The organism is bacterium SCSIO 12844, from assembly GCA_024397935.1.
Lineage (GTDB): Bacteria > Pseudomonadota > Gammaproteobacteria > Francisellales > Francisellaceae > M0027.
The window spans coordinates 1,670,075-1,727,745 of the sequence record CP073743.1; the positions used below are offsets into that span (position 1 = coordinate 1,670,075).

At 30.9% G+C, this 57,671-nt stretch carries 54 protein-coding genes (2 of these 54 running past the window's edge); 17 read left to right on the forward strand and 37 right to left on the reverse strand.

The genetic code is table 11. The features are described 5' to 3' along the window. The 3 genes from KFE69_07860 to KFE69_07870 all read right to left on the reverse strand — a co-directional run. Positions 1–944 carry the 5' portion of a hypothetical protein gene (locus KFE69_07860; protein UTW41429.1) on the reverse strand. 1,012 nt of this gene lie to the left of the window's left edge, so only the first 944 of its 1,956 coding nucleotides appear in the window; the start codon lies at positions 942–944; the stop codon falls past the left edge of the window. A gap of 603 nt (positions 945–1,547) precedes the next feature. Continuing rightward, positions 1,548–2,078, reverse strand: a complete 531-nt coding sequence (locus KFE69_07865; protein ID UTW41430.1) for a hypothetical protein — start codon at positions 2,076–2,078, stop codon at positions 1,548–1,550. Between the two features lie 104 nt (positions 2,079–2,182). After that, on the reverse strand, positions 2,183–3,619 hold the full coding sequence (locus KFE69_07870) for an MFS transporter (GenBank protein ID UTW41431.1): 1,437 nt from the start codon (positions 3,617–3,619) through the stop codon (positions 2,183–2,185). A 139-nt stretch (positions 3,620–3,758) separates the two neighbouring features. Between KFE69_07870 and dusA the strand changes: the two genes are divergently transcribed. The 3 genes from dusA to KFE69_07885 all read left to right on the forward strand — a co-directional run bounded on the left by dusA (position 3,759) and on the right by KFE69_07885 (position 6,390). After that, positions 3,759–4,757: a tRNA dihydrouridine(20/20a) synthase DusA gene (dusA, locus tag KFE69_07875; GenBank protein UTW41432.1), complete on the forward strand. Its 999-nt coding sequence runs from the start codon at positions 3,759–3,761 to the stop codon at positions 4,755–4,757. Beyond that, a complete protein-coding gene (locus tag KFE69_07880; protein ID UTW41433.1) occupies positions 4,754–5,050 on the forward strand; it encodes a hypothetical protein in 297 nt (98 codons plus the stop codon). Before dusA ends, KFE69_07880 begins: the two co-directional genes overlap by 4 nt. 185 nt (positions 5,051–5,235) lie before the next feature. After that, positions 5,236–6,390, forward strand: coding sequence for a hypothetical protein (locus KFE69_07885; GenBank protein UTW41434.1), 1,155 nt, complete (start codon positions 5,236–5,238; stop codon positions 6,388–6,390). 11 nt (positions 6,391–6,401) lie between these two features. Here the strand turns inward: KFE69_07885 and KFE69_07890 are convergent, their stop codons facing one another. The 3 genes from KFE69_07890 to KFE69_07900 form a co-directional block, all read right to left on the reverse strand. Next, a complete protein-coding gene (locus tag KFE69_07890) occupies positions 6,402–7,577 on the reverse strand; it encodes a dipeptidyl aminopeptidase (protein ID UTW41435.1) in 1,176 nt (391 codons plus the stop codon). A 54-nt stretch (positions 7,578–7,631) separates the two neighbouring features. Next, positions 7,632–8,768 carry an alanine dehydrogenase gene (ald, locus tag KFE69_07895; GenBank protein ID UTW44036.1) on the reverse strand — a complete coding sequence of 379 codons (1,137 nt, stop codon included), beginning with the start codon at positions 8,766–8,768 and terminating at the stop codon, positions 7,632–7,634. A 178-nt stretch (positions 8,769–8,946) separates the two neighbouring features. Continuing rightward, on the reverse strand, positions 8,947–9,567 hold the full coding sequence (locus KFE69_07900; protein ID UTW41436.1) for a threonylcarbamoyl-AMP synthase: 621 nt from the start codon (positions 9,565–9,567) through the stop codon (positions 8,947–8,949). A gap of 83 nt (positions 9,568–9,650) precedes the next feature. Here KFE69_07900 and KFE69_07905 point away from each other — a divergent pair, with 83 nt between their 5' ends. Together KFE69_07905 and KFE69_07910 are read left to right on the forward strand one after the other, a co-directional pair. Continuing rightward, positions 9,651–10,190, forward strand: a complete 540-nt coding sequence (locus KFE69_07905) for a septation protein A (protein ID UTW41437.1) — start codon at positions 9,651–9,653, stop codon at positions 10,188–10,190. 112 nt (positions 10,191–10,302) lie between these two features. Continuing rightward, entirely contained in the window at positions 10,303–11,946 is a 1,644-nt protein-coding gene (locus tag KFE69_07910) for an APC family permease (protein UTW41438.1), read from the forward strand. Between the two features lie 9 nt (positions 11,947–11,955). On the opposite strand, the gene KFE69_07915 is transcribed toward KFE69_07910, so the two are convergent. From KFE69_07915 to KFE69_07925, 3 genes are all read right to left on the reverse strand, one after another. Beyond that, positions 11,956–12,333 (reverse strand): VOC family protein, encoded by a 378-nt coding sequence (locus tag KFE69_07915; GenBank protein UTW41439.1) that lies wholly within the window; start codon positions 12,331–12,333, stop codon positions 11,956–11,958. Between the two features lie 92 nt (positions 12,334–12,425). Continuing rightward, positions 12,426–13,301, reverse strand: coding sequence for a hypothetical protein (locus KFE69_07920; GenBank protein UTW41440.1), 876 nt, complete (start codon positions 13,299–13,301; stop codon positions 12,426–12,428). A gap of 130 nt (positions 13,302–13,431) precedes the next feature. Further along, positions 13,432–14,289 carry a pirin family protein gene (locus KFE69_07925; GenBank protein UTW41441.1) on the reverse strand — a complete coding sequence of 286 codons (858 nt, stop codon included), beginning with the start codon at positions 14,287–14,289 and terminating at the stop codon, positions 13,432–13,434. Positions 14,290–14,465: 176 nt separating this feature from the next. Here KFE69_07925 and KFE69_07930 point away from each other — a divergent pair, with 176 nt between their 5' ends. Both KFE69_07930 and queG read left to right on the forward strand, forming a co-directional pair. Further along, the gene (locus KFE69_07930) at positions 14,466–14,843 is read left to right on the forward strand and encodes a hypothetical protein (GenBank protein UTW41442.1); all 378 of its coding nucleotides are present in this window, start codon (positions 14,466–14,468) and stop codon (positions 14,841–14,843) included. Positions 14,844–14,906: 63 nt separating this feature from the next. Continuing rightward, positions 14,907–15,977 carry a tRNA epoxyqueuosine(34) reductase QueG gene (queG, locus tag KFE69_07935; protein UTW41443.1) on the forward strand — a complete coding sequence of 357 codons (1,071 nt, stop codon included), beginning with the start codon at positions 14,907–14,909 and terminating at the stop codon, positions 15,975–15,977. 70 nt (positions 15,978–16,047) lie between these two features. Here the strand turns inward: queG and KFE69_07940 are convergent, their stop codons facing one another. Next, positions 16,048–17,160 (reverse strand): ATP-binding protein, encoded by a 1,113-nt coding sequence (locus KFE69_07940; protein ID UTW41444.1) that lies wholly within the window; start codon positions 17,158–17,160, stop codon positions 16,048–16,050. Positions 17,161–17,260: 100 nt separating this feature from the next. Beyond that, on the reverse strand, positions 17,261–18,076 hold the full coding sequence (locus tag KFE69_07945) for a hypothetical protein (protein ID UTW41445.1): 816 nt from the start codon (positions 18,074–18,076) through the stop codon (positions 17,261–17,263). A 77-nt stretch (positions 18,077–18,153) separates the two neighbouring features. Between KFE69_07945 and KFE69_07950 the strand changes: the two genes are divergently transcribed. The 4 genes from KFE69_07950 (at position 18,154) to KFE69_07965 (ending at position 20,802) form a co-directional block, all read left to right on the forward strand. Next, positions 18,154–18,891, forward strand: coding sequence for a hypothetical protein (locus tag KFE69_07950; protein UTW41446.1), 738 nt, complete (start codon positions 18,154–18,156; stop codon positions 18,889–18,891). 346 nt (positions 18,892–19,237) lie between these two features. Then, positions 19,238–19,531 carry a transposase gene (locus KFE69_07955; protein UTW41447.1) on the forward strand — a complete coding sequence of 98 codons (294 nt, stop codon included), beginning with the start codon at positions 19,238–19,240 and terminating at the stop codon, positions 19,529–19,531. Beyond that, entirely contained in the window at positions 19,492–20,442 is a 951-nt protein-coding gene (locus KFE69_07960; GenBank protein UTW44037.1) for an IS3 family transposase, read from the forward strand. Before KFE69_07955 ends, KFE69_07960 begins: the two co-directional genes overlap by 40 nt. A 90-nt stretch (positions 20,443–20,532) precedes the next feature. Continuing rightward, entirely contained in the window at positions 20,533–20,802 is a 270-nt protein-coding gene (locus tag KFE69_07965) for a hypothetical protein (protein ID UTW41448.1), read from the forward strand. Positions 20,803–20,830: 28 nt separating this feature from the next. Here KFE69_07965 and KFE69_07970 read toward each other — a convergent pair whose 3' ends face one another. From KFE69_07970 to KFE69_07980, 3 genes are read right to left on the reverse strand one after another with little or no spacing between them, the layout of a single operon-like run. After that, entirely contained in the window at positions 20,831–21,610 is a 780-nt protein-coding gene (locus KFE69_07970) for a 3-hydroxybutyrate dehydrogenase (GenBank protein UTW41449.1), read from the reverse strand. 58 nt (positions 21,611–21,668) lie between these two features. Then, complete coding sequence (gene gloA / locus KFE69_07975; GenBank protein ID UTW41450.1) at positions 21,669–22,061, reverse strand: lactoylglutathione lyase; 393 nt, start codon at positions 22,059–22,061, stop codon at positions 21,669–21,671. Between the two features lie 36 nt (positions 22,062–22,097). Further along, positions 22,098–23,441, reverse strand: coding sequence for an amino acid permease (locus KFE69_07980; GenBank protein UTW41451.1), 1,344 nt, complete (start codon positions 23,439–23,441; stop codon positions 22,098–22,100). A gap of 170 nt (positions 23,442–23,611) precedes the next feature. Between KFE69_07980 and KFE69_07985 the strand changes: the two genes are divergently transcribed. Continuing rightward, a complete protein-coding gene (locus KFE69_07985) occupies positions 23,612–24,238 on the forward strand; it encodes an NAD(P)H-dependent oxidoreductase (GenBank protein ID UTW41452.1) in 627 nt (208 codons plus the stop codon). A gap of 93 nt (positions 24,239–24,331) precedes the next feature. Here KFE69_07985 and KFE69_07990 read toward each other — a convergent pair whose 3' ends face one another. The 5 genes from KFE69_07990 to KFE69_08010 all read right to left on the reverse strand — a co-directional run bounded on the left by KFE69_07990 (position 24,332) and on the right by KFE69_08010 (position 31,873). Then, the gene (locus KFE69_07990) at positions 24,332–25,072 is read right to left on the reverse strand and encodes a BON domain-containing protein (protein UTW41453.1); all 741 of its coding nucleotides are present in this window, start codon (positions 25,070–25,072) and stop codon (positions 24,332–24,334) included. A gap of 84 nt (positions 25,073–25,156) precedes the next feature. Further along, a complete protein-coding gene (mnmC, locus tag KFE69_07995) occupies positions 25,157–27,094 on the reverse strand; it encodes a bifunctional tRNA (5-methylaminomethyl-2-thiouridine)(34)-methyltransferase MnmD/FAD-dependent 5-carboxymethylaminomethyl-2-thiouridine(34) oxidoreductase MnmC (protein UTW41454.1) in 1,938 nt (645 codons plus the stop codon). Between the two features lie 80 nt (positions 27,095–27,174). Next, positions 27,175–27,912 (reverse strand): hypothetical protein, encoded by a 738-nt coding sequence (locus tag KFE69_08000; GenBank protein UTW41455.1) that lies wholly within the window; start codon positions 27,910–27,912, stop codon positions 27,175–27,177. Between the two features lie 104 nt (positions 27,913–28,016). Continuing rightward, on the reverse strand, positions 28,017–28,784 hold the full coding sequence (locus KFE69_08005) for a hypothetical protein (GenBank protein UTW41456.1): 768 nt from the start codon (positions 28,782–28,784) through the stop codon (positions 28,017–28,019). 59 nt (positions 28,785–28,843) lie between these two features. Beyond that, positions 28,844–31,873 carry a glycoside hydrolase family 9 protein gene (locus tag KFE69_08010; protein UTW41457.1) on the reverse strand — a complete coding sequence of 1,010 codons (3,030 nt, stop codon included), beginning with the start codon at positions 31,871–31,873 and terminating at the stop codon, positions 28,844–28,846. 197 nt (positions 31,874–32,070) lie between these two features. Here KFE69_08010 and bla point away from each other — a divergent pair, with 197 nt between their 5' ends. Continuing rightward, on the forward strand, positions 32,071–32,961 hold the full coding sequence (gene bla, locus KFE69_08015) for a class A beta-lactamase (protein UTW41458.1): 891 nt from the start codon (positions 32,071–32,073) through the stop codon (positions 32,959–32,961). Between the two features lie 3 nt (positions 32,962–32,964). Here bla and KFE69_08020 read toward each other — a convergent pair whose 3' ends face one another. From KFE69_08020 to coaBC, 5 genes are all read right to left on the reverse strand, one after another. After that, on the reverse strand, positions 32,965–33,936 hold the full coding sequence (locus KFE69_08020) for a glycosyl hydrolase 53 family protein (protein UTW41459.1): 972 nt from the start codon (positions 33,934–33,936) through the stop codon (positions 32,965–32,967). Positions 33,937–34,174: 238 nt separating this feature from the next. Further along, a complete protein-coding gene (locus tag KFE69_08025) occupies positions 34,175–35,425 on the reverse strand; it encodes a Fic family protein (protein UTW41460.1) in 1,251 nt (416 codons plus the stop codon). 106 nt (positions 35,426–35,531) lie between these two features. Then, positions 35,532–36,506, reverse strand: a complete 975-nt coding sequence (locus KFE69_08030) for an NADP-dependent oxidoreductase (GenBank protein ID UTW41461.1) — start codon at positions 36,504–36,506, stop codon at positions 35,532–35,534. 36 nt (positions 36,507–36,542) lie between these two features. Then, entirely contained in the window at positions 36,543–37,850 is a 1,308-nt protein-coding gene (locus KFE69_08035; GenBank protein UTW41462.1) for a replication-associated recombination protein A, read from the reverse strand. 31 nt (positions 37,851–37,881) lie between these two features. Next, positions 37,882–39,153 carry a bifunctional phosphopantothenoylcysteine decarboxylase/phosphopantothenate--cysteine ligase CoaBC gene (coaBC, locus tag KFE69_08040; GenBank protein UTW41463.1) on the reverse strand — a complete coding sequence of 424 codons (1,272 nt, stop codon included), beginning with the start codon at positions 39,151–39,153 and terminating at the stop codon, positions 37,882–37,884. A 174-nt stretch (positions 39,154–39,327) separates the two neighbouring features. Between coaBC and KFE69_08045 the strand changes: the two genes are divergently transcribed. Beyond that, complete coding sequence (locus tag KFE69_08045; protein UTW41464.1) at positions 39,328–40,308, forward strand: hypothetical protein; 981 nt, start codon at positions 39,328–39,330, stop codon at positions 40,306–40,308. A gap of 113 nt (positions 40,309–40,421) precedes the next feature. Beyond that, positions 40,422–41,675 carry a hypothetical protein gene (locus KFE69_08050; GenBank protein UTW41465.1) on the forward strand — a complete coding sequence of 418 codons (1,254 nt, stop codon included), beginning with the start codon at positions 40,422–40,424 and terminating at the stop codon, positions 41,673–41,675. A gap of 48 nt (positions 41,676–41,723) precedes the next feature. Here KFE69_08050 and KFE69_08055 read toward each other — a convergent pair whose 3' ends face one another. Then, positions 41,724–44,696: a hypothetical protein gene (locus KFE69_08055; GenBank protein UTW41466.1), complete on the reverse strand. Its 2,973-nt coding sequence runs from the start codon at positions 44,694–44,696 to the stop codon at positions 41,724–41,726. A gap of 407 nt (positions 44,697–45,103) precedes the next feature. Here KFE69_08055 and KFE69_08060 point away from each other — a divergent pair, with 407 nt between their 5' ends. Continuing rightward, positions 45,104–45,274: a hypothetical protein gene (locus KFE69_08060; protein UTW41467.1), complete on the forward strand. Its 171-nt coding sequence runs from the start codon at positions 45,104–45,106 to the stop codon at positions 45,272–45,274. Here the strand turns inward: KFE69_08060 and KFE69_08065 are convergent. From KFE69_08065 to KFE69_08075, 3 genes are all read right to left on the reverse strand, one after another. Next, positions 45,271–45,573, reverse strand: coding sequence for a hypothetical protein (locus tag KFE69_08065; protein ID UTW41468.1), 303 nt, complete (start codon positions 45,571–45,573; stop codon positions 45,271–45,273). The two genes, KFE69_08060 and KFE69_08065, sit on opposite strands and share 4 nt — an antisense overlap. Positions 45,574–45,732: 159 nt before the next feature. Further along, on the reverse strand, positions 45,733–46,623 hold the full coding sequence (locus KFE69_08070; protein UTW41469.1) for a TIGR01777 family oxidoreductase: 891 nt from the start codon (positions 46,621–46,623) through the stop codon (positions 45,733–45,735). 12 nt (positions 46,624–46,635) lie between these two features. Next, positions 46,636–47,349, reverse strand: coding sequence for a zinc transporter (locus tag KFE69_08075; GenBank protein ID UTW41470.1), 714 nt, complete (start codon positions 47,347–47,349; stop codon positions 46,636–46,638). Positions 47,350–47,530: 181 nt separating this feature from the next. Here KFE69_08075 and KFE69_08080 point away from each other — a divergent pair, with 181 nt between their 5' ends. Next, the gene (locus tag KFE69_08080) at positions 47,531–48,841 is read left to right on the forward strand and encodes an NCS2 family permease (GenBank protein UTW44038.1); all 1,311 of its coding nucleotides are present in this window, start codon (positions 47,531–47,533) and stop codon (positions 48,839–48,841) included. Positions 48,842–48,846: 5 nt separating this feature from the next. On the opposite strand, the gene KFE69_08085 is transcribed toward KFE69_08080, so the two are convergent. The 9 genes from KFE69_08085 to tdh form a co-directional block, all read right to left on the reverse strand. Next, positions 48,847–50,286, reverse strand: coding sequence for a hypothetical protein (locus tag KFE69_08085; GenBank protein ID UTW41471.1), 1,440 nt, complete (start codon positions 50,284–50,286; stop codon positions 48,847–48,849). A gap of 121 nt (positions 50,287–50,407) precedes the next feature. Then, positions 50,408–50,683 (reverse strand): hypothetical protein, encoded by a 276-nt coding sequence (locus KFE69_08090; protein UTW41472.1) that lies wholly within the window; start codon positions 50,681–50,683, stop codon positions 50,408–50,410. 107 nt (positions 50,684–50,790) lie between these two features. Further along, positions 50,791–50,970 carry a rubredoxin gene (locus KFE69_08095; GenBank protein ID UTW41473.1) on the reverse strand — a complete coding sequence of 60 codons (180 nt, stop codon included), beginning with the start codon at positions 50,968–50,970 and terminating at the stop codon, positions 50,791–50,793. A 56-nt stretch (positions 50,971–51,026) separates the two neighbouring features. Continuing rightward, positions 51,027–52,109: a DNA polymerase IV gene (dinB, locus tag KFE69_08100; GenBank protein UTW41474.1), complete on the reverse strand. Its 1,083-nt coding sequence runs from the start codon at positions 52,107–52,109 to the stop codon at positions 51,027–51,029. A 43-nt stretch (positions 52,110–52,152) separates the two neighbouring features. Beyond that, on the reverse strand, positions 52,153–52,950 hold the full coding sequence (locus KFE69_08105) for a class II glutamine amidotransferase (protein ID UTW41475.1): 798 nt from the start codon (positions 52,948–52,950) through the stop codon (positions 52,153–52,155). A gap of 113 nt (positions 52,951–53,063) precedes the next feature. Further along, a complete protein-coding gene (locus KFE69_08110) occupies positions 53,064–54,671 on the reverse strand; it encodes a hypothetical protein (GenBank protein ID UTW41476.1) in 1,608 nt (535 codons plus the stop codon). A 35-nt stretch (positions 54,672–54,706) separates the two neighbouring features. After that, positions 54,707–55,633, reverse strand: a complete 927-nt coding sequence (locus KFE69_08115) for a hypothetical protein (GenBank protein UTW41477.1) — start codon at positions 55,631–55,633, stop codon at positions 54,707–54,709. 145 nt (positions 55,634–55,778) lie between these two features. Next, on the reverse strand, positions 55,779–56,963 hold the full coding sequence (gene purT, locus KFE69_08120; GenBank protein ID UTW41478.1) for a formate-dependent phosphoribosylglycinamide formyltransferase: 1,185 nt from the start codon (positions 56,961–56,963) through the stop codon (positions 55,779–55,781). A 38-nt stretch (positions 56,964–57,001) separates the two neighbouring features. Then, positions 57,002–57,671 carry the 3' portion of an L-threonine 3-dehydrogenase gene (gene tdh, locus KFE69_08125; protein UTW41479.1) on the reverse strand. 383 nt of this gene lie beyond the right edge of the window, so 670 of the gene's 1,053 nt are visible here — the last part of the coding sequence; the start codon falls outside the window, past its right edge — the gene reads right to left on this strand; the stop codon is at positions 57,002–57,004.

Genomic DNA, 57,671 nt, shown 5'->3' on the forward strand with positions numbered 1-57,671 from the left:
GCACTATGTAACGCTAATATCATACAACTACGTGAATACCCTGCTTCAGTACGGTAGCGATGATGCACTAAAGATCCTGCAGCAAATACTGTTGTTAGTGGTTTATCTGGATGTGTTACCTCAACTACTTGTGGATTAAGTGTATCTGTAACTTGACGTTGAATATCAAATACATTACCAACGGAATCCTCTGTAATAAAGATAGAGCCGTTTTCTGTCGACCAGGCTTGTCCATCTTTATCAACTAAACAATTTCTTGATGCATGATGCGTCCCTGGAATAACAACAAAATTCTGTCCCTTAGGCCCACTAACTTTACCTTTTTCCCAAGTAACAATAATTTTGTACTCATCATTAAAAGGTGTATTATCAATATGCAGCATATTATCTTGCGCTTTGATTGACATTGGTTCTGCATTTTTTGCTCTTGCATCAACAAGTCTAACAGGTGCACCAATTTGATAGGATACTAATGCAATTAATAAGGGATGCATAAAAGCATTATTAAAACCACTATTACCTAAATAATCTAAGTGATTGGCAAGATTAACATAAGAATGTATCCAGCTTTTATTACCATGCGTTTCTAATAAATGATCATAGTGATCTACAAGATCTTTAAAGGCATCTTGATTAATTAAGTCAGCAAAAATCATAGCTCCTTTTTGGTGTAGGCCATCAGCCATAATTAGAAAATTATCTAAATATTTTTCTGCTATCTCATCATCATATAATTCATTCCATTGATCATATAAACTATCAATTAATTTTTTTCTAAATTCATCTTTAGATTCCATATGCCTATATTTTTTATACGCTTGAGGTTTATTTATCTTATCAACGGTTACTAATTCAGGCGTAATTTTTCTAGAGAGATTTGCTCTTTGTAGCATTAGTTCATTTGCCTGACTATCTGTAATAGAAAGGTTCAATTTAAATTTCATAACTAAATAAACTCCAGTTTAATATCTGTTTATTAAGTCCATTATATTTGTAATCAGTCATATAAAAATTCATTTGATAGCAAATATACCTAAAAACTGAAACTTATAAGTCTAATCTATGATTATTTAAAATTACCAAATTGAGAGTTGATTTTAGTTTATATTGTTGAGTTATAGTTGTTTTATTTATGAATTAAATTATATTTGTGAAAACCATATTTTGAAATAAAATTGAATTAAGCAATACTTTCTAGAGTAGATGATTGATTAACAGTATAATGTCCTTGAGAGAATGGGGATGGGACTATACTTTTATCAGAAGATACCACTGAGCAAATAACTTTTCTGTATTTTTCAAATTCAACACAAATATCATTAAATGCCTCCTCATGATGATTTAATTGTTCATCTTTAGCTGCAAATAAGTAATGGTTAAATCAAGAAACTAAAAATATTCAAAAAACCAACCAAGCATTAACAGATAAATTTGCACAATTAAATCATCATGAAAAAGGCATTATTAAAAATATTTTAGAATTTAGTTCGCCATCACACCTTAAATTTTTTGAATATCAAACTAAATTAAATAAACAGAAAGAAAACTTAAAATTGCTCACTAACCTGTAATTCTTGAAGAATTGGTTTGCCAAGCTTTTTAGGTGTCATTTTATAAAATTTTATATTAGATGGTTCCATTTTAAGATCAATTTGAACATTACTTAAAGATTCTTGTGGTTGACAATAAATACGACTACCCTTCTCTTCAGTTAGAGGGTCACGCCATAGTATGCCAATACAACGTTTATTTTGTCGTGGTAAATCACGAACAACAATAACAGCTTTGTTTAATAGTTTGACTTTATATATGTTATTATGCATTTGGCTTTTGCTACACGTTGGCTTAAGCTGAACTTTTGTTATGTCATTACTAGCAATATTTAAGATATTCATTTCTTTATCATTTTTAATCTGCCAACACTCTGTTTTCTCAATTGCATAATATGATTGAGGATTATTATTATTAAAATAAAGTGTTAGCTCAGTATTATGATTTGATTGAGCAAAAACAACACTACTTGTTAACAAAAATGCACTCGAGACTGTTAATATCGTTTTACCAAGTATTTTTTTCATAAAAGCTTCTTTTTTTACCGCCTATATAAAGTATAGTATAAAGAAACATTATTAAATACAAATTTTTACAGCACAAAATAATCAGAATTATTGATAAAAATTCACTAACTTGCTGTCAATTGATGAATAACTTTCGGTGCACGAATCGTATAAGTAAGCATGCATAATACGCCTAAGCTACTAACTAGCATATAAATACAATAGGAATAATCTGGTAATGCGGTATTCCAATTAAGTTCAAAGTGACCGCTTGAAGCAATTAATACAGATGCAATAATAGCAACAGCAAAACTACTACCTAGTTGGATAATAGCACTATTAATTGTTGTTCCTGCAGATACACTTTCTTCATCTAAGCCTTTATAAACCCCGGTATTTGTGATTGTAATAAAACCACTGATTGCCCAACCTATGATAAATCCAAGAATAATAAAGGTAATTAAATTAAAATAAAGAAAGTTTAGTGCTAACAATAAATTAATACAAAATATCAAGGTTAATAAGATAATCATAAATCGCTTGTATAACCATCGAGTTAACAGTGGTTTAATCGTCCGTTTAGCAATCCAACTACCAATAACTACAGGAAACATAACCATACCTGAGTCAAAAGCTGAAAAGCCATGTTTTGTCTGTAAATATAATGGAAATAAGAAATTAAATCCCATTAAGAATAATCTAAGTAAAACATTCATATTTGCAAAAAATCTAAATAATGGATCTTTAAATAATCTGATATCAACAATAGGGTTTTCTTTTTTCAGTGCATAAAAAACATAGCTAGTCATTAATATAATACTAATAAATATAGCAATAACCTTTAGCTTCCAGCTAATACTTGGTTCAACTAATGTATCCATAACAAATAACATTAAAGCTAATGATATGCTTAGCATTAAGAAGCCGAATAAGTCAAATTTAGTTTTTAAAGGCTGCCTTAGTTTTGGAAAAAATCGATGTAAAGCCCAAATTGCAAATAGTCCAATTGGCACATTAATAAAAAATATAACTCGCCAATTTAACCATGTTGTAATTGCTCCCCCAACAATAGGGCCTAATAGTGGTCCGATAATAACAATTGTTGCAATAAAAGACAGTGCTGATACTAATTTATGTGGAAAGAGCCTAACCATAATTAATCGCCCTATTGGCATAGCAAATGCACCAAATACCCCTTGAAATGCTCTTGCAACAACAAGACTTACTTCTCCGTGAGCCATTCCACAAGCAACTGAAGATAAAACAAAGCCTAATGTTGCTAAAGATAAAACTCTAATAACACCAAAGCGATCAGCCATCCAGGCAGCACAAGGAATGAACATACCTAAAGTTAATAAATAAATTGTAATGGCAACTTTTAACTGAATCGGGTTAATTTTAAAATCAAATGCTATTTGGGGCAGTGCTGTATTTAGGACACTGGTATCAATTAACTCCATTATCATAATAAAGCAAATGGTTAATAAAATAAGCTTCTCTTTTGCATCAAAAGTTGGAATTTTATTATTTTTAGTTTTTTCATTTTTAATCGTTTCTGACATAAATACCCCCTGCTATTGGGAAAAGAATAAGAAAATTAGATCATTATTCTAAACTTTATATCGACTATTTTCAATTTGTGCGTATCATTCTTTATAGGTATTATGCTTATTAAAAATGAAGGTGTAATTAGAAATACTAATGGCTATTAATTCTAATGAACAAAATATAAGAAAGATTACTATAGCACCAATGATGGATTGGACAGATCGTCATTATCGCTATTTTATGCGTCTTATTTCAAAATATTGCATGCTTTATACTGAAATGGTCACAACTGGCGCAATATTAAATAATAAAGATGACAAACGTTTTTTAGCTTATGATACTTGTGAACACCCAATCACACTTCAATTAGGTGGCAATAATATAAACGATCTAGTTGAATGCACAAAAATAGCCGAAGATCATGGTTATGATGAAGTCAATTTAAATGTAGGCTGTCCTAGTGATCGAGTATCTTCAGGAGAATTTGGTTTATCGTTAATGGCTAAACCTCAACTCGTTGCAGAATGTATTGATGCGATGAAACAAGCTGTATCAATTCCAATTTCAGTTAAAATGCGCACAGGTTTTGATCATGAGGACAGCTTTGAGCAATTACATCATTTTGTTGATTTATTAAATCAAATAAATATTAACTATATCTGTATTCATGCACGCAAAGGCTGGCTGCGCGGATTAAGCCCTAAAGAAAATCGAACCGTTCCACCACTTAACTATGATACCGTTTATCAAATTAAACAACTCTACCCTCACCTACCAATTGGTATTAATGGTGGTATTACAACACTAACAGAAGCTGAAAATCACCTTCAATCCGTTGATAGTGTTATGATTGGTAGAGCTGCTTATAATACACCTTATTTATTTTCAGATGTTGATCAACGTTTTTATAATGAACATGCACATATACCTGAGCGTATGGAAATCATGGAAAACTTCTTTCCTTATGTTGAGAAAGAATTACAAAATGGTACAAGGTTGCACCATATTACCCGACATATTTTAGGCTTATTTCAGGGCATTCCTGGTGCAAGAGCATTTAGACGATACTTAAGTGAACATGCACCAACAGTTAGTGATATTGCAATTCTTAAAAATGCATTAAATTTAATTTCAGGGGAAGATGTTGCATGATTTTACATATACTTAACTCAACATCACAAAAAGCATTAAACAACTTAGAAAGTGTAATTAATCACAATGATGCACTTATTTTAATAGAAGATGCAATATACCTACCTTACTTTTACACTGATTTATTAAAGCCTTTTAAAGAATTTTCTATTTATCTTTTAGATAGTGATGCAAAAGCACGCGGAATTAATCAAGAGTTAAACTGTGATATTTTTTCTTTTGTACTGGCGGATTACGCCCAATTTGTAATACTTTGTTGTCAATATGATAAAACGATTAGCTGGTGTAAGTAACTACTTCTTTAAAAAGAATATCTAAAAATATCCTACTTACTTTTTAATTTTTTTAAAGTATTAATTTCATAAAACTTTTCAAGTTAAATCAATGAAATATTTCTAAGTTTTATTAATAGCTATATATTTAGTATCATAATTATATGACATTTTATAATCATACAAACTTTATAAAAAGGAAAATAATGAAAAAGGAATATTTTTTGTATGCACTAGCAGGAATAGCAGCATCTTTGACAACTATTTACCTATATAAAAAACTAAATAAAAAAGAAAAACCTATTGATAACTTACTGATTACTTGTACTGATACCTTGCAGTTATCAAACTTCAAACAATTAGTTCTACTTGTTGAAGATGAATCATTTCATAAAAAATATCATAATCTTTTAAAATTATTCGAAGAACATAATAAAAATGATGCTTTTTTAATTAAACTTGAGGCTGATAAAAGAAATTTAATCAATATCAAAAATAATCCTATATTTAGATACTCATCTATGTTTAGAAGACCATATTTAACTCAAATGATCCATAATTTTTCACAAGAAATAAAACAAAATTCAATTGAAATTATGGCTTATTTAGATGATAAAATGTTTATGAATGATTTGAAAAATGAATTAAAAAAACAAGGTGTTTTATTTATCCCTTACACAACCAAATATTCTGTAATGAAAGCCTACCAACATATTTCAGATGAACTACAAAAACATAAATTTAAAGACTTAAACTTCTTATGCTGGTCACACGGTCATGGCACACCTTTTTATCATTTTGCTAATTTATCAGCCATACTTGTAAAAGATATATTAAACCAATTAAATGATCGTGATATTACGGCTAAAGTAATCTTACTGGGAAGCTGTTTTAGTGCATCTTTTCTAACTAACTTTTCTCAAGTGCAATCAGAAAAAAGTATTGTGCTATCTCATTCTGGGCCAAGTACAAATGATTATTTATCAACACTCACTTATTTCCTACTTAGAAAAAATTGGCTTCACTCAACTAACATAAATGATCAATACCAGCATTTATTAAAACTAAACCCAATCAATTACTCCGATGAAGATGAGTCTCAGTGTATTACAATTGGTGATCAAACGTTTACAGGAGATGTAATACAAAGACAACCACATATGTGTAATGATGATTTACTGATGATTAAATTGATTAATCAATTTAATCAAGCGCAGATTATTAACTTAAGCCAAAAAGAATTTGTAAATTTAGCAAATATAATGGTTAGTCAATTGTTTGAAGATGAACTATCTAAAAATGAATTATTATTTTATCAGCAGCAATCTTCTTCTACCCCGCAAAACCAAATGACTTGTTAACTGATAAAAAACTAAATTACTTTTTTAATCCATTCGAACATTTTGGCATAAAATATTTTTGGCGCTAACGGTTGGCAATGCCCTCCAGTTGCCTCTTGTTGCTTAAATTGATAGTATTCTTTTTCAACTGTTAATTGATCATAAAATTTTATAGCTTGTCCTTTTGATAAATATTCCTCTTCATTATCAAATACCATTGTAGAGGATGTGATATTCTTAATTTCATCATAAACATCATAGTCTTTTAATATTGAACAAAAATCTTTATAGCCATCAACACCATAACGCCATAATCTGCTATTAAACATAAATTTTAAATCTTTATCTGATGTTTGACTTAAAGTATCTTCAATCGCTTTATATAAGGGGATGTTGCCTGCTTTCCCTTTTAAAAATGAATTTTCTACATTATCTAGCATACCGTATTGTGCTGGATCTAATACGATTGCTTTTAATCTTTTCTCTTTTGTTGCTGCCTTTGCCGCTAAATAGCCACCAAAACTTTTTCCATAATAAATAATATTATTCATATCAATAGAAGCATAATTACTGAGTTGGTCTATGACTGTTTTGATCACTTCATCCCAATTAGGTGTAAATGGCGTGCCTTGTAATCGCAATACACTACCTTGACCAGGCCCTTCAAATGTTAAACAGTGATAACCTCTAATATAAGCTTCATAAGCAGTTGTAAATGCTTCTTCTTTGGTACCATCACCACCTGCACAATTAATAATAATGGGACGTTGAGTATTTAAATCCGGCTGTAAATATAAATAAGCTGGTAGATTAATATTTTTATAAGGTATATTAATAATTTCATAGTTTAAATTAGAAAATTTTAAAGCTTTATTAAAAGCAGTAATACTGCTTTCAAGCAATGAATCTATACGCTTATCAGAAGGATTATCTTCAAGGAAAAAATATGCAGCTCTATAATAAGTAGAAGCTCTTAAATAAGCACCATAAGCACTATTACGCTCATTTCTATCATCATAGAATACTGCAAGTTTATGTGTATCTTCAGCTAAAGTAAACCATGCGTCATACCATGTATTAAAGTTAGCTGAATTAAGCTTCTCAGTTATAGAAAAGCAATCACTTAATTCAGCTGCTTGATAGTTAATTTGCCCCAGAACTCGCACAAACTGTGCATTAAAAAGTTTTCCTTTAACAAACTCTATCACTTATTATTCTTCCTTAAAAATAAAGATAATGTTCAAATAAAACACCAAGGTAGCCTAAACCTCACAAACATCCGTTTGTGAAATTGCTTCTTTTGCATCTACATATTGATAATCTAAAGCTTCAGCTACTGCTTGGCATGTAATTTGGCCATGGTGCACATTTAAACCATTTCTTAAGTGTTCATCATTTAATAATGCTTTTTTATATCCTTGATTTGCAAGTTTAAGCACAAATGGTAATGTTGCATTATTAAGTGCTAAAGTAGAAGTTCTCGCAACTGCGCCTGGCATATTTGCTACACAGTAATGCACAACATCTTCTTCTACAAATGTAGGATCATCATGTGTAGTTGCCTTAGATGTTTCAAAACAACCACCTTGGTCAATTGCTACATCAACTAACACTGCACCTTTTTTCATCTTTTTAAGCATATCTCTAGTCACTAATTTTGGAGCTGCTGCGCCTGGAATTAATACTGCACCAACAACAAGTTCAGCATTTGTAACATAATGTTCAAGATTTTCCTGAGTAGAGTAAATTGTATTTAATTTAGGGCCAAAGTAATCATCCAATTCTTTTAAGCGATCTAGTGAACGCTCAAGAACCGTTACACGAGCTTCCATACCAATAGCCATACGAATAGCATTTAAACCAACAATACCACCACCAATGACAACCACATGTGCAGGCTCAACACCAGGGACACCACCTAATAATACACCACAGCCTCCTTGAGCTCTTTCAAGACAATGTGCGCCTGCCTGAATAGATAAACGCCCTGCAACTTCACTCATAGGTGTTAATAGCGGTAAACGACCAAATCTATCCGTTACTGTCTCATAAGCAATTGCAACAGAATTTGATTGAATTAGCAGTTCAGTTTGTTGTGGATCTGGTGCTAAGTGAAGATAAGTAAATAATATTTGCCCCTCTCTTAACATTTTACACTCATTAGGCTGAGGCTCTTTAACTTTAACAATCATTTCAGCACGTGAAAAAATCTCTGCTGCTGTATCAATAATTTCAGCACCTGCATCACGGTATAAATGATCATGAAAGCCAATTGCTTCACCTGCATTTTTTTCTATCATTACTTTATGTCCATGATGAACTAATTCACGTACACTTCCAGGTGTAAGACCAACACGGTATTCACGATTCTTAATTTCTTTGGGTACACCAATAATCATTGACATTATGCTCCTTACTGTTTAGTTAATGCATCATTTAAAATTGACACCTATTGTGCGATGAAGTTTAAACTTTGAAAAGAAAAATATAAACATATAGAAAAATCTTTTTTAAAACAGATAGATCAATGCTATTTTTTTGTGCAGTAGCGTTAAAATTGAATAAAAATTAGTTTATTTATTCAAACACTGAAACATCACCACTGCCATAACGTAAAATTTCATAAGGAGAAACGGATAAATCAATTACAGTAGTTGGCTCATAACCACAATAACCACAGTCTAAAATATAGTTTAAATCATTATTCAAATGCTCAGTAACATCTTCTGCATATATTAACGGTTCTTTTCCACCAGGCAATATTAGAGTTGTACTTAAAATAGGTTCACCTAATGTTTCACTTAATGCTAAAGGTATTGGGTGATCTGGAATCCGAATACCTACCGTTTTCTTTGATTTATTTAACATCAAAGTTGGTACTTTTGATGTAGCAGCTAAAATAAATGTATAGCTTCCAGGCGTTGAGCGCTTTAATAATCGATAAGTTGGATTATCTACTCGAGCATAAACTGATATTTCAGATAAATCTCGACAAATTAATGTAAAATTATGTTTATCATCCAATTTGCGAATTTTTTTGATTCTTTGTAATGGTTTTTTTAGTCCCATTTTGCAGCCTAGTGCATAGCCCGAATCAGTTGGATATGCAATGACAGCCCCTTCTTTTAAAGAGTCGGCTATCTCATCTAGTAACCTTTGTTGAGGTTTATTTGCATTAATTTCTATAAATTGACTCATGCAACTATCCTGAAAATCATTTACAATGCTTAATTAAAGAAAATGCATTGTAGCATTATATGAATAAGAATTAGAGGTAATTTATGAAGAAAGTGCTGTTTGATTTTTTCCCAGTTATTATATTTTTCATTTTTTTTAAACTTAAGAATATTTTTATTGCAACAGGTGCTTTGATGATTGCATCATGCATCCAAATTGGCTATCTATATTATAAATATAAAAAAATTGAAGCAAAGCATATAATCACACTTGTTTTAGTACTTGTCTTTGGCGGTGCAACAATTTACTTCCATGATGCACGGTTTATCCAATGGAAAGTGTCAATTATTAATTGGCTTTTTGGGGTTATCCTATTAGTGTCCCCTTATTTATTTAAAAAATCAGCAATGGAATATCTACTTGCAGATGATTTATCACTACCCAAAAAAGTTTGGACAAAGTTAAATCATATGTGGGCTATCTTCTTTATTATCATAGGTTTTTTAAATTTATATGTAATGTTTAACTTCTCTGAAGATGCCTGGGTTAACTTTAAAACATTTGGTCTTATGATACTAATTATAATTTTCTGTATAATTCAAAGTTTATTTCTTTATAAGCATATTGAACATAACAAAAAGTAGCTTAAAATGTCTGGTTATTTGATTTTTGTCATATTACATCATGCAAAGGATTTGCTAGTTATCAAAATTTGCTATATAACTGATGCAAATAATTTTTTCAAGGATGTGTGATATGGCAAAACGCTCAGTTACATTTTATGGGTTGCTCTTCTCTTCGATAAGTGCAATTTTAGGTTCAGGCTGGTTATTTTCAGCTTACTATACTAGTCAGTTGGCAGGACCAGCTGCGATGGTATCATGGATTATTGGTGGTGCGCTTGTAATTATTATCGCCTTTGTATTTGCTGAATTATGTTCAATGATACCGATTACAGGTTCTAGCACTAGGATTCCCCACTTTACTCATGGTACTTTAGTCAGCTATACATTTGCTTGGTTAATATGGTTATCATATTTAACTTTAGTACCAACTGAAGTTCAGGCAATGATTCAATATTTAGCCTTTTATTATCCAACGCTGTTAAATTCAGATGCCTCTTTAACAACTTCAGGTTTTGAAATAGCCGCTGTTTTATTACTATTTGTTTCTATTATTAATGTCTATTCATTACGCTGGCTAGTTAGAGTAAATAGTTTTTTAACTGTGATTAAAATTATTATTCCATTGGCAATTAGTGCTGTTTTACTTTATTTCTTCTTCTCATTTGACCAAGTAACACACCCAGCTAATACAAATTTTGCGCCATTTGGTTTTACTGGTATTTTTGCTGCAATTTCTTCAGGGGGAATTGTTTTTGCATTTAATGGCTTTAAAGTTGCAGCTGAAATGGCAGGTGAAGCTAAGCGACCTAAAGTTACAGTACCTTTAGCTATTGTTGGTTCAGTAGTTGTTTGTGTTTTAGTTTATTTATTACTGCAATCAGCATTCTTATCAGCCTTACCCAATAATATTTTAAGTAATGGTTGGGAGCATTTAAATATTAAAGATCAATTTGGCCCCTTTGCAACCATTGCAAAAATAAATAACTTAAATCCATTATTAATCTTAATATTTATCGGCGCTATAATTGGCCCATTTGCTGCAGCTTTAATGTATGCAAATAGTGCAGCAAGATCATTATATGGCATGAGTAGCAATGGTTATTTGCCTTCTATCTTTATGAAAGTATCACCTGAAGGTAATCCAGTCTTTGCAATTATTGTTAACTTCTTTTTAGGACTTTTATTTTTTGCGCCATTACCTGGTTGGAATAGTATGGCTTCTTTTTTAACTTCTTTAATGGCGTTAACATACTCTATTGCACCAATTAGTCTTTATACACTAAGAAAGCGCTTACCTGATTACCCACGTCCATTTAAATTAATTATTGGCAGAATTTGGTCATTAGCAGCATTATATGCTTGTACAGTAATGGTTTATTGGAGTGGCTGGCATATTGTATCAAAGGCTGGCTTTGTTATCATAGCAGGCCTTGTCATACTATGCATTCATCAATTATTAAAACGAAACAATCATAAAAAATTAAAATGGAATGTATATGAATCAATTTGGTTGTGGATTTACTTTATTGGTATTACGCTAATCTCTTATTTAGGTAATTATGGTGAAGGTTCGTTACATTATTTAAGCCAAACACAAGTTTATTTAGTTACATTAGTTTTATGCATAGTTTCATTACATTTAGCATATAAAATGAGTTTAAAATCTAAAGTTATTCAAGAACAAATTGAAGCAAATATTGCATCACAAAAATCAGTTGATGAATATTTAGAAAAACATTTAAAAGTCGGCAAATTTAAAAAGTCACGGGCTTAAAAGTGATAATTATTCGGAGTGTAGAGCCATTTTATTTCCTTCACTATCTAAAATAACAGCTCGATATCCATACTCTCCTAACGCTTGAACTTCTTCTATTACTGTACCACCATATTCTTCAACTTGATCTAGTGCATCTTCAATTCTACCATTGACATTTAGATAAATTAAAACACCGTGTTCAGCACTAATTGCATTCTCTTGCGGCATTAGACACGCGCCATTACCTTTATCATGATAGAAAACTGCTAAATCATTGCCTTCAAAACTCATTATTTCAATATCAACATCTAAAACTCGTTGATAAAATTCACATGCTCGCTTTAAATCAGCAACGGGTATATCACACCAAACAACATAATTAGACGCTATGTTTGTTTCAGACATTAGATTCGCTCCTTTTTTACTCCATACTATGAAGCGTAGCGAATAATGTCGTATTTAACAATTTAATTATAACTGATACTTTAAATTTTAAATTACATCACTACACATATCTGTTTTTGATTTGGTTTAGGTTGATGATTATTAAACAGTTTTGGGGTATCTTGTTGTTGCTTTTCTTTTTCTATAAGCAGCTTGTTTTCTTCAATTTCTGGTAAACATGCTATTGGTTGCTGTATAGGAAAGGCTGAATTCCTCAATTTATCATGATCAATAAGATGGGCACATTCAGTAGGAAAATCTTGCCAACAACTAAATTGACTAGATATACTTTGAATGATTGTACGAACATTATCTGCTTGACCATTATTTCTAAGCTCGTCAATATGGCTTATTTTATCTGGTAGATTAACTACCAATTGTATATCTGCCCATGGGTCTGATAAAACAACATTACCTTCCTCATTCCTTGATACAACAAAATCATGTGAGCTACCTAATGAGAACACACGTGACTCTATACCTATTTCATTTAATCTATCAGCTAATAAAGAAGCTTGTACAGTACAGTTTGCATAACTTAAGCTTTTAATTTTTTCATGATAATCACTTACAGATACGCTACCTTTTCTATACTCAATTCCTGTATCATCATAATAATTAAATAATGTAAACATAAACATCTGTTTATCTTGATGTTCAGCAAAAATTTCAGGATCCATTCCTCTCTCAAGCACTTGAGTTAAGCATTGTTGATAGCGATCTATTTCCATAGTCATTTCATCTTGATTAAGTAAATCAATACTCTCTATAGCACTTTGCAGCAATTTATTAAAATTAGTTTTGTATTGTATTAATCTTTCATGGTTTGGGAAGTTACTAGTATCCATTTCAGCTCCAGTCCTACTCAAATTAAAAGATTTAACAATTTCTTTTCTTTGTTGATCGATTAAATCATAAATTTTTGGCATAGACGCAACCTCCGATTAAAAAATACTTGATTATTTTAAATTTACATAATTATATGCTAACGTCAACTCCTAATTTTTATAAAATTTAGAAAGCCTAAAATTTACTGTTAAAAATAACTGTGAATTTATACTATTCAGGCAAAGGAATAAATTCACTATTATCATTTGGTATTAGCGAAAATTTCATATTTTTCCAATCAGATTTAGCTTTTTCAATACGCTCTTTGCGACTTGAGATAAAGTTCCATTCGATATAACGATGACCTAGCTTATCACCACCAATTAATACAACTAATGCTGATGTTACTGCTAAAATATCATTGATGGTATTTTCTTTGAAAATAACCATTTCATTAGAACTAACTAATTGATTATCAATTTTAACTTCTCCGGATACCACATACACTGCTAACTCTTCTACTTGTGGAAGATATAAAATTTTATCTTCAGGAATTTGAGCTTCAGCATATAGCGTTTTAGAAAATGTCTTCACCGGTGATTTAGCGCCGTAGGCTTGACCAATCATAACACGTATCGGAATATCATTTTCTACTAATTTAGGTAATTCACTAGCTGAATAGTGATGAAATGAAGGATCAATTTCTTCAAAACTTTCTGGTAATGCATGCCAAAGTTGTAAACCATGTAACTTATGATTAGAGTTTTTTATAATCTCTCTTTCTCGCTCTGAATGAACAATTCCTTTACCTGCAATCATTAAGTTAATATCACCTGGGTAAATACTTTGTTGATTACCTAAAGAATCTTGATGAAAAATCTCACCTTCAAATAAATAAGTCACTGTTGCTAAATTTATATGAGGATGAGGCCTTACATTAATACCCTCACCAGGAGAAAAATTTACTGGTCCAAAATGATCAAAGAAAATCCATGGGCCAATCATTAATTGATTACGACTTGGTAATAGCCTTTTAACGCTGAACCCTCCTAGGTTCTTTTCTTTTGGTTTAATAATTTGTTTGATCATAGAAGTACACTTTTAAATTAACAATTTTAATTTTTATTATAGATATAATTTTTAATCATTTATCTAAATGGTATAAATAATTTTATTTCAAGATCAAGGATAGAAAGCATTGCTTTTTATATTTAAATATTGATAATAGCAATCTTGTTGATATTAACATATAAGAGCTATTTGCCATGAAATATAATATTAGAATTACAAATTATATCTATTTGAATGAGTTATTAAAAAAAAATCAAGAAGCTAATAAAAATAGTCTAGATAAATTATATGAAATTAGTTTTTGTGACAAAAATTTTTTAATTTCACTTAATCTGCTAAATATACTTAAAAGCGTAGCACTCACGATAGAATTAAATGGTAAAATATTTATTAATCAAGCGGATATAAACTATAAATGTTTTAGTATAAACATTGGAGATGCACTTGAAAGCCATGGTTATTTTCATTCATATGGTGATACACCTGAACATTTATTTCATCAAAATGACTTAAGACAATCACAAGAAAGTTTGCTTACTCATTGCCAAACAGAAATGAATTCAGTATATTAAAATTTGACTCTAAGTTATTATTTAGCTATATTTCTTTTCAAATAATTAAATATTACTGCTCTAGTGACAGAAACAGAACTTATTCAGCTTTGGCAACTAATCAAAGAAAAATCGCGATCACTTGGATTTTCAAATATTAGTATAACTGATTGTGATTTAAGCCGATATGTAATTCATTTTAATAACTGGTTGAGTCAAAACTACCATGGTAGTATGAATTATATGACCAACCACTATGAAAAACGCATTCACCCAGAGCAACTAGTTGAAGGAACTCAACGTGTTATTGTTGTTACTGTCCCCTATTTAACAGAAAAATATGATCTTAAAGAAACAATAACTAATTTAAATAGTCCATCAGAACAAGCAATGATTTCACGTTATGCTTGGGGGCGAGATTATCACAAAGTGATACGTAAACGTTTAGGAAAATTAGCTGAATATATTAGTTCTTTCTTTCCTAATCACCATTATCGAGCATTTACTGATAGTGCGCCGGTATTAGAAAAACCATTAGCTGAAAAAGCTGGCTTAGGTTCCACCGGCAAGCATAGTAATATTTTAAATAAACAAGGTTCATGGTTTTTTTTAGGGGAATTATATACCAATATCCCATTTAAAGCAGAGAATGTAACTGAGCCTGAAGACTTATGTGGTAAATGCAAAGCATGTATTAGTATCTGCCCAACCAATGCAATCGTTGCACCTAAAGTAGTTAATGCCAGTCGTTGTATTTCATATTTAACGATTGAAAATAAAGGCCCTATTCCTATTGAATTTAGGAAAGCAATTGGAAATAGAGTTTATGGCTGTGATGATTGTCAATTAGCCTGTCCTTGGAACCGCTATGCTAAATTAACAACCATTGAAGATTTTAAAATGCGTCATAACTTTAACCAAATTAGCTTATTAGAAGTCTTTCAATGGGATGAGAAAACATTTTTGAAAAAGACAGAAGGCTCAGCAATGCGCAGAGTTGGTTATTTATCTTGGTTGAGAAATGTCGCAGTTGCACTAGGTAATGCATCTTATAACCCTGAAATTATTAAAGCTTTAGAAAGTAAAAAGACGTTAATTTCAGATAAAATGGTACTTGAACATATTAATTGGGCAATAAAGCAGCAAAATATATAAAATTTATATTTTATGGTTTGTATATAACTTTTCCTATTAAAAATTCACCATAGAGTCCTAATATTATTTTTTATGAATTTTCACGTATAAAATATGCAACACATGGATCTAAAACACGATAGTGCTGATTTTCATCCCGATAAATTAAATCTATCTTCATTAGCGCATCTAATGATTTTTGCACCGTTGATGTACCTAGTTTAGTTTTTTGTACAAAACTTTGCCCTAGCGGCTCAGAAGTTGGATTTAAAGCTAATGCAAATAATAGTTTACGACGTGTTAAAGACAGTTGACTTAAATCTTGTGCAATCCATGAACTTTGCTTTTCTGTAAAATCAATCCATGCTTTTTGAATGGATGATAGTGTTGGTGCTTTATCTTCACACCATACTTTTCTGCATAATGCATTAACATAATAAGGATGATGCTCCGTTAAATCTAATATTTCATCAATAACATCATTATCTAAAGTTACACCCCACTCTGAAATAGCTGCATTTTGTAAAAACTGAAAATAAGAATCTTTTGAAATTCGATATATTTCCATTAAATCACATAAATGATATAACGGCCTATTTTTACTGCTAAACATCTCATTAAGCAAATGCCTTATACTACCACAGAAAATGTAACTGACATGATTACTACGCTCAACAGCATGACGTATTGCCGCTTCAACAGCATGGTTTTCTGTTAACTGACCAATTTGTTGAAACTCATCAAAGATTAAAACACAAGACTTATCTGTTTCTCTAGCTAAATGATCTAAAGATAACAACATCTCAGAAATGCTTTTATCACTTGACTGTTTAGAGCTAATTTCAATCTTTGTACCAAAAACATTAAACATCAGTTTAGGCTGATATTCTCTTAATTTATTAATAATTTTAATTAGCTTACTTTCAGCAGTTGAGACCAGTTCTGAAGCAATTTTTGAAACGCCTTCACTAATCACTTTTGTCACATCATCTTGACTTAAAACGAAGAAAAAATCTAAATGTGCACCAGCAATTTTAGATTCATGTAATACTTGAGTTACTAATGACGTTTTTCCATATCTTCTAGGTGCAACCAAAACGATATTTTCATGAGCTTCAATATTTTTTTTCAACATTGAACGTTCGTTCAGTCTATTGCAGAATGCTTTTCCTGTTGCAATTCCTTGAGGAAACCATTGAACCATATATTATTACCTTCTTTGTATTATACTAGTAGTGTAATACAAACTATATAATTAAGCGACTTATTTATTAATTATATCCATATTTAAGGCAAGTTACCTATTATAAAAAATCTTCTAAATGATTACGAGCAAAATTAATTAAATCTGACTTTGTTGTTAACGATAATTTATCTTTAATATGATTTAAATGTGTCTCTATTGTTCTAGGAGAAATATTAAAGTTTTTAGCAATTTCCTTCATAGTAAAACCTTTACCAATTTCATACAAACAATCTAATTCTCTTGCTGTCAAACGAATACCATGATACTGCCCTTCTAAATTAAAAGCTTTAATTTTTGTTTGATTGAGAAACTGATTAAAACGTTGATTATCATTATCAATTTGGTGTTTAACATTTTCTTGAATCAAATAAGGGGTAATCAGTAACTTTTCTTTTTCTAACTGGAGGTTTGGTACTAATTCATTTTTAAAATAAGTAATAAAGCGCCTAAGTAATTTTAAATGGTTGATATAAAAATTCATCATATGACAGTTACTTTCTATCACCCCAAATTGAAACATTTCAAGGTAATGATCATTACTTGAATTAATCCAAGCAATAATATGATCAATATTAAATTCAGTAGATCTTAATTCATTAATCTTCTTAGTCTCAAAATAGTCAAATAAATAAAATGCATTATCTTTTATCTGATCCCATCTAGTTGCGTAAATAACACTATCTTCATAGAGGTCGTGTTTTGTATAGTAATTTATCCAATCATAGCGGTTACTACATTTCAATTCATTACCATTATCATAACGCACATAATAAAGAAAATAATCGGCATCTATTAACTGAAGCAATTGAGTTGTTTTAACAATCACTTCACTATTTTGTGCACTTAAATGTACATCAATTGAATCTGTAGCCATCCGTAATTTTTACTGATTTATTTAATCCATTTTACGGCTATATTACATCTAAATAATTAATATGAGGAGTAAAAATCATGAATAACATAAAAATAACAACATCTCATCCCACTATTGTACCTCAGTATGAATTTTGGGGATTAGGTAAATTATTAACTAAACCTAAGTGTGAGCCACTCAATACAATATCAGACGATTTTTTAAATATTGCTAATCAATTTGTTAATGATGATAACTTTAAGTTATCAACAATAAAGTTTGTTTCTTTTAACACTGATTGTCAAAAGCTAAATGCTATATTAATAAGATATTCCAAACAACCTGAGCATTTAAATGCGGAACATATCAGCATTTTAATTAATCAGTCAACCCATCAACTACTTGGTTTAACTAAACAAATAAAACAATCTCAAAATAAATTACCAACACATAAGCTAGCTTATGAAAAAGCTATCGTTTTTTTAAATCAATATGCTCATGACTTAGTTGCCGAAAAGCCTATATTAAATTTACCAAGTTGCAATTCTGATCAAAGACTAGAATTTAACCCTGTGATTGTAATTGATAATATTCAATTACATTGGATAGACCAACATCAAGAAATAATTACCATTGATAATAAAAAATGCATTATTAATGGTTTAAAAATAAAATGCTATATACCTAAGATTGATCGCTGGGCATGGGTTATTGTAGATTACTATGGTAATATCATAACCTTTGAACGAAATATACATTGGGATTTTAATAAGCATCAACGTTTAACACCCATGTGGCTACATGACCAATGGTTAGTTAATCATAAGCTAGGTTAAATTTTATCATAATTTTACATTTAAAGCATTTTCAAGATAAATATAAAATTCTATCATATTGCTTCTTATTTCAGTTTAACCATGATGAGATATTATGAAAATAAATGTTGAGAATTTAAATATATCTAAACTTGAGAAAAGCCTAAAAAACTTAAAGTTTTTAATTGAACATAATCGCTACAGTCGCGTAAATACAATTTATACAGATCAAAGTATAGAAAGCATAAAGGAAATTTTAAGCGAACTTAATCATTATCGCTTTCCAGACAAAATGATCTGGTTACCATTAGGTAGACACTTTGTTATGGGATGAATTATCATCTTATCAACAAACCAGGAGAACTTTATGACAACTAGAAAACGTCATTCTTATGATGCTGAATTTAAACGTAATGCAGCATCGTTATATGTTAATGGTAAAAAAAGCTTATCAGAATTAACAAAGCAATTAGGAGTAGCAGAATCTACTTTATACAACTGGGTTAGTGAGTATCGTCAACGAGGAGATGAAAGCTTTAAACCCAAAGAACTCTCGGCACAAGAAAAAGAATTACTTGCGCTTAAAAAGCAATTAGCTGATGTTAGCATGGAGCGTGATATATTAAAAAAGGCGTTAACCATTTTCTCAAAGAAAAAGTAAAAAGAGCCGAGCTTTATGAATTTATTAATTTGTATCGGCGAGATTTCTCAATTGAGAGAATGGCAAAGATTTTTGGTGTTAGTCGTAGCGCTTACTATCAGTACAGTCGTGGTAACTTGTCTAAGAAAGAGATAATAAATAGCCAGTTACGCCCTCTGTTAATCAAAGCATTCATAAACTCAAAGGGAGAATATGGCACAAGGCGGTTACAGCTTTTACTTAGACGACTAGATATCTATGTCGGTCGTAAACGTATTGCTAAGCTAATGAAAGAATTGGGGCTTTATGCTAAAGCAAGAAGAAAGTTTAAGGTAACCACCAATCAAAGTAAAAGACCTTATTATGTTGCACCTAATTTGTTAAAACAAAAATTCATGGTAGAAGCTCCTAATGAGGTATGGGTGAGTGATATCACTTATGTGCCAACTAATGAAGGATGGTTATATGTAGCAACTGTTGTTGACTTATTTTCAAGGAAAGTTGTTGGCTTGGCTATGAGTCAGCGTATTACAGCTGATTTAGTTTTAAGGGCAGTTAATCAAGCAGTTAAAAGGCGACAGCCTGATTCAGGGTTGATATTACACTCTGATAGGGGATCTCAATATACAAGCCGAGTTTATCATCAATTAACTAAAAAGCATCGAATTAGATTAAGCATGAGTAGTACGGTTAACTGCTATGACAATGCTGTAGCTGAAAGTTTTTTCCATACTTTGAAATTAGCAGTTGTACATGATCAGAAATACCAAACTAGGAATCAAGCAATGCGCTGTATCTTTGAATATGTTGAAGTTTTTTATAACCGCCAAAGGATGCACTCAACGTTAAACTATTTATCACCAGAGGAGTTTGAAAGAAATTATTTTAATCAACCACAATATCCCATAGCCAAGTGTCTAGTAAAAGGTTGACAGATCAAAACAATAGAAATTAAAAACCCACAAAACTTTGTAAATTTTTATCAGTTATTTAATCTACTAGAAACAAAACAATGCCCTGATATGATTGAAATGTTTATGTTTCGACAGTATATAGATAGTAAAAAAGATCTCATACCTATAATAAACTTAACCAATCAAAGTCACCTTATAAATAAATCAAGTATAGATAACTTATCAAATAATCCATATATTAATAGTAATAGAGAAGCAGGATATATAGCTATTAGAGAGAAAATTTATAAAGAAATGAAGGAAAGTTCATATGGGCAACCTCCTCAGTTAATGAGCTTTCCAAAACAGGAAGAAGAAAGCTCAGGTCTTGATTATTAATACTTACAAAAGTCTATTTTTTATCTTTCTACTCAATAAACCAACCATGACTTGCAATAATTGACTGCCCCGTCAGTGCATTACTATTAAAACTTCCAAAGAAAATAGCACATTCAGCAATATCTTTTACAGATGTAAACTCACCATCAACTGTATTTTTTAACATCACATCTTTAATAACTTCATCTTCAGTAATAGTTAATTCACTTGCTAATTGAGGAATTTGTTTTTCTACTAATGGGGTTCTAACAAAACCTGGACAAATAACATTAGCACGAACATTGTATTTTGCACCCTCTTTAGCAACGACGCGACATAAGCCAAGTAATCCATGTTTAGCAGTTACATAAGGGGCTTTAAATTCAGAAGCTTCTTTAGAATGGACTGATCCCATATAAATAATACTACCGTTATTATTTTGATACATATACTTCAAACATGCTTTAGTTATTAAAAATGCTCCATCTAAGTGAAGAGATAGCATTAATTTCCATTTTTCATAAGTAAGTTGCTCAATAGGTGAAATATATTGAATACCTGCATTGCTAATTAAGATATCAATATGTTTATATTGATTAATTACTTCTTCAACAGCATTATGAACTTGTTCTTCATTTGTAACATCCATTGCAACTGCATGTGCTTGACCACCAGATGTTTTAATTTCAGATACAACAGTGTTTGCTGTTTTAAAATCTATATCAGCAATAATAACAATAGCCCCTTCTTTAGCATATGCAAATGCAATTTCTTTGCCTATCCCACTAGCAGCACCTGTAATAATAGATACTTTATCCTTCAAACGCATTTTTCTAATTTCCTAAAGTTAATATTGCTAACGTGTTAAATTGAAAAAGAAAAAAACGCTATCTAACCTTTTTCTCAATTAGTTCAATTTGATAACCATTAGGATCTTTGACAAATGCAATAATACTACTACCTCCCTTAACTGGGCCAGCTTCTCTTGTAACAACACCACCTTGATGTTTTATCCTTTCACAGCTTTCATAAACATCATCAACCTCCACACATAAATGGCCAAAGGCATCACCATGATTATACTCTGATTTATCCCAATTATATGTTAATTCAATTGCTGTAACTGAATTAACATCATCTCCATAACCAATAAAAGCTAATGTATAGCGGTACGCTTGATTATCAGTCTTCTTTAACAATTGCATACCGAATATATTTTGATAAAAATCAATTGATTCATCTAAATTATTAACTCTAATCATAATATGTGCTAATCGCATGGTATTTCCTTATTTTTATGGTTTATATATAACTTATTATTTAACTCTTAGCCGATAAATTAGCCAACCAATTACAAGAAAGATTGTAGGGCCTAATATTAACTCTAATTCATAAATAAAAATATCATAGGTTGTTGTTAAACTATGTGGTGGCTGAAAGCTAAAAATAATCCCAAGTGTAGTTGATAAGAAAACTAATATGCCATAGATATATCTGCGCTTACTACTATTTAGTTTAATATATGCAATTACAAGATATAGATAAGGTATAAAATACAATACCGTTGCCATTAAAATTAATGCTTGGTACATCGCATTCACTGTCGGTAAAAAATTAGTTAATAAAACTATAATTGTTACTAAAATCCCCATAAAAATCAGTGCGTTTCTTGGTGCATTATATTTGTTAGTTTTGTGCAACCAGTCTGGCAAAACATCTTTAGGTGTGCATTTAAAAAACATAATTACAGGCGCTAAAAGCCAAATACTAACAGCAGCAAATTCAGCAAAAGTTAATAAAAAGGACATTAATTTTGCAAACCACTCAATATTAAATTCATGACCAACAATATTAAATGCTTGCATTAACCCTGCAGCACTTTCTATATGAGATGGAGATGCAACTAAATTTAATGCAACTGTTCCTAAAATATATAAGCCAAATAAGATAAAAGCTGATAGCATTAGTCCATAATAAAGTGTTTTTTTAGCATCTTTTACTGAGTTAGCAAATGTTGGAATAATCTCAATACCCGCCATAGCAAACATAATAATCGTTAGTGTTGATAGGTTTTCAAAAATACTACCATGCGGTGCTAGGTTAGCTACTGAAAAGTCAGTTGCACTCTTACCACTAATAAAATAAGCGGCAAAGCCTAAAATAATAATTGCAATTGCAGGAATAAACGAACCAACAATACCACCAATATCAACTAAATATTTATTTGCTCGTATACCATAAAAGCTAATAATCGTAATCAACCAAAACGCCCCTAATACCATAAAGGTAATGTAATAATGATTACTAATTAAATTAGGTTTTCCAATAAAATAAGCAAAATTCGTTGCTAAAAAAATTAACACTGCTGGATAATAAAAAATTGTGTTAATCCAGTATAACCAAGCAACCATAAACCCTGCTTGATCACCTAATGCCCTTTTAGTCCAAGCATACATACCACCTTCATCTGGGTGACTCTTTGATAGTTGAACAGCAATAATAACTAAAGGAACAAAAAACACAATCGCACCTAAAATCCAAAAAAATATAGCTGAAGCACCTAAGCCTGCGGCAACTGGTATCCATCGAATACCAAAATTGGCAGTAACAGCCATAATGGTTACATCTTTAAAATCAAGTACTTTGTTGCTTGCTTGCATGGTATATCCAAAATATAAATATTGATTTAAATTACATTGTAAAATTTGAAGTTAGCATAACATAAAGCAGTATCAGTTAATATCAGATGATTTAAGTTTGAGGCTTGACATAATAACTATTTCAACCGTATGATCATTTTTTAATTTGATTTATTTTAAAGGATTATTAAATGAGTTATCTTGATTTATTACATAACCGTTATGCTTGTAAAAAGTTTGATGAAACAAAGATAATCACTCCAGAAGATGAAAATATCATATTAGAGGCTGCTAGACTATCACCTTCTTCTTTTGGGCTTGAGCCATGGAAATTAGTCGTTGTACACAATAAAGAATTAAGAAAAAAATTATTACCAGCATGCTGGAACCAACCTCAGATAACTACTAGTAACTTTCTTGTTGTCATCTTAAGTCGTGCATCTCATAACTTCAGAGGACCAACTGATTATATTAAACAAAAAGTAGCTGCTAAAGGTTTTCCTGATGAAATGCAAGAAGGCTATATTGATGTTATAGGTAACTTTATTATGGGTGTAGAAACCAATGAATGGGCAAAACGCCAATGCTATATTGCACTTTCTAATATGATCAATGCTGCAACATCACTTGGTATTAATAGTTGCCCGCTTGAAGGCTTTGAGCCTGAAAATGTCACTAAAATTTTAGAAAATGAAAAAAATCTTAATCTTGATGATTTTAATGTTTGTGTTTTATGTGCATTTGGCTATAGTGCTATGGAAAAACCACAACAACAATTTAGATCTAATCAAGAAGATGTAATTGAAAAGATTATTTAATAATTACTTTATCGTAGATATTTTTATGGTTTATATATAACTTATTTAAAACAATAATCATTCAAATCAATCACAAACTTTCTCTATTAATGATTACACAGGCCCTGCTGGCCCAATCGCTGTATTACTTTTTGCTTTATTAGCATCCATCGATTGTTCATTAGAAGATAAATCATTATTATCATTAGCAACCGAAGTTTGCTTCATTGAGGAATCACTAGCATACTGATCATCCTTATTTGAAGGTACAATTGAATATGCTTCTATAACTTTATGAACACCAGATACCTGACTCGCTACAGTTGATGCTTCTTTAGCTTCTGATTTTGTTACCGCCCCCATCATATAAACAATGCCTTGTTCAGTAACTACTTTATATTTAAAACTATTTATTCCATTTGCAATTAAGCTTGATATAACAGAAGTTGTAATTAAACTATCTGATGCGTAGGTACCAACACTCACAGACGGACCTACAGTTAATTGATTATAAACAATTTGAACACCAGCTAAATTAGCAATTTTATTTGCTAAAGAAGTTTGAATCGCCTCTGTTGGTACCTGTCCTAGTAATAAAACAATTCTATTAAATACAATAATTTCAACATTGGAATTATTCTTGAGTGCTGGATAGTCTTTTAATAAATCAATTGCATTGATTTTAATTTGCATATCTGATGCTTGTGTTTTAACAGGTACACTATTAGCACCAGCTGCTGTACCAATTGCAGCACCTGAAGCACCCGCAACAACTGCAGGAGCGCAGCCACTAATTGCAGTTAAAGCCACACTACCAATTACTGTTAGAATAATAAATTGAGTCTTATTAAACATATTCACATAAACTACCTTTTAATTGATTTCCGTATTAACTGAATATATAGATTATTCTCTTATGATCAGCCCTGTGAATCAAGTTTATTGTTTTGATTTTAACATCCTTATTAAAAAACGTGCTGGATGAGTTGATTCAATTAAATTATAAGGAAATATACAAGATGAATCAGTTAGTATATTCGTTAAGATTTTTGCACTAATTAAGGATGATGCTAAACCTTTTGAACCAAAGCCGCTGGCAATATACAATCCATCGTTTAACTGAGGTTGATCTAATTGCCACCATGGGGTGCCTTTTGCTAAATGATATTGATATAAACTGTTATATTCTCCATAATCTGGCACTCGCCCTACTAAAGGCATATGATCAGATGTTACACAGCGCATAGATACTCTTGAACTTAAAATATCAACCATGCGCTTATCAATACCAAGCTTATCTAGTAAAGAAAGGTTTAACTGATCATCATGCTCTCTTACTTCTAATGCGTAATCTCCATTATCACGATAAGTTGCACCTAATACATAGAGACCATTAACACAATCTTTTACTATATAACCACCATTAGAAATCATAGTTTGACTATTTAAATCACCTTTTATACAAGTTATTTGTCCAACTGAAGCAAATACAGGTATATCTTTAGTTTGTTCAAAGTGTTTAATTGCGCCATAACCACCAGCAATAATAACTGCATCATATTTATAACTGCTATTTTGTGTTGCAACTTGCCAACTATTATCAATTTTATTTAAATTTACTACATCATGTTTCATCTTTATATCAACGTAATGATCCGCTAATTGTATCCATAACTGACATAATGATTTTGGATAAATTGAAAAACACTTTGGATAATAAAATGCTTTATGATTCATAGCTAAATTTGTTAAGCTCGCTACCTTATTTGAATCAGCTAATTGTATAATATCTGTATTTAATTGACGTTTATTGATTAATTTTTGATACCAGACTTCATCTATTTGTTGAATAACTTCTATTAGACCAGTCTGATTAAATTGAATCTGATCTTTATGCTGATTTAAAAACTGCTCTAAAAGAATAAAGCCTGTACTATGAAACTGATCTGAAGCATTATAATCAAGTGTTAAATAAGGTCTTACCATCCCTACTGGATTACCTGATGCACCTGATGCAATATCATCACTTTTTTCATAAATGCTAGACTTAATCTTTACTTTCGATAACTCATAAGCTAGTGCACATCCAGCTAAACCACCACCAATAATTGCAACATGATTTATTGTTTGTTTTTTCTGTTTTGGCATAAACCAAGGTTTAGTTTTAGGTAAAGGTTTTTTCTCTAGGTTATAACTGCCATAAAGCATTTCGCGTTTAAAGCCAAAGCCTTTATCTTTTAATACACTAAAACCACAAGTTTCTAACCCTTTGCGAACGATACTTGCTGCAGTAAAAGTAGCAAATGTTGTATTATTTTTACTTAATTTAGCAATCTCTTTAAATAACGAGTCTTTCCACATAGATTCATTTTTTGAAGGTGCAAAGCCATCTAAAAACCAAGCATCAACTTTTATATCCATTCGCTTAAATACATCTAAAGCATCACCTAACAATAAAACTAAGGTAATATTATCAGCTATTTGTATTGTGAAGTTACCTTCATAAAGGGTATTTGGATAACCTTTAATTAATTGATTTGATAGTTTATTTAATTGGAGCCAAAGTGATAATGCTTGCTCCAAGTCTTTTTTAGTCAGTGGATATTTTTCTACTGAGTAATAAATTAATTTTGATGTTTTAGCTACTGTTTGTTGCCATAATTTAGCTGTAGCTAGAAAATTTAAACCTGTGCCAAACCCAGTTTCAGCTATTACAAATTGATCATCGCACGCTAGAAAACGCGCTTTTAAAAAGTTATGCTGTATAAATACATATTCAGTTTCTTCTATACCACCTGATTTAGAGAAATAAATATCATCAAATTGTTGCGAAATTGGCTCACCTGATGCTTGCCAATTAATTTTTGCTGGTTTCAAGTTCTACTCATATAAACATAAAAGTTAATTTTGATAAATTATAATATAAATAAGCAATATTGATAAGGTTTTGGGTATATTTAACAGATTACGCAACCATTAGATTCTTTATTACTAGATTGACTAGCTTTTGGTTTTTCAGCTTCAATTGCTTTTATTGTAAAGTGGTGTGGTGGAGATTGTATATTTAAATTTGTAGGGTTTTCATATTTAAATTTGGCTTCAGATATAACTTGTTTTGCTTTATCTACTTCTTCTAATGAAAATGTATCAAGAAACTTTTGGGCCTTATGAACCTCTTCATTATATGAAACAAACATATTTTTATTGCTATCCCATAATTTTAAATTCTCTTTCATTTTATCCATTGGATATACATAGCCATGCTGAGTATCAAAAATATAAGATTTACCTTTTGATTCAAAAGTTAATACGACATGCTGTTGAGACCCATCTTCATTTGCTAATGATAAAATATTGGTATCCAAACCTTTTTCTTTACAGCGGTAATGTGCATCCAAAGCAATACCACCACAGTTTTCTGCCCCAGTTACCTCCATTGCTAATAACCATCTGGCTGTCACATATAAATCACCAACTTCACCAAATTTATTTAATGAGTAAACTTCTTTTAGAGTGCTTTCAACTTTAAGGTGACTATCTGAGTCTTTTTCAGATGTTGAAGAGTAAGGTATTACATCTATTGACTCATCTAGAACGTTATCTAAAGTAGTATTAACTGTACTTTGAATTTTAATATTAGGAGCAAACATTGATTCATAAAAATTTCTTTTTTGAACTTCTTGAGATCTTGGCATCTGTACAACCCATATTAATTATTCTTATAAATGTAATTTTATTAATATATCATAAATTGAAAGAACGAACAAATATTAGTCAAAAATAGCAAAACTTTTAACTACTATGAAATTATGCAGATTGATCCTTTTGATGGTTTTTGATTTTGGTAGCTTTTTTGTTCTGATTTAAATATACCTAACGGTCTTGAAGGTCTAGGCTTTGAAGATAATTCTTTCTTAGCATTTTCCATAATAGCATTATACTTTAATAAATCATTCTGAATATCGTATTTTGCTGTATCAATTTGTTCTAATGAATATGATGTCGATAAAAATGGTTGAGATTTATGCTTTGCAGAATTATACGGAACAAAATGATCTTCATCACTATCCCATAATTTTAGTTTTTCTGTCATTGCATTAAAAGGATAAACATCACCATGCTGAACATCAAAGATATAAGATTTGCCTTTTGATTTAAAAGTTAATACAACATGTTGCTGAGACCCATCTTCATTTGCTAATGATAAAATATTTGTATTCAAACCTTTTTTCTTACAACGATAATGTGCATCTAATGCAATACCACCACAATTTTCTGCTTGAGTCTTTTCAATTGCTAATAACCATCTAGCTGTTGCATATATATCGCCTTCTGAACCAAATTTATTAAAAAAATGAATTTGCTTAACTGTTGCAGCAGCTCGACTATGTTCATACTCTCGATCAAATTGTTCTGTATATGATCGCCTTTTTAAAGTCGATGAATAAGGAATTGCTATAATCGACTCATTTAATACAGATAATAAAATATCTCTAACATCTTCCATGTCTTCTAGTTTAAGAATAGAGTCAATTAAATTATTTATATGAGTTTTACTTCGAGGCATGTTTGCAACCTATGTGACGCCAAATATTATATGTGATTATATTATCACTGATTTAATTATTAGTCAAAATCACATAAATGCTCATTAACTTTAACTTGCAATAATTCATCACTAAATTGAGACCCTTGTGGAAAAGACATCACAAAACCAATATCACCAAAGCTTGAACTTTGTGGAATTGATGCGTTCCATGCTTTAGGTCTAATCGTTAAAGTATTACCTTCTAAACTATACTGACCTCCCCACCCATTTGATAAAGTAGCTTGATCAGGTAAATTTGTTTTTATTGTCCAATTATTTATTTTTGAGTTGGATTGATTGGTTATATTTAATCGAATCGTTGCGCCTGTGGACCATTGATCTTTTTCAATTGATATAGCACAAATGGCACTATCATTATCTGAGTTATTATCATTACTGTTATCATTGGTTTCTCCTGTATTATTGTCTGTTTGGTCATTATTTTGACTATCATCAGTTATATTATCTTGTGAGTCATTACCGGTATTATCATCATTTGAATTTGTACCAGAGTTTGATGACTGGCCATTAATGCTACACAAATGATTAACTGAACCATTAATTAAAGTAACTTCTGATGGCAGAATAAAGCTACCAGAACCTTGATATCCAAAGTTAACAGATTCTTGATTGGATATATTTCGATTATAATTCATTGCTTCAACTAATGTTGATTGACCATTTTGAGTAAAAATAGCGTTCCAACTGTTTACCACCGAGGTAAGATTATTAGCCTGTAATACCCAATCAGTTAATGTTGAACCAGAAAAGTTAGTTAATTTAACTTGAATAACATGACCACCATTCCACTGACTATCAATAGTAAAATCAACATTACACACTACATTAGAATGATTAGTTGTATCACTATCTGAAGTATTATTATTATCTGTATCAGACTGTGTATCATCATTTTGATTCGCATTATCTTCTTGATTTTGGTCATCAGTAGTATCAGATGAGTCTGAAGAACTAGAAGCGTCATCTGTATTAGAATTATCATTATTATCTTCTTGTGAGTTATCATTTGTATTAGTCTCTTGTTCATTTGGTAATAAACCATAAACAAGCTGAGCATTTTCAAAGATAGTAATATGATTAACTTCAACTCGATTATTAGACTGATTAGCTAAATCAATACCAAAAGCTGACCAATCACTTGAAAAATCATGTCCAACATAACCTTCTGGCATCGTGATTCTAAATTGAATTTCACGACGATGCTCACTCTGCCCACCTGGTCTTAATAACCCATGATTACTTGAAGACAAAACTTTTAACTCAACATAATAAATACCTTCAGATTCATTATACGTTCTTAATCCAGGCATGATTGCACTGCCATCTAAATTGTTAATTCGTAATTGAACATCACTTGGATTAACACCACTTTGTATGTCATCTTTTAAATTAACATAATATCGCACTGTTAATTCTTCTGTTGCTCGTGCTGGATAAGCTGTTTTATTTTTAATAAATAATGAGTATTCTCTAAAATCTGCTCCCTGAGCATTAACTTTTGCTTCAACTGAGAACTCTAGACGCTTTTGCTCATCTGTTAGTGTTGGTGGAAAGTTATTTAGTGGCTGGCAACTAGTCATATTAAAGCATGCTTGATACATTCGCGCTAATGCACCTGTAAAGCCTGCATTATAATCCAATGCAACTTCATTTTTGATATAATCATCGCGGTTATCTTGATAACTTCCATCTTGTGAAGGGCCACCAACTAATGCACCATAAAGTGTATGTAAATTATCAACTGGATCGTGATTGATATTATTTGTATAAACACCAGAAGCTCCACGATGGTGAGGACGTAATGGCGGATTATTACCAAAACCGACAACATAGCTTCGACTCTGCTCATTATCACCTAACATATAATTAATTTGTGATTGTGCAAAATTTTCATATTTTGCTGCACTTGAATCATTTGCTTGTTGTAAGTAATCTGCAAAAATAAACGCTAATAAAGATGTGTTAGCACTATAACGTAAAGCCCCCCACTCTGAAAGCCACGCTAAACCTTGTGGTGTTTTATGTAAGCTATCAACCCAATAATCTAACCATTCTTTAGACTTATTAATATAAAATGATTTATTAGATGAGTTGCTGTACATAGCCAATAATATCAATGAACCATAGCTTGCATCATCCCAATTATGTGTCCATCTAAAATTAGCATATTTTAAGTCATCAAAATAAGTTTCTGCTTTTATCAGATAAGTATTATCTGATGTTGCAAGATATAACCATAAAGCACCCCATACTAATTCATCTTGATAACCACTCCATGAATTATAAAACGGTTGAATTAATGGAATACTATCAGAATATTTACCTCGATATTGATCTGCAAAATTATAAAGTGATATTGCATGACCTAAATAGTCTTTAGTTAGTGCATGCTGATAATATAATTGATATTTTTGAGGATTGAGTTGAGCTGCTAATTGAAATAAATGATGCATTGATGCTAAAGCTGCTGCCGTTGCTGCAGTCACATCAGAGCCTGGGTTATTTTCATCAACAATAAATGACTCTCTAATACTTGCTGACCCTGCAAGATGGACAATTTCAGGTGCACCCCAAAATGTATGATCTAAATTACCATCACCAACCCCTGCAACAAATGTTGTATCATTAATATGAGTAGCTACAAAATAATCACCCGCCCATTTCATATTTTCTAATAAATATACAAGCTGATTACTTTTATCATAAGCATCTAAATATTCAATTGCACCTAATGCTAAAAATGAAAATGTTGCAGCCATTGGTAAACCAAATTTACCATGATCACCAGCATCAAAAAAACCGCCAGATAAATCAACATTGATATCATCTCCATCGTTTAAAACAGAACCAGAACGCCAAAATACTCTATTTTTACCTGGCTCACTACCATACTCTGGCAAATTACCTGCTCGTTGCACATCATAAAAATAAATTGATTTTTGTAATGCCTCACCATAATTATATGGCTCACTTTGAACCGTTTGAAATAATGTAGTTCCTATGAATATAGAAAAACCTAAAACTAAATTTAATGTAAAATATTTCATCTATCACCTCCAATATGCAACCTTCCCTTAAATTTAAATATAGTTTAATATATTATTAATTCAATATATTTGATTATTTTTTACTTAATAGCTTTAAATTCAGGTTAAATTAAGCCATATAAAATGATTAAATATTTGACTTACAATGTAATTAGTTTTAAAGTATATAAAACACTTAATATCAAATTTCATTACTTATGAATAAACTAATAAAATTTATTTCTTGTATTATACTTTTTGCTATTCCATTTATATCAACTGCCAATCAAATTAAGCAATTAGCTTTTAAGAAAAAAATGCAACAAATTGAATCTCAATATGGTGGTAGAGTTGGTATTACAGTAATTGATACCTCAGATAACTCAAATTTGAACTACCATGCAAATGATCGATTTGCTTATTGCAGTACATTTAAATTTCTTGTTGTTGGTGCAATATTAAATCAAAATAATAACAATCCAAAATTATTAACGGAGCAAATTCACTATAGCTCTAATGATTTAGTTAATGCTTATTCGCCTTATACAATTGCCAATTTAAAACAAGGTAAACCAAGTATGAGTGTTAAAGCACTTTCACAAGCTGCAATGTATAGTGATACAACTGCAACTAACTTATTAATTAAAAAGCTCGGTGGCAATGATAAGATCATTCAATTTGCACACAGTATTGGTAATATACCATTTAGACTTGATCGTTGGGAGCCAAATATTAATACTGCAATTCCAGGTGATAATAGAGATACATCAACGCCATATGCAATGGCTTATAGTATGCAACAAATAGCACTTGGTAATGTACTCAATCAAATGCAAAAAAATTATTTTCAACAATGGTTAAAATCAAATAATACAGGTGATTATCGTATACGAGCTGCCGTACCAAACAATTGGGTTACAGGCGATAAAACGGGTACTGGTGATTATGGTACAACGAATGATGTTGCAGTGCTTTGGCCACCTAATCATAAACCAATTATTATTAGTATTTATTATACTCAAGATAAAAAAGATGCAAAACCTAATAATAAAGTGATTGAATTAAGTGCTAAAGCTGCAATTGAAAGTTTAGATATAACAGAGATATAAATGCTATTTACAATGAATACTACTTGCCGGTTTTGTTTGTCCTAAATTATCACAAATGCCAAAATAATTATTTGCATCACCATTTGCGCAATTAGAATATCCTTGTTTATCATAAAATGAAAAATACATGCTATCAAAATTGTCTGTTCTACTTTTCCAAGAATTATAATAATCATTCATACTAGAAACATTTTTATCTTGAGTATTTGGATTATTACCACAACTTGGCCATCCCTCCTCAGTTACCATAACTGGTTTACCTAATGTTGTTGATAAATCTGAAACTTGCTGTGGTATTTTCAAAGCAACACTTTGACCACCATCTTTTTCAGGTGAATTTCCCCAAAACGGATAGAAGTTACCACCAATTACATCTGAAGCTGTAATAATTCCATGCGGGTCACTACTATGAAGTCGCTGCCAATCAGGCTGTCTTTGTGCAGTTAAAACAGGGATACTTAACCCTGCACTTTTTAATTGACCTTTTATATTATTCATATCATCTGCAATTCTTTTCTGCATCGCATCTACAGGATGACCTTGCCAATCAAATGCATCTTCATTTCCAACTACAATACCTAAAACAGTTTTTGGGTAAGTTTTTGCTGCATCAACCGCTGCTTTTATTTGAGCCTGCGTCCAATTTGCACCTTGTGAGCCATCAAACTCATAAACCCCTAAATAGATTTTTAGACCTGCATCATCGGCAAGCTTAGTAATATTAATACAATTTTGCCCATTATATGGGCAGTAAGTTGAATAAAATGATTTAATTACACTAAATCCTTGGTTTTTAATTTCAACTAAATCATTTTGTACAGATGATTTCATACTACCTGAATCATTGCTTTTTTGCCAATTAACCCAGCTAGGGTTATGATCAGGTGAGTAATTAATACCTTTAACAAAGGTAGTAGCATAAGACATATTAATACTAAAAATTAGTACTATAGCTATATAAATAAGTCTATTCATAATGGTTATTACCTCATTTAATTAATTTATAACCTGTTTTAAGATAATTCATTAACTAAGTATAGATGATAACTAAATAGCTATTATCAATAAAAAAATTTAATTAAGATTAATGCAAAGAAACAATAAAATTTTACTCTTTTCAATTAAAGCTAAATAATCTCGCATTACTTGATTCTGATTTGGTTTTAAAAAACCTGAAATAATTCAGCGAAATGACTCTTTCAAAAATTAAATACTAGCCATAGGTAGATAATGAGGTAGTATTACTTGTACTAGCCTGCTGATGACTCTGTTGTTGCTGAACTAGCATAAAAGGTGTTTCTGGTATGTCAGTATGACCAATGCTACTAATAACAGTATCCTTATGATCTTCACTATGTGCATTATTTATTTTAGTTGCAATTTCTGCTGATCTTTTATAATAATTATTAACCTGATCACCTAAATGATATATTTCTTCAAAAGAATCACCCCAATTATCTTGTATAATATGCCTTGCTTGAGACTCTACTTTATCTTTGAAAAATGGCTGACTATCTTCATAAGTATCTTCGATTTCTACTCTATTTTCATGACTTTTTAATAACCTTTCTATTGCTAAAACACCATCTCGTCCCTGATAATATTTAATTAAATTATTTACTGATACATTATCTATCCGATTTGGATCAAAAAAAGCAGTTGGCATAAACCCATTTTGCACTAATAATCTCTGCAACAAAATAACTGAAGTTCTCAAGTTTGCATCATAAAATGGATGTGTTAATTCGACACCTTTAACAGTTTTAAAAATTAATTCTAAGCGCTCTGTATCACTCTGACAAAGTGGTAGTTGTGTATTATAAGTATTAATGACTCTATCTAAATTAGCTAATATCTCTTCTTTAGTTAAAGGTGGAATGACATAATATGAATATCCTGGTTTTGATCTACCTAGTTTAAAATCATATTTTTTTGCATGACTATAATATTGATAACATAGTTTATTATAACTTTCTTTTGAGTCTGCTGCTTCTAATTTTTGTTCCAATTGATTTGCTTTTGTGCATATCAATTTTGCTTTATTAGTTTGAATACTTTCTAAATCTACTTCTAAATCAGACTCACAAATTGGCTCAGCTTCATTAATCTCAAAATAAACAGGTGTTGTTCGTATGCCTTGTTTAATATGATTAACTTCATTATCATCTTGTTTTTTATGTCTTAACTGAGCGCTATATAATGGATGCGGATTAACATCTTCTGTAACTTTTTGATGTATTGATGTGACTAAATCAAGTGAAATAGATTTATCATCCCAATTTTCAGTAAATGCATATTCAAGTGCATTTAACCCCGCTGTTACTGAATTAGTTTCCCTTTTTGCATATCCCAAAAAACCATATTCTTCATAGCCAAACCAATATTGTTTATCTACCAATAAACTAAAAGCTAAACCCTTTTCAAATAAATCAACTACACGTTGCATTTCTTGAGTGCAAGGCATATACCAATCCTTAAGTAAAACAATAAAATGTTCAATTATTTTATCAAAGATTATTTGACCATATTAATTAATAAATTATTTCAATTAAATCAGGATGAAATATCGACTAAACCGTTAAAACTATTTTACCTTGAGTCTGTTTTTTATCTAATAAATAATGTGCTTCTTTTGCAGAGGCAAGTGGAAAGTCAGCTGCTATATTAATTTTTAACTTTCCTTCAATAACTAACTTTGCAAGAGTTAATAAATTTGAGCGACTATTTTCAATTAATAATGTTACTGCCTGTTTATGTTGTTTTTTTGCTGCTTCTATGACATCAGAATGTGTAATCGTTGGTACAGTGACCAATAAGCCATTTTGATTTAAAACAGTTAATGATTCAATACCAGTATTACCACCAACTAAATCAATAACAAGATCTATATCATGGATAACTTGATTAAATTTTACTTCTGAATAATCGATTATTTCATCTACTTTTAAAGATTTTAGAAATTGATGATGTTTTTTTGTTGCAGTGGTAATCACATAAGCACCAGCATATTTTGCCAATTGTACTGCAATATGTCCTACCCCTCCAGCACCTGCATGAATTAATACACGCTGACCCTTTTTTAAGTTAATATTATCTTTACGAAATAATGACTGCCATGCTGTTAATCCGGCAATTGGAATTGCTGCAGCATCAATATTAGATAAGCCTTGAGGTTTTAATGCCATATCAGTGGCTTTAACAATACAATACTCACTATAGGCACAAGGGTTTAAATTTCGATCAATAGCGCCAAAAACAATATCTCCTATTTTAAAATCACTAATATCATCACTACATTTAATGACTTTACCACAAACATCAAAACCTAGCCCGGCTGGCAAATTCAAACGCTTTGCAACAAAGCTAGTACCCTCTCTTATTTTTGCATCAATTGGATTAACACCTGCAGCTAATACTTTAATTAATAATTTATTTTGATCATCATCAGATAAATTAACTAAAGGGGTTTCAGATAGTTTCAATACTTCAGGATTACCAAATGCCTCAATTTGAATTCTTTTTGTTAAATGTCCAAGATCTTGCATTATCATTTCCCTTATTTTTATATGGTTTATATATAACTAATCTTTTTTAGTTTGTCTTAATTTTAATAGTTTCTCTTTAATTGATGCTTCTAAGCCTCGACCTACTGGATGATAAAAAATTTCAGCTTTTACCGCTTCTGGGAAATAATGTACACCTTCAACAAAGGCATCTTTATAATCATGCGGATATTGATAGCCTTTATTATAACCCATTTCTTTCATTAACTTTGTTGGCGCATTTCGTAAATACATAGGTACTAAAGGATTATGATGTTTTCTAGCCATTGCTTGTGCTTGTGAAAAAGCTTTATATACCGCATTACTTTTTGGTGCAACTGCCATGTAAATTATTGCTTGAGCTAATGTTAATTCTCCTTCTGGCGAACCCAAACGCTCAACAACTTGCCAAGCATCTAATGCAATCTGTAATGCTCTTGGATCAGCATTACCAATATCTTCTGATGCCATTCTAACTACTCGCCTTGCAATATATAAAGGATCAGCCCCACCTTCTAACATAGCTGAAAACCAAAAAAGCGCAGCATCTGGATCTGAACCTCGAACTGATTTATGCAAAGCAGAGATTAAATCATAAAAATACTCACCCCCTTTATCAAATGTCATGAGACTTTGACCTAAAACCATTTTAATTGACTCAAGATTAATTTTTTTTGTACCATCAACTTCAGGCGCCATCTCTAAAATTGATTCCAACCAATTTAATAATTTTCGTGCATCACCATTACAAGACTCAATTAATAATTTCTGATGTTCATCTGTAAATTCTACATGCTCATTTTTTATGACACCTTCTAAGATGTTTACCAAGTCATTTTCTTCTAATGCTTTTAAAACATGTACTCTAACACGAGATAATAATGCATTATTTAACTCAAAAGATGGATTTTCAGTTGTCGCACCTATAAAAATAAACGTCCCATTTTCTATATGTGGTAAAAAAGCATCTTGTTGTGATTTTGAAAAGCGATGCACTTCATCAACAAATAATACTGTATTTTCTCCAGTTAATTGCCTTGTTTTAGCTCGTTCAACTACTGCACGAATATCTTTTACACCCGATGTTACAGCAGATAATTCTTCAATTTTTGCATCAACTGATTGTGTTAAGATTCTTGCTAACGTTGTTTTACCAGTGCCAGGAGGCCCCCAAAAAATCATTGAATATAATTGAGCTAATTCTATACAGCGTCGTAATGCTTTGCCCTCACCAACTAAATGTGCTTGGCCATAAAAGCTTTCTAAAGAGTCAGGACGCATCCGTGCTGCTAACGGCTGATTCAGTTGATTAGTTTTTTCGCCTGTATCCGATATATTTTCAAACATTAAAACTCTCTAATTCGCTAAAACTATTCTTTTAAAAAACCTGTGCTAAATCTAAACACTCTTGATGCTCTATTAACTTTCTGCTTAAGTCACCCTGATTCGGATTAAAACATACTTCTGTAATTAAATTAACAATATGGTGTGCTAGTTTAGCTTTTGTTGTTGAATCAAATTTATAAACTTTACCGCTTGATGTAATCATACTAACTTGGTTGTATTCACTATGAAAAGGCTCACCTGTCGATTTTATTTCATTTGCTATGATCATATCTAAATTTTTATTGATTAATTTTTCTTTAGCATAAGTTAGAAGATTTTGTGTTTCTGCTGCAAAGCCAATAACTTTTGGTCTTAAATCTTTATCCAATTTACCAACTGAAGCTAGTATATCAACATTTTTAGTTAACTCTAATGCTAATAAATCTTGATCATTTTGTTTCTTGATTTTTTGTTGGCTTGGCTGAATTATTCGATAATCACTAACTGCCGCTGCTCCAATAAATACATCACACTGATTAATATGATCAAATACTGCATGATACATTTCTTCTGCTGTATTAACTTTGATTAAGCATTTAACTTTGGGTTTTGGAATCGATGTTGGTCCACTGATTAATATAACTTCTGCACCTGCTTGTGTTAATACTTCAGCAATTGCATAACCCATTTTTCCAGAACTATGATTACTAATATATCGAACTGGGTCAATTGCTTCTTGTGTTGGACCCGCTGTAATCACAAATTGTTTAGCAACTAACTCAGGGATAATCTGTGACGGCTTTTGACTATTATTCACTATTTCAAAAATTCTCTCAGGTTCAGCCATTCTACCCGTGCCTACATCACCACAAGCTTGTTCACCACTTTCAGGTTGAATAATTTCATAATCTAATGTAATAACCTTTTCTATATTTTCTTGGGTAATTGGTTTATGCCACATAATCTTATTCATTGATGGTGCAATAAACACTTTAGCTTCTGTTGCAAGTATAACTGTTGATAATAGATCATCACAAATGCCATGAGCTAATTTTGCAATACTATTTGCTGTTGCTGGCGCAATAATAATTAAGTTAGCCCACTTTGCTAATTCAATATGTGCCATTGGATTAAAGTCATTTTCATAACATTGATCATAAACTTTATGACCGGTAATGGCATGAAAGGTATTTGGGTGAATAAAGTTTTTTGCATGCTCAGTCATTACAACTTTCACATCATAGCCTGACTGGATAAATAATCTTGCAAGTATAACTGATTTATATGCAGCAATACCGCCTGTAATACCAAGTATAATATTCATTATCTTTTTAAATGTTTTAAATTTACTGATAAGTACTATTATATACTTGCAATTGACTAAGTTATAGATGATTTAGCTAAATACCTTAAGTCTATATAAGATTTACGGTAGTAATTAACCAACAAAAATGCAATACTATATAACCAGACATATATAAAATACAGGGGTTGATTAATGAAGCATCTTTCTAAAGTATTCTTTATATTATCTTTATTTGCATACAACTATAGTTTTGCTAATACAGATAGTGATACAACAAATTGGATGAACCAACTATCTGATAGTACTAAAATTAGTCAATTGGTAATACCTGGTAGTCATGATGCTGGGATGTATTTAACGAAACACTGCACGTTTTTTGTCGCACCTCAATGGACACAAGCTCAAGGTGCTAATATCTATGATCAATTATCTTATGGTTCACGATATTTTGATATCCGTGTTAGTGATGACTTTGATGATCACAGATTGACAACATACCATCGAACTGACGGCATTGGTTGTGATGGTGATTTTTTAGATAATATACTTGATCAAACCACAGAGTACTTACGTCAGCATCCAAGTGAATTTGTCATTTTAAAATTTTCACATACGCGCAGCGATGGAGATTATGATCCTAAAAAAGAAACCCAAGAAGTGATTAATTTATTAAAAGAGAAATACAAACAATATTTATATGTTACAGTTAATAAAGATGTAAATTTATCAAACTTACAACTTGGACAAGTCAGAGGAAAAATTATTGCAGTTTTTGATTCAGAATATAATCATGATAATTTAATTAATCCTAATGAAGGAACGTTTAGCTATAGCGATTATCATCCTGAAACTAAAACAATCAATTCTAATATTTCTGTATATGATGAGTATTCAGATAAATCAGATTATGATCAAATGAAAACAGATCAAACTAGTAAGTTAAAACAATATGGTGGGCTAAACCAAAACTATCTATTTTTACTATCATGGACTCTGACTGGTTCAATCACTCAATTAGATATTAAAAAATTAGCAGATACTGCAAATGGTCATCTAAAAACAGAATTAAATAATTTAATTATTGATCAACATTACCCAAAACCTAATATTGTTTATATTGATTTTATCAATCAAGATTTAGGTAAAACTATAATTCAATATAATGATATCTAACGTTATCCTATATCAAACTTTGTATTATATAAATCAACCATTGATTGATCATAAAAATTTGATTACTTTAGTTATCAACGTAAAAAAATTTAATAAAATATACTGGATGATTTATGCTTAAACGATGCAATTACTTTTTACTACTTCTTCTATTCGTTTTACCTTCATTTTTACTAGCTCAAAAATCTGATCAGATTAAAACATTACCCGGTATTGGTAAGCTTAATCAAATTCAATATGCTGGTTATGCTAAAAATATCTATTACTGGTATATTCAATCGAAAGAAAATAATGATAATACTCCCATTATTATTTGGACTTCTGGCGGACCAGGTACCAGCAGTTTATATGGATTATTTAAAGAAAATGGCCCATATAGCTGTCATTTAAATAAACAAAACCAACCTATTTTCCAAACAGCGACTGATCATGCTGACTGGTCAAAATTTTCTAACTATTTAGTTTTTGATCAACCACTTGGCATTGGCTTGTCATTTACAACAAAGAAAAATTTACCTACCTCACCTAAGTCTGGCAATTTACAATACTATAGTGCAGTTAAAGCTTTTTTTAATAAGCATCCTAATTTGAAAAGTCACGATATCTATCTTGCTGGCGAATCTTATGCTGGAACTTATATGGCTTTATTAGCTAATAGTATTTTAAATGACCCAGCCAATCAATTAAAACTCAAAGGCATTATTATTATCAGTGGTTGGGTTGCCCCTAAAACACAATATAAAAGTATGCCAATGTTTGCGTACAGCCATGGATTAATAGACTTTAAACAACTAAAGCAATCACAAGCTTTATACCAACAATGTGCCGTATGTAACAATCAATCAACTGATTGCAATCAAACTTGCTTAAAGCTTGATGATTATATTACTCAATCAAGTGGTTTAAATTCACATAATATAGCTGATACCAACCAAGACTCTAACTGGCAAAAAGGTGGTTGGGTTAATTGTTTAAACTCTCCAATAACCCGCCAAGCAATTCATGCAAAGCTAAAGCAAACCTATCAACCAATGACTAATATCTGGGATTTATATGGTAGATTACAACTTGACTCAGTCTTACCTATTTATCAAAAACTATTAAAAAATAAGATTAAATTACTTGTTATTTCAGGTTTGAATGATGGTTCTCCTAGTGGATATTGGGGAACCAGACTTTGGCTAACAAACTTAGGTTTGAATGATAAGCAGCTTAATCAAACTAAATGGTATCATAAGAATAAATTATTAGGTTATAAAGTACAATTATCACCAAAGCTATTATGGGTTAAAGTCTTAAATGCAGGACATACTGTGCCAACACAACAACCTTTAATTTCTGAGTTTGTTAGAGATTTTATCATTTAAATACTTAGGTTTTTTATACAACTCTGTATTTTTATCTTTAAAAAAAAGCTATACAGTAGCAGTAAGCTCACTTAGTGAAGTATTTTGCAACTCTTTTTTTAGAAATTTATAAGTGTCATACTTATGTGTATCTGTTACTGTTTTATCAAAAACAGTTTTCCATTGAACATCAGATATACCTAATAAACTTTTAGCACATTTAAAGTAGTCTTCAGCTGCTAGATAAGCATCAGGCATCTTATCAGTTTTTCTAGATCTATACCAACTAGCATGGTGAGACATGGCACGAGCGGCACTACAAAGTACTTTTGGAACATCACTACCATTACTTAATCGTTGCTTGAAATACTCTACCATCTTTAGCTTATGCTCATCTCCAGTTACCTCTTTTGCCTTTTCAAGACCTTTTAAGATAATATCTTTAGAAAGGTTCTGCCAATCTTCTTCTAAAACTCCTCCTCGCTTATCTAAATACTCGACCAGTAAATCTTGTAAAACCTCATGCTCTCTTATTAATCTCCAATCATTTCTAGTAAAATCACCTTTAAATGAAGTAGCAATAATTGCTTTTTGAAGTTTTGAATTATTTTTGATTTTATCCCAATCAGCTTCTGTTACACCACCCGTTTTTTGAACTTGAGATAAAGCTAATTGAAGATCAGCGTTACTACATATATCAGCTATGTTTTGACGAGATAAAGATCTTAAGTTAAACACACTTGACAGCGCAACTTGTAAAACCTTATTTTGAAGAAGCTGATTCCAACTATCGCTATCACAAACTCTAGCTTTAATTAATAATATAATCGCTTTTTGCAAAGTATCATTATTCTTTAATTGTTGCCAATCATCATAAGTTATGTAATTCAGATTAATAACTATATCTTGTAATATTTGATTATCTTTGATCGCTAGCCAATCATTTCTAGTAAAATTATCTTTTTTTGCAAGTAAATATATTGATTGTTGAAGTTCTCTATCATCTCTAATTTTTCTATATTTACTTCTATCAAAATCTCCTTCTAAAGCACACCCAATAATTGTTGCACACAAAGCTGGATTACCTATTACCCTATAACAGTCTTCTATGTTTAAATCTGCATAATTAGATAATATTGATAATGATAACTGTAGTGACTTATTACGATCAGACATTTTCTCACTAACATCATCTAGTGAAATACTTTTATCACTTAAAATAATATCTAAAATATTATTTATTGCATGTGGATTCTTCTTCATCAGCAAACTAAATCCAGTATGTCCACTTGACTCTTTAGTCTGCAATACTTTAAGTAACATCTCAGGTGCTTTTGGATGATCTTTAATTACATCAAGTACAGCTAGTAACATTTTTGGCTTTTTAAATACCAACCATGAAAAACCTGTTTCACTTTTATCATTTGATTTACCTAATGCTGAAATTAAAGCATCTGGTAATTTAGGATCTTTTTCAATCAGATTCCATATTCTTTGAAACTGTTTTGAGTTTTTTTCCAATAATAATGATAATCCTGTATCACCTTTTTTATTACTTGTTACAAGTGATGTAACAAGTGCACTTGATGCTTGAGGGTGTTTTTGAATAATATCTAAAATTCTACTTACCTGATTAGGGTTATATTTCAATAACTGTGAAAATCCTGTATTACCTAACTTAGTTTTTGCTGGCAGTGCAGCGACTAAAGCATCTGAAATTTTTGGATTACTCTCTGTCATATCAAGAATATAATTTAATGCTTTTGGATACTTATCAAGTAACCAATATAACCCAGTTGTTCCTGTTACATGCTTTGCTTGTAATGCAGATATCAATGCATCTGATGCGCCATGGTTATGTTGAATCAATTTTAGGACCGTTCCTAGTAACCTTGGTTTTTTATAAACTAACCAAGAAAACCCTGTATCTCCTTTATTATCTTCTTCTTTTAATATAGCAATTAGCGCATCTGAGCAGCCCTTATGATGTTGTAGTTTGTCAAGTGCATACTCCAACACATTAGAGTTATCTCTTGTTAATTGAGAAAACACCGTTTCGCCATTAGTATTCTTAGTTTTTAAAATTGAAATTAATGCATCAGGCAAATTCTCATTTTTATCTACTATATTTATAGCTTTTATAAATAAACTTGGATAATGATGTAATAGATATGTAAAACCAGTAACTCCTTTTGCATCTGGCATAGTTAATGCCTTAACTAAAGCATCAACCCCTGAGCGTGATCTAGATAATAAATTTAAAAGATCATCAATCTTCTCTGGTGAATATCTACATAAACATAAAAACTGTGTCGTATTTTTTCCTATACCATATATTGGATTACAATCAATTTCTTTATCTAATAAATCGATACATTTTTTTTCGTTTCTCGTACTTATCAATTCAGATAAATAAGATGAGTGTTGATACATCGATTGTAAATAAAAGTGCGTTCTGATTTCTCGAGTAATCACTTGAGAAATATCATCAGATTGGAACCCTATTTGAGACTTCAATGCGCCCATAATTGGACCTAATACATCTGTTGGTATTTCTCTTTTTTGCCCTATTGCATGTCCTAACTTATGACCTCGATTTATGTTCCTTTTAAACATCTCCATGTACTCTTTAGTATACTTTACTGAAAACATATTTTGAGAAGATGACCTATTACGTATTTCTCTAATTTTTCCATCAGATCCTTTCCAAAGCCCTCCCCCTAAAATAAGCCCATTAACACCCCCTTTATCACCTAGGCCTAGCTTATTTAAAGCCTGCATATGGGCATCACCTGTGTTTGCTCCTAGAGGCTGAATTGAATCAATATGCATGTCAAATTTCATACCATGCTTATCTAATCTTACTTTCCCATCATCTCTATTAAATGCTGGAAGCATATGGATGTTACCATTTGTCATATCAACTAAAAATATATAGCCTTGATCGTCAGCACCTCGTTCATATGCATCCAATGAAGCAGCTGTTAGCTGAAATTTAACAGGTATAGATTTAATATGAGGCAAAGTATACGCTTTTGGCATAATAGCAACTCCCTATCTTATTTACTTCTTAAAACAAACTTTGACATATACTTAGAAGAGGTAAATTCTTAGATAACAGATGCAACCCACCTTTCAATTTAAAGCATATAATCTATTTATTAATTCTAAATTATTATTCTTATAATCAAACATTGAATAAAGATAAAAAAATAACAATTATTTCAGTAGTAAATTAAATATAAAATAGTTATATGACTTACGCATTGATGATGGTGAAATTTTGGTAGTAGCGACTCCATTGATGGTGCAAATTCTTTCACAAACTTAGCTATCGCACTTTTAAACACCTCTCTTGATAATTGAGCAATTTCTTACTAAATCAGTAACTTTCATCCTTTGCAAAGCGACATAAGCACAATAAGATTAAATTACTTGTTATTTCAGGTTTGAATGATAAACAGATTAATCAAACTAAATGGTATCATAAGAATAAATTATTAGGTTATAAAGTACAATTATCACCAAAGCTATTATGGGTTAAAGTCTTAAATGCAGGACATACTATGCCAACACAACAACCTTTAATTTCAGAAATTATTAAAAGCTTTATAGCTTAATGTACCGTCGCATTAAAGATATCATGATTATCGTTAATAGATAATATTTCAAAGGGTTTAATTAATTGATTAAATAAGTAGCCATCAATTTCATCTGCATCAACATAGTATTTATTTAACCAAATACCTTTACTAGAAATATCTTTTTCATAAGAAATACCATAATTCATTTCAGCAATACATCTAGCTTCCATTTCATCATCTGCTTGTACAATTGCAGATTCAAAATGTACACTATTAGCATTCCAAAAAGCAGTTTCTAATATCTCTTCTTTAGGTGTTAATTTGTAATATTTCATGGCAACCCCTTTGTCATTTAAGTAACTTTAAAATATAATTGTGATCAGAAAAAATAGTTCAATTTTTCGTATTAAGTATGATAACTGATAATATTGCTATAATACTAATTTTAATCTGATTTTTATGCAAATAAAATAAAAATACTTTATTTTAGATTATTATTTCTTAATTAAATCATACAACGCTGCTTCAATAATTGGATAATCAAATTTAAATCCACTATTAAGCAATTTTTCAGGTTTAATATTTTGTGAACTGAGTAATAACTCTTCTCCCATTTGTCCAAAGAGTTTTTTTACTAAAAATTTTGGCATTGAAAAAATTTGCGGTCGGTATAATAAATTACATAGTACCTGAATCAGCTGTTTTTGTGTACATGCTTTAGGTGCTGTAAGATTAAAAGCACTATTGATCATTTCATGATTAATTATATGTACAATAGCACGGCATAAATCATCAATATGAATCCAAGATATTAGTTGCTTACCATCACCAATTTTCATACCTAATCCAAATTTAGCAGGTGTAGTTAATTTAAAAATCATGCCGCCGTTTTTTCCCAATACAACACCAAAACGTAGAATACTATATTGTTTTAAATTTGACTCTGTTAGCATACTTTCCCATTTATGTGTCACTATCTGACTAAATGAATAACTTTCTTCATCTATTTGAATATGGTCATCTTCAGATTGTGTTTCATCTGAAAAGGCATAATAACCAATTGCACTGGCATTAATTAACCATATTGCTTTATTACCAATTAATTCAACTAACTTTTTAGTCGGTTTAATACGGCTATCAATAATTTTAAACTTTGTTTTAGGAGACCATTTTTTTTCAGCAATACCATAACCACATAAATTAATAACAAGATCAAACTGTGAAATATTTGATTCGTTTAATTCATCCCAAATTAATACAGCTGTATAACCTTCAAGATCTTTTTGTTTCTTTCTTGATAACAAAGTTAATTCATGCCATTGAGATAAAAATTTAGCTAAAGTACAACCAACAAACCCTGAGCCACCAGCAATTAAAATTTTCATAAGCAAACCTTTTTATGAGATTAAAAGTACGATTAAAAAACCAATAAAAAACATTGAAGTTGTAAACTTTGTATCGTGTAATTTATGTGCTTTAACTAATAATTCTTCAACAACCAAATATAATAATGCCGTTACACCAAAAGCAATAATACCAATTTGCCAGTGGCTGGATAAATGAGATACAACACCATAACCTATCACTGCACCAATAATAATTAATAATGCCATAATTAAAATAATACTCATGCTTTTTGTTTTAGAAATCGATTGTTTTTGCATGTCAATAATAACAGATACGCCTAAAAATAATGTTTCTAAGGCTAAAGCTAAAGCGATTATAATCCCACTTCGTTCATTTGCTAAATAACTCACCCCCACCAATAAACCATCAATAAATAGATCAATTGCTACAGCTAAAATTAACCCTAATGGTAATTGCTTTTCTTGTTTATCTGCTTTTTCAAATTTATGATTAAAGTGATCAATAATTAGCATAACAATAATACCTAATATAAAGCCTATTGCTATATCAAGTTTCATCATATGTGATAATAAAATTGGCACTAATTCAACTGCAACTGCTGCAATAACGATACCTGCAGCAAAATGTTGAATTGCGCTTGTTAGTGTTTGACTTGGTGTTTTATAAATCGCAATTAAACTACCTAATAACATTAATACTGCTGGAATTGCTGTTATTGAAATAATCACTGCATATGCCATCATATCAACCTTTGAATAATCCTTATAGAAATTTCACCTATTACTTTAAATTAGATAATAAAAAGAATCCAGCTATGTTATTTTAATCAATAATCATAAAATATTTCTCTACTTTTTGAATCAATTGGTTATAATACAGCCTTTCACAATGAAAAATAACTACATATGAGATAACTCAATGCAAATGATCGCTCGATATTTTAATTTTAATCGTGAACAAACTAATTTTAAAACTGAAATTGTTGCCGGCTTAACCTCTTTTCTTGCTGTAATGTATATTATTATCGTTAATTCAAAAATTCTATCACTTGCTGGAATGCCATTTAATGCACTAGTTACTTCAACCGTTATTATTAGTGCATTTGCAACGATTGCCATGGGATTATATGCAAAAAATCCTTACGTTTTAGCTCCAGGCATGGGTATGAATGCTTTTTTCACATTTACCATTGTTAAACTATGGGATATTGACTGGCATGTTGCACTTGGTGCTGTACTATGGTCAGGTATTATTTTTTTACTTCTTGCAATTTTTAATATTAGAACGAAAATCATTCAAGCAGTTCCAAAATCCATACAAAATAGCTTAGGAGCAGGCATTGGTTTATTTATCACATTAATTGGTCTTAAAAATGCACATATTATTGTTCCTTCTGAAGCAACTTTAATTAAATTTGGTCACTTAAGCCCTGCATTTTTCGTTTTTTTAGTATCCTTTCTACTGCTTATCATTTTAACGGTAAAAAATATTAAAGGCGCAATGATTATTAGTATTATTTTTGCAACGATTATCTCATTACCATTTGGTCGAATTGTTGATTCAACACCCCTATTGGTTTCATTACCAGATCATATATTTTCAAGCCCTGATTTTTCATTATTTTTTCAGTTGGATTTATGGGGTGCATTAAAGCTATCGATTGTACCTGTAATTTTAACTTTTTTATTTATTAATATTTTTGATTCAAGTGGTACTTTAATTGGCTTAGCCCACTCTACCAACTGGATTGATAAAAAAGGTGAACCCTTAAGAATGCGCCAATCTCTTTTGGTTGATTCAGCTGCTTCTTCTGTCTCTGGTATTATTGGAGTCAGTCCTGCTACTGTATTTGTTGAATCTGCTAGTGGTATTGCTGCAGGTGGTAGAAGTGGCTTAACAGCTGTAATAGCGGGGCTTTTATTTTTACCTTTTATGTTTTTAGCACCTCTAATTGATATGGTTCCATTATCTGCTGTAGCACCTATATTAGTGTTAGTCGGCTGTTATATGATGCGCAGTATTGTCAATGTAAACTGGGATAATATTGAAGATGCTATTCCTGCGTTTTTAACTGCAACTTTAATTCCTTTCGGTTTTTCAATTTCTGAAGGTGTTGCTTGGGGTATGATTGCTTGGTTCGCTATTACACTTGTGCAAAATAAAAAACACATTTCATTAATGAGCCTTTTTATTACCATTTGCTGCGCATTAATTATTATTAATAATATGGCTTAATTTAATTAACCAACTGACATTACATCACTATTAAACTCTTTATCACTACCATCAGTTGAGTAACTATAAAATAGTGTATCTGAGCTACTACTTAATGCCAAAGAAGAAGGCTTATCTTTACTTTCAGGTAATGGTGGTTCATCATCTACAGCCATATCACTAACAAAAGGGCAGTCAATAGACTCTAATGGCTTATCGTGCTCTATCCATATCATATATGATGGATGATCAATACCTACACCTGCCCCCGCTTTACCAGTATTTTTAGTAGTAACTACGTTTTGTAATGCTGTACCATATGCGCATTTTACATCATCATACTCTTCAAGTATATTATCTTGCATAAAGTATGTCATACCACCACCACTGGAAGTTTTAATCACTGTCCCATTTTTAGTCGAGCCATTAACTGTTGGTGCTTTTCCACCACTATTTAATGACAAAAAATTAGTATCACCATGAAAACCGACCATGTTAATATCATGCTTTGTTTTTAATTCTTCCTTAACAGCTCTCATAGCTACATTCACCGCCTCAGGATCTTTGGCATATTCATTTGGAATATGCACAATTACATTAGCATATGTTTGATCATCAATAGCATACTTAGCTATTAAACATTTATGTTTAAGTAATACTTCCTCCTCAGGGCAAAGAATTGCATATTGATCAATACCAACAGTAACACTAGTTTTCTTACCTACTTGACTAACTGCAATATCTAAAGTCGATACATTAAAATACTCAAGATAATCCTCTCGAATATAAGCGGACATAGACTGTTTATGATCAATTTGGTTTCTAGCATTAACACCATCAAAGCGCTGCACTTTGATAAATTTATGATCTTTTCCATGATTGTTTATAACCATTTCAGCTGGTGCAATATGCCCTTCTAATATTGTTAATACATGTGGGGTTGCCTTTCCTTCTAACTGTAACTGTACTGACTCAATAAACCCCTTTTCATCTATAGCAGCAGGAATTGATTTTGTTTTCTTAATATGTTGATCAACTAGAGACTTTTCACTCTCAGTCATACCAAAATATTTTCTACTGTCATCACAACTTGATGAAGAAGATAATGATAAACTTAAAGAGCTATTTGATTCAAATGATGTTGTCCTTTTAGCAACTGAATTATATTTTTTAGCGAAACTATGTGTTGCCTCTCTTGATATGACGGCTATTCTAATATATCGCTGATCGTCTATATGTCTAATATCAGAGATTGGTTGTGAGTCTTCAGAACTATCATCTGAATAATAAATACTATCGCTTAAACCAATAGAAGCCCTTAATGATGTTGATTTTTTTATTTTTTTCATTTCAAGAACTTTCCGACGCTTCTCTTGAGGACTAATATCTGGTTTTACAGCAATAATTTCAGAAACGCTAGCTTTAGTACTAATTTTTGCGCCAATAGTGGCTTTTTTACTTGGCATTTTAATTGCAACCCACTACATACTTTATTACATTAATTTAAATTATTAAATTTATTATACAATAATCAAATGTAATTTGAAATTTTAAAGTAAGTTTTTATTATAATTTTATATTCCTATATTAACTATAACCTTTATAGTTTAAATAGGTTGTTGCGACAATATAAATAATAGAAATAGCCAAACCAATCACGCATAATATCACTGCGATACGAATCATTGAATTTGTTGTTTTGCGACGAGCTAATACCCCTGAAATTAACCCCAGAATACTCACAGGAAGCCCAATATAAGGCCATGACCAAGTGATTAGACTAATAATACCTAGAACTAGTGCAATAACACATTCAACTGTTACTTCAGTACTCATCTGAGTTGTATCATCTCTATTTTCCATAATTGATATACCCTCATTATCTAGTTATATAATTTATAATCGAAAGTATAGTTGAAAAATCATATTTTTGAGCAAGAAAATCAAGTCGTGTTTATAAAGTTATATGATTAAATTTCAATCATTTCGAAATCTTCTTTACTGACACCACAATCAGGGCAAACCCAATCATCTGAAATATCTTCCCACTTAGTTCCTGGCTCAATACCATCTTCAGGCCATCCTTCAGCTTCATCATAAATAAAACCACATACAACACACATATAACGCTTATAATCAAGTGATGACATAATAAAAACCCTTTTTCATTTTTTTAGTATTACAATTTATTTTTAAACGGCCCTTATCATAACAAAACTTGCGCATTTTTCATATCATCAAATGACAATGAAGTCTGTTTAACATCTTCCATTTCTCCAAACCTAACACCAATACCAACTAAGCGTACCGCTTTTTGATGATGATTCATTGCATAAGTTAATAATTCAATAAACTTAGTCTCATCTGAAAAAGAAGAAATACACTCATTGGTTGTTTGGGTAAAATCTGAAAACTTTAACTTAATAAACTGTTTATATATGGGTTGGTTGATTTTTTCTAAGCGCATATGAAGCTTTGCCATTAATGGCTTCATATACTCTAATGCCCCATCAAGTGATGCTGTATTTCTAAATAATGTATGCTCTACACTAACTGATTTACGTTTACGATTAGGTTTAACTTCTCGATTATCAATACCTCTAGCTTGTTGGTATAATATTTGACCAAAAGAGCCAAATATTTCATTTAAAATTGTTAAATCATAGCGCTGTAAATCTCCGCATGTTTTAACACCTAATCGTGATAGTTTTTCTAATGCCGACTTGCCAACACCATGAATTTTTTTTACTGGCAAATGATAGATAAAAGCATCAATTTGCTCTGGCGAGATAACAAAAATACCATTTGGTTTATTCCAGTCACTAGCAACTTTAGCTAAAAATTTACTGGGGGCAACACCTGCTGAAGCTGTTAAACCTTCAGAGTCTGCTATTTTTTCTCGAATACTCTCAGCAATCCAAGTTGCGCTACCTTTATATAAAGGACAGTCTGTTACATCAAGATAAGCTTCATCTAATGACAATGGCTCAACTAAATTTGTATAAGTTTTAAAAATACGACGTATATTGTCAGAAACTTGACGATATTTAGCCATATTTCCTGATATTAAAGTTAAATGCGGACAAAGTTTTAAAGCTTGTGCTGTTGGCATAGCTGAATGCAACCCATACTCTCTAGCCTCATAATTACAAGTTGCCAAAACACCACGTTTTTCTGCACTACCTCCAACAGCAACTGGTTTAGAAATTAACTTTGGATTGTCTCTCGTTTCAACAGCTGCATAAAAACAATCCATATCAATATGAATAATTTTTCGCATCTTTTGCATAGATTACCTCTTAAGTAAAATAGTATTATTAAAATTATGATATTTATAAAGGTTCAATCGTCACCTGTTTATTATTATCAACAATAACGATACAATTTTCATCAACTTTCTTCCATTTATGCGCGTTATAATTACTCAATGGCTCTGAAGCAACAATAACACTTTTATTATTATTTTTTTCAAGTTCTGAATAAAATAATGAACAATGCTCTGTCTCAAAAGCATACTTTGTTGCATACAGTATATTACCATCTGTTAAAGCAATATTAATTTCTAACTTTTTATCAACATGATTATATTGTTTTTGCAGTTGTGTAATTCTATCTAATGCATCTATAATCGCCTCTTTCATAGATAAACCTTTTTTTATCATCCTTTGCAAAATCATTGCAAAGAAAAACTCACTGTCTGTATGCCCTGCAATATGGGTAAAAATATCATCATCTAATTCATCTATAATATGTCTTTTTACCGACTTAAAATCATGAATTGAGCCATTATGCACCATAGAATACTGTTCATAGGCAAATGGATGGCAATTACCAATACTCACATTACCTTCTGTAGAATAACGAATATGCCCTAAAACACAGTCTGATTTTACTTTTGCGGCAATATTGCGCAAATTCATATCATTCCAGGCTGGTCTAATTGATTTAAAAATACCTGGCTTATCATCAATATCATGATTATACCAAGCGATTCCAAAGCCATCTGCATTAACACGATGAAGACCTTTCTGTGCATGAAAACTCTGCATAATTAATGAATTTTCAGGATCTTCTAAAATTGTTTTTAAACAAATTGGTTCATCTGATAAATAAGCAACAAAACGACACATATACTTGGTCCTTATTTTAAAATATAATGATTACCTTAAGTATAAAGTACTATTCTATTGATCATATAATTATTTAACAAATTTAGCTATTTCTAAATTAGTGAAGCATATTATTAAATAGTATGTTGAATATGTTGATAGAATTTTTCCGTTACATCACTTCTAAAAAATAAGTTAGTCACTGATTTGAAACCTTGTGGGTTAGCTTCTTCATTAATAATATGCTTTATATTAGCTAAAGTAGCGACTGAATCATTTGGCAGCATAAAAGCACCATTACTATCTGAAAGTTCACTCCATAGTCTATTTACGCCATTAGAATCAATTACACCTGAATCTAATTTTGATTTAATATCTTTATAAATGCTATATAACGACTTTAAGCTTTCTGTTTGTTCACCTAACTCTATATTTCTTGTTGCATTTATAAATACATCTACCGCTTTATAATTACCAATACTTAAACCCATTTCAATTGACTCATATGGTGATAATAATTTTAATTGGCTCTGAAAGTCTAACTTGCTATTTAAAAGTGACTCAATATAAATATCTACCATTTCATATTGATTTAAATAGATCATAGTATCTAAAACACAATAGTTACTATTACTAACCTTCCCACGATAGATTGGTTCAAATTGTTCACTTGTAAAATCAAATTGATTTATTTTTTCAAAATATGCTTTAACCGTTTGAGTTTCTCCTCTAATCATTGCAGTTGCTACACCCGCAAATTTACCTAAGATTTCTGCATAACAAAGTTTAAATTTTTCATCTAATGGCATGTTTGTAGTTCTAATCGTTTCAAGATAAGCTGATACGGCTTCATCATAACCATGTTCTAAAGCTAGTTTTAATAAACTACTGTCACCTGCAGCATTAGATATATTTTCAATTAATGGGTCTTCAAAAGACTTTTCAATGCCATTAACTGGCTTGGTACTGGCCATCAACTCAACATTTACAATGATTTCTTTTTCATCATTTGGTGTCATTGCCAAACCAATATAACCTAATAAATCTCTAATATTGTCTTTTATTATTACTTCGTCATGATCTACTAAATAATATTTTTCTCCATCAAAGCTTAAATTAATTCTATGTCCTATATTAGAAATATGTACAGAGTTACCCGGCTTCGTTAATAATCCTTCAAGGTACTCAAGCATCGATTGTCGATTAAATATCTTAACTCCCTTAGCTTGAAGATGAACCTCTTGATCTAAACTGCAATTAACGTTGCTTTTATTTATTAATTGATTTGCTTTACTAATATTTTGCTCATCTTGAAAGATAGCTATACTCTCTAAAAATGGTTTAACAGAGAGAAGTAGTTGTTCTGTTTCACTTAACCCGTCTTGTTGAAAGCGCTTGCTTTCAATCTCATTTAAAGCATTAATCAAATATTTATTTTCAAGCTGTTCAACTAATTCAAGAAATTCAGCATACTCTGGATTATCTGGATCATCATTAGCTTTATGATATAATTGATTGAAATTTTGTATATCATACCCCATATCACTTGCAAGCTGATCAAAACTTACAAATATATTTTCATCATTAATACGAATATCATGGTGCAATAAATCTAAGATATTTAAAAACTCTTTAATTTTACCATTTGTATTATAATAAGCAGCTGTTGAAGCAATACCTGCACAAGCACCCTGTTTATTATATGGAATATTATATAATTCTAAAGCTTGTAAAATACGCATGATGCAACCCCATTTTAAATCTTAGTCAAATAACACTAATTTACTTGACTATATAGCTCAACAATCTGCTCCATATTCAAATTTTTGTTTATTTCATGATATAGTAATATCAAATCACTACTTGAGTCCTGAAGATCAAAGTAACCACGTTCATCAGAAAGTCTTTCTAATAATAATTTAACTTTTGTAGATACGATATAATCGTTACCTTGAAATTTAGCTAGTACTCCATCTAAGTGAAGCTCTGTATTTATTTCACTAGAAACTATACTTTTACCCATTTGGTCATAAATATAATATAATTTACTTATTATATCTAATTCAGGTATATAAAAATCTTTAATTTGATCAAAGTATAGTGCCACAACTTGATGCTGATTATTCCTTATTGCAGCGGATATTGCATTCATACCATCGAAATTTTTTGCCAAGATTAATTCAACTTTATCTTTTTCAGATAGTTCTGAATATTTAATTAGTTCAATATAAGTTTTAACTGCCTGGTAGGATCCATTTGTCATAGCGATATAAAGCCCTGGTGTGCCAAATGGTTGATTTAATGCCAATTGTATTTTTTTAGTTTTATCATCACAATCTGAATCTAATATCTCATTTACATAGAAATAAACGAGTTGATAATAATCATTGATCAATGACTGATATAACAAATGATGTGCCGTTTGCTGAAATTTATCATTAATTAATAATAACTCTTTAACATCTTCTAATAGTAAATCTGATTCAAGGATTGCCGTTACATAAGCATTGACAATCTCACATTTACTATCTAATAAAGCTGACATTAATCCAGGCATTAATGTATGATTTTTTGCCAATAGTAAATTTTTTCTCTCATTCAAGCTATAATCTGAATTAATAATCTGCTTCATTAATTGCCCTACTGCACTGCAATTATCATCATTTTTAGCATTCATTAATTTAGCTAATTGATTTAGACTCATTTCACAACCCAATACATTATTATAATTATTTTAATAATAATACAATATTTTAAATTATTTTGAAATAAATAAAATGTAAAATAACTAAACTTAGCAAAGATTTATTCAATTAGATATGATTAATAGTTTGATATTGATAGAATTATTAATTAACTAATGAAATTGAATTCGCTATTTTTTCAGCTCTTTCTTTTGCTTGATCGACTGTATCAGCTAACGCTAATGCAACGCCCATTCTTCTTAGTCCATTAATATTAGGCTTTGCAAATAAACGAATATCACTTTCTTGAATCAGTAACGCATCTTCAATACCACTAAATTGTGGTTGATTCGATTGACCATTTAATAAAATAGCAGCCGATGCACCAGGCCGTATTGTTTTAATTTCACCGATTGGTAATCCTAAAATGGCTCTTAAGTGTAACTCAAATTCATTCATATTTTGAGAACATAAAGTAACCATTCCCGTATCATGAGGTCTAGGTGAAACCTCGTTAAAATAAACTTCATCACCTTTAATAAATAATTCCACACCAAATAAACCGTAACCACCTAATGCATCTGTAATTTGCTTTGCAATTAGTTGTGCTTTTTTAATTACTTTATCTGTCAATAGATGTGGTTGCCATGAAAGTCGATAATCCCCTTTAATTTGTATATGTCCAATTGGATCACAAAATAAAGTACCTTCTTTAGGATGTCGAACTGTTAATAATGTAATCTCACTATCAAACGGTATAAATGTTTCAACAATAACTCGTTTTGAATGGCCTCTTGCACCTTCTTGCGCATACTGCCATGCTGAGTCAATATCTTCTTTACTTTTTAGTATTGATTGGCCCTTGCCTGATGAGCTCATTAACGGTTTAATGACACAAGGAAGATCAATTATTTTAACTGCATCTAAATAGCGTTCATAAGTATCAGCAAATTTAAACTCTGAAGTTTTAAGATGCAATTTATCTGATGCAAGCTTTCTAATACCCTCTCTATCCATCGTTAATTGAACTGCTTTAGCACAAGGTACTACTTTAAAGCCCTCTTCTTCTAATTCAATTAATGCATCTGTTGCAATTGCCTCAATCTCAGGCACTAAGTAATCAGGTTTTATCTCTTTAACAAGTACTTTTAGTTGATTTTTATCTTGCATATCTATTACAACTGACTGATGTGCAAGATGCATTGCAGGCGCATTGTCATAACGATCAATAGCAATCACGTAAATACCTAAACGCTGTGCAGCAATTGTAAATTCTTTACCTAGTTCACCTGAACCAAGTAACATTATTTTTAATTGCGACTGAGTTTTTGCCGTACCAAGACAAAACATAGAACTTATCATCCTTTTATTTATATTTTAAATCTAGTTTATGACCAATCAAGAATCACTTTACCACATTGACCAGATTTCATAATTTCAAAACCTTCCTTGTAGTCTGCTACAGGTAATTCATGCGTAATAACATTAGAGACATCTAACCCACCATCTAACATGCTAATCATTTTATACCAAGTTTCAAACATCTCACGGCCATAAATACCTTTCAGCTTAAGGCCTTGCCAGACAATTTTATTCCAGTTAATCTCAACTTCTGAGTTACCGGCAATACCTAATATAGCAATTCTTCCTCCATTACTCATCGAGCTAATCATCGCATTAATTGCCTCATGATGGCCTGAGACTTCAAGACCAACATCAAACCCTTCAGTCATATTAATTTTTTTCATTATCTGCTGTAGTTTATCTGCTTGATCAGACGCTTTAGGTAGATTTTTCACATTTAATGTAACATCCGCACCCATTTGCTTTGCCATTTCTAAACGATAATCATTAATATCTGTAACAACAATACGCCTTGCTCCTACATGGCGACAAACCGCTGCTGCCATGATGCCAATCGGGCCTGCACCAGTAATTAAAACATCTTCACCAATAAGATCAAATGATAACGCAGTATGCACAGCATTACCAAATGGATCAAACATACTTGCAACACGATCTTCAACAAATTCTGGAACTTTAAAAACATTGTCTTCT

Excerpts from the sequence above, each read along its gene's own strand:
- KFE69_07865 (UTW41430.1), bottom strand. The coding sequence starts at position 2,078 with ATGAAAAAAATACTTGGTAAAACGATATTAACAGTCTCGAGTGCATTT.
- KFE69_07940 (UTW41444.1), bottom strand. The coding sequence starts at position 17,160 with ATGGTTCAATGGTTTCCTCAAGGAATTGCAACAGGAAAAGCATTCTGC.
- KFE69_08105 (UTW41475.1), bottom strand. The coding sequence starts at position 52,950 with ATGTGTCGTTTTGTTGCTTATTTATCAGATGAACCAATTTGTTTAAAA.
- KFE69_07925 (UTW41441.1), bottom strand. The coding sequence starts at position 14,289 with ATGATCAAACAAATTATTAAACCAAAAGAAAAGAACCTAGGAGGGTTC.
- gloA (UTW41450.1), bottom strand. The coding sequence starts at position 22,061 with ATGCGATTAGCACATATTATGATTAGAGTTAATAATTTAGATGAATCA.
- KFE69_08110 (UTW41476.1), bottom strand. The coding sequence starts at position 54,671 with ATGCGTATTTTACAAGCTTTAGAATTATATAATATTCCATATAATAAA.
- KFE69_07990 (UTW41453.1), bottom strand. The coding sequence starts at position 25,072 with ATGTTTAATAAGACTCAATTTATTATTCTAACAGTAATTGGTAGTGTG.
- KFE69_07945 (UTW41445.1), bottom strand. The coding sequence starts at position 18,076 with ATGGCTACAGATTCAATTGATGTACATTTAAGTGCACAAAATAGTGAA.
- KFE69_08045 (UTW41464.1), top strand. The coding sequence starts at position 39,328 with ATGAAGCATCTTTCTAAAGTATTCTTTATATTATCTTTATTTGCATAC.
- KFE69_07915 (UTW41439.1), bottom strand. The coding sequence starts at position 12,333 with ATGTCTGAAACAAACATAGCGTCTAATTATGTTGTTTGGTGTGATATA.
- KFE69_07900 (UTW41436.1), bottom strand. The coding sequence starts at position 9,567 with ATGAGTCAATTTATAGAAATTAATGCAAATAAACCTCAACAAAGGTTA.
- KFE69_08035 (UTW41462.1), bottom strand. The coding sequence starts at position 37,850 with ATGTTTGAAAATATATCGGATACAGGCGAAAAAACTAATCAACTGAAT.
- KFE69_07985 (UTW41452.1), top strand. The coding sequence starts at position 23,612 with ATGAGTTATCTTGATTTATTACATAACCGTTATGCTTGTAAAAAGTTT.
- KFE69_08050 (UTW41465.1), top strand. The coding sequence starts at position 40,422 with ATGCTTAAACGATGCAATTACTTTTTACTACTTCTTCTATTCGTTTTA.
- KFE69_07905 (UTW41437.1), top strand. The coding sequence starts at position 9,651 with ATGAAGAAAGTGCTGTTTGATTTTTTCCCAGTTATTATATTTTTCATT.
- KFE69_08095 (UTW41473.1), bottom strand. The coding sequence starts at position 50,970 with ATGTCATCACTTGATTATAAGCGTTATATGTGTGTTGTATGTGGTTTT.
- dinB (UTW41474.1), bottom strand. The coding sequence starts at position 52,109 with ATGCAAAAGATGCGAAAAATTATTCATATTGATATGGATTGTTTTTAT.
- KFE69_08065 (UTW41468.1), bottom strand. The coding sequence starts at position 45,573 with ATGAAATATTACAAATTAACACCTAAAGAAGAGATATTAGAAACTGCT.
- KFE69_07955 (UTW41447.1), top strand. The coding sequence starts at position 19,238 with ATGACAACTAGAAAACGTCATTCTTATGATGCTGAATTTAAACGTAAT.
- KFE69_07965 (UTW41448.1), top strand. The coding sequence starts at position 20,533 with ATGATTGAAATGTTTATGTTTCGACAGTATATAGATAGTAAAAAAGAT.
- KFE69_07885 (UTW41434.1), top strand. The coding sequence starts at position 5,236 with ATGAAAAAGGAATATTTTTTGTATGCACTAGCAGGAATAGCAGCATCT.
- KFE69_08000 (UTW41455.1), bottom strand. The coding sequence starts at position 27,912 with ATGCCAAGATCTCAAGAAGTTCAAAAAAGAAATTTTTATGAATCAATG.
- coaBC (UTW41463.1), bottom strand. The coding sequence starts at position 39,153 with ATGAATATTATACTTGGTATTACAGGCGGTATTGCTGCATATAAATCA.
- KFE69_07980 (UTW41451.1), bottom strand. The coding sequence starts at position 23,441 with ATGCAAGCAAGCAACAAAGTACTTGATTTTAAAGATGTAACCATTATG.
- KFE69_07930 (UTW41442.1), top strand. The coding sequence starts at position 14,466 with ATGAAATATAATATTAGAATTACAAATTATATCTATTTGAATGAGTTA.
- ald (UTW44036.1), bottom strand. The coding sequence starts at position 8,768 with ATGATTATTGGTGTACCCAAAGAAATTAAGAATCGTGAATACCGTGTT.
- KFE69_08115 (UTW41477.1), bottom strand. The coding sequence starts at position 55,633 with ATGAGTCTAAATCAATTAGCTAAATTAATGAATGCTAAAAATGATGAT.
- purT (UTW41478.1), bottom strand. The coding sequence starts at position 56,963 with ATGTTTTGTCTTGGTACGGCAAAAACTCAGTCGCAATTAAAAATAATG.
- KFE69_08080 (UTW44038.1), top strand. The coding sequence starts at position 47,531 with ATGATCGCTCGATATTTTAATTTTAATCGTGAACAAACTAATTTTAAA.
- dusA (UTW41432.1), top strand. The coding sequence starts at position 3,759 with ATGGCTATTAATTCTAATGAACAAAATATAAGAAAGATTACTATAGCA.
- KFE69_08005 (UTW41456.1), bottom strand. The coding sequence starts at position 28,784 with ATGCCTCGAAGTAAAACTCATATAAATAATTTAATTGACTCTATTCTT.
- KFE69_07970 (UTW41449.1), bottom strand. The coding sequence starts at position 21,610 with ATGCGTTTGAAGGATAAAGTATCTATTATTACAGGTGCTGCTAGTGGG.
- KFE69_08055 (UTW41466.1), bottom strand. The coding sequence starts at position 44,696 with ATGCCAAAAGCGTATACTTTGCCTCATATTAAATCTATACCTGTTAAA.
- KFE69_08025 (UTW41460.1), bottom strand. The coding sequence starts at position 35,425 with ATGCCTTGCACTCAAGAAATGCAACGTGTAGTTGATTTATTTGAAAAG.
- KFE69_08075 (UTW41470.1), bottom strand. The coding sequence starts at position 47,349 with ATGATGGCATATGCAGTGATTATTTCAATAACAGCAATTCCAGCAGTA.
- KFE69_07870 (UTW41431.1), bottom strand. The coding sequence starts at position 3,619 with ATGTCAGAAACGATTAAAAATGAAAAAACTAAAAATAATAAAATTCCA.
- KFE69_08070 (UTW41469.1), bottom strand. The coding sequence starts at position 46,623 with ATGAAAATTTTAATTGCTGGTGGCTCAGGGTTTGTTGGTTGTACTTTA.
- KFE69_08010 (UTW41457.1), bottom strand. The coding sequence starts at position 31,873 with ATGAAATATTTTACATTAAATTTAGTTTTAGGTTTTTCTATATTCATA.
- KFE69_08030 (UTW41461.1), bottom strand. The coding sequence starts at position 36,506 with ATGCAAGATCTTGGACATTTAACAAAAAGAATTCAAATTGAGGCATTT.
- KFE69_07910 (UTW41438.1), top strand. The coding sequence starts at position 10,303 with ATGGCAAAACGCTCAGTTACATTTTATGGGTTGCTCTTCTCTTCGATA.
- KFE69_07920 (UTW41440.1), bottom strand. The coding sequence starts at position 13,301 with ATGCCAAAAATTTATGATTTAATCGATCAACAAAGAAAAGAAATTGTT.
- KFE69_08090 (UTW41472.1), bottom strand. The coding sequence starts at position 50,683 with ATGGAAAATAGAGATGATACAACTCAGATGAGTACTGAAGTAACAGTT.
- KFE69_08020 (UTW41459.1), bottom strand. The coding sequence starts at position 33,936 with ATGAATAGACTTATTTATATAGCTATAGTACTAATTTTTAGTATTAAT.
- KFE69_07950 (UTW41446.1), top strand. The coding sequence starts at position 18,154 with ATGAATAACATAAAAATAACAACATCTCATCCCACTATTGTACCTCAG.
- KFE69_08085 (UTW41471.1), bottom strand. The coding sequence starts at position 50,286 with ATGCCAAGTAAAAAAGCCACTATTGGCGCAAAAATTAGTACTAAAGCT.
- KFE69_07880 (UTW41433.1), top strand. The coding sequence starts at position 4,754 with ATGATTTTACATATACTTAACTCAACATCACAAAAAGCATTAAACAAC.
- bla (UTW41458.1), top strand. The coding sequence starts at position 32,071 with ATGAATAAACTAATAAAATTTATTTCTTGTATTATACTTTTTGCTATT.